This window comes from Rhizobium sp. BK512 (assembly GCF_014194915.1).
Lineage (GTDB): Bacteria > Pseudomonadota > Alphaproteobacteria > Rhizobiales > Rhizobiaceae > Rhizobium.
Map to the genome: position 1 here is coordinate 391,453 of NZ_JACIAS010000001.1, position 56,508 is coordinate 447,960.

General features: G+C 61.1%; 55 protein-coding genes and 1 tRNA gene (2 of these 56 cut by a window edge). 25 read left to right on the plus strand and 31 right to left on the minus strand.

What is annotated here, in order from left to right:
- Together FHX06_RS02050 and FHX06_RS02055 are read right to left on the minus strand one after the other, a co-directional pair.
- Positions 1-241, minus strand: the 5' end (the start) of a protein-coding gene (locus FHX06_RS02050) for an SDR family oxidoreductase (protein WP_113210771.1). It extends 530 nt beyond the left edge of the window; the window shows 241 of its 771 coding nt (coding positions 1-241); it begins with the start codon at positions 239-241; the stop codon falls past the left edge of the window.
- 133 nt (positions 242-374) lie between these two features.
- Positions 375-1,829, minus strand: a complete 1,455-nt coding sequence (locus tag FHX06_RS02055) for a cobyric acid synthase (RefSeq protein WP_113210667.1) — start codon at positions 1,827-1,829, stop codon at positions 375-377.
- A gap of 680 nt (positions 1,830-2,509) precedes the next feature.
- Here FHX06_RS02055 and FHX06_RS02060 point away from each other — a divergent pair.
- Together FHX06_RS02060 and FHX06_RS02065 are read left to right on the plus strand one after the other, a co-directional pair.
- Complete coding sequence (locus FHX06_RS02060; protein WP_183877894.1) at positions 2,510-3,502, plus strand: glycine betaine ABC transporter substrate-binding protein; 993 nt, start codon at positions 2,510-2,512, stop codon at positions 3,500-3,502.
- Between the two features lie 33 nt (positions 3,503-3,535).
- Complete coding sequence (locus FHX06_RS02065; protein ID WP_018114505.1) at positions 3,536-3,886, plus strand: hypothetical protein; 351 nt, start codon at positions 3,536-3,538, stop codon at positions 3,884-3,886.
- 6 nt (positions 3,887-3,892) lie between these two features.
- Here the strand turns inward: FHX06_RS02065 and FHX06_RS02070 are convergent, their stop codons facing one another.
- The 4 genes from FHX06_RS02070 to FHX06_RS02085 form a co-directional block, all read right to left on the minus strand.
- Positions 3,893-4,048, minus strand: coding sequence for an entericidin A/B family lipoprotein (locus FHX06_RS02070; RefSeq protein ID WP_007813980.1), 156 nt, complete (start codon positions 4,046-4,048; stop codon positions 3,893-3,895).
- Positions 4,049-4,193: 145 nt separating this feature from the next.
- Positions 4,194-4,886, minus strand: a complete 693-nt coding sequence (locus FHX06_RS02075) for a molybdate ABC transporter substrate-binding protein (RefSeq protein WP_183877896.1) — start codon at positions 4,884-4,886, stop codon at positions 4,194-4,196.
- A 103-nt stretch (positions 4,887-4,989) separates the two neighbouring features.
- Positions 4,990-5,931 (minus strand): LysR family transcriptional regulator, encoded by a 942-nt coding sequence (locus tag FHX06_RS02080; protein WP_409564306.1) that lies wholly within the window; start codon positions 5,929-5,931, stop codon positions 4,990-4,992.
- Between the two features lie 64 nt (positions 5,932-5,995).
- Positions 5,996-7,411: a DUF882 domain-containing protein gene (locus FHX06_RS02085; RefSeq protein WP_183877897.1), complete on the minus strand. Its 1,416-nt coding sequence runs from the start codon at positions 7,409-7,411 to the stop codon at positions 5,996-5,998.
- A 289-nt stretch (positions 7,412-7,700) separates the two neighbouring features.
- Here FHX06_RS02085 and FHX06_RS02090 point away from each other — a divergent pair, with 289 nt between their 5' ends.
- From FHX06_RS02090 to FHX06_RS02110, 5 genes are all read left to right on the plus strand, one after another.
- Positions 7,701-9,005, plus strand: coding sequence for a hemolysin family protein (locus tag FHX06_RS02090; protein ID WP_112969328.1), 1,305 nt, complete (start codon positions 7,701-7,703; stop codon positions 9,003-9,005).
- Positions 9,006-9,127: 122 nt separating this feature from the next.
- The gene (locus tag FHX06_RS02095) at positions 9,128-11,032 is read left to right on the plus strand and encodes a potassium transporter Kup (RefSeq protein WP_112546810.1); all 1,905 of its coding nucleotides are present in this window, start codon (positions 9,128-9,130) and stop codon (positions 11,030-11,032) included.
- A 198-nt stretch (positions 11,033-11,230) separates the two neighbouring features.
- On the plus strand, positions 11,231-11,398 hold the full coding sequence (locus FHX06_RS02100) for a hypothetical protein (RefSeq protein WP_183877899.1): 168 nt from the start codon (positions 11,231-11,233) through the stop codon (positions 11,396-11,398).
- Between the two features lie 116 nt (positions 11,399-11,514).
- A complete protein-coding gene (locus FHX06_RS02105) occupies positions 11,515-11,718 on the plus strand; it encodes a hypothetical protein (RefSeq protein WP_018114048.1) in 204 nt (67 codons plus the stop codon).
- A 301-nt stretch (positions 11,719-12,019) separates the two neighbouring features.
- Complete coding sequence (locus FHX06_RS02110) at positions 12,020-13,042, plus strand: GlxA family transcriptional regulator (RefSeq protein ID WP_112546808.1); 1,023 nt, start codon at positions 12,020-12,022, stop codon at positions 13,040-13,042.
- A gap of 124 nt (positions 13,043-13,166) precedes the next feature.
- Here FHX06_RS02110 and FHX06_RS02115 read toward each other — a convergent pair whose 3' ends face one another.
- The 9 genes from FHX06_RS02115 to FHX06_RS02155 all read right to left on the minus strand — a co-directional run bounded on the left by FHX06_RS02115 (position 13,167) and on the right by FHX06_RS02155 (position 26,143).
- Positions 13,167-14,498, minus strand: coding sequence for a diguanylate cyclase (locus tag FHX06_RS02115; protein WP_183877901.1), 1,332 nt, complete (start codon positions 14,496-14,498; stop codon positions 13,167-13,169).
- A 204-nt stretch (positions 14,499-14,702) separates the two neighbouring features.
- The gene (locus FHX06_RS02120; protein ID WP_029616362.1) at positions 14,703-15,533 is read right to left on the minus strand and encodes a response regulator; all 831 of its coding nucleotides are present in this window, start codon (positions 15,531-15,533) and stop codon (positions 14,703-14,705) included.
- Between the two features lie 168 nt (positions 15,534-15,701).
- On the minus strand, positions 15,702-18,215 hold the full coding sequence (locus tag FHX06_RS02125) for an FAD-dependent oxidoreductase (protein WP_183877903.1): 2,514 nt from the start codon (positions 18,213-18,215) through the stop codon (positions 15,702-15,704).
- A gap of 237 nt (positions 18,216-18,452) precedes the next feature.
- Positions 18,453-18,728: a hypothetical protein gene (locus tag FHX06_RS02130; protein ID WP_112969325.1), complete on the minus strand. Its 276-nt coding sequence runs from the start codon at positions 18,726-18,728 to the stop codon at positions 18,453-18,455.
- A gap of 100 nt (positions 18,729-18,828) precedes the next feature.
- Positions 18,829-21,462 carry a mechanosensitive ion channel family protein gene (locus FHX06_RS02135; protein WP_183877905.1) on the minus strand — a complete coding sequence of 878 codons (2,634 nt, stop codon included), beginning with the start codon at positions 21,460-21,462 and terminating at the stop codon, positions 18,829-18,831.
- 90 nt (positions 21,463-21,552) lie between these two features.
- Positions 21,553-22,110: a DUF924 family protein gene (locus FHX06_RS02140; RefSeq protein ID WP_183877907.1), complete on the minus strand. Its 558-nt coding sequence runs from the start codon at positions 22,108-22,110 to the stop codon at positions 21,553-21,555.
- A 21-nt stretch (positions 22,111-22,131) separates the two neighbouring features.
- The gene (locus FHX06_RS02145; RefSeq protein ID WP_018114385.1) at positions 22,132-23,181 is read right to left on the minus strand and encodes a sensor histidine kinase; all 1,050 of its coding nucleotides are present in this window, start codon (positions 23,179-23,181) and stop codon (positions 22,132-22,134) included.
- Positions 23,182-23,456: 275 nt separating this feature from the next.
- A complete protein-coding gene (locus FHX06_RS02150) occupies positions 23,457-24,902 on the minus strand; it encodes an MFS transporter (RefSeq protein WP_183877909.1) in 1,446 nt (481 codons plus the stop codon).
- Positions 24,903-25,063: 161 nt separating this feature from the next.
- Positions 25,064-26,143, minus strand: coding sequence for a glycosyltransferase family 2 protein (locus FHX06_RS02155; RefSeq protein WP_112969323.1), 1,080 nt, complete (start codon positions 26,141-26,143; stop codon positions 25,064-25,066).
- Between the two features lie 189 nt (positions 26,144-26,332).
- Here FHX06_RS02155 and FHX06_RS02160 point away from each other — a divergent pair, with 189 nt between their 5' ends.
- Positions 26,333-27,022 (plus strand): methyltransferase family protein, encoded by a 690-nt coding sequence (locus FHX06_RS02160; protein WP_183877911.1) that lies wholly within the window; start codon positions 26,333-26,335, stop codon positions 27,020-27,022.
- Positions 27,023-27,037: 15 nt separating this feature from the next.
- On the opposite strand, the gene FHX06_RS02165 is transcribed toward FHX06_RS02160, so the two are convergent.
- From FHX06_RS02165 to FHX06_RS02200, 8 genes are all read right to left on the minus strand, one after another.
- On the minus strand, positions 27,038-27,691 hold the full coding sequence (locus tag FHX06_RS02165) for a DUF1442 domain-containing protein (RefSeq protein WP_183877913.1): 654 nt from the start codon (positions 27,689-27,691) through the stop codon (positions 27,038-27,040).
- 226 nt (positions 27,692-27,917) lie between these two features.
- Positions 27,918-27,993: transfer RNA gene (locus tag FHX06_RS02170), tRNA-Lys, on the minus strand.
- Between the two features lie 127 nt (positions 27,994-28,120).
- Complete coding sequence (locus FHX06_RS02175; protein ID WP_112546799.1) at positions 28,121-29,032, minus strand: PhzF family phenazine biosynthesis protein; 912 nt, start codon at positions 29,030-29,032, stop codon at positions 28,121-28,123.
- Between the two features lie 62 nt (positions 29,033-29,094).
- On the minus strand, positions 29,095-29,829 hold the full coding sequence (locus tag FHX06_RS02180; protein ID WP_183877915.1) for an NUDIX hydrolase: 735 nt from the start codon (positions 29,827-29,829) through the stop codon (positions 29,095-29,097).
- The gene (locus FHX06_RS02185; RefSeq protein ID WP_183877917.1) at positions 29,826-30,935 is read right to left on the minus strand and encodes an endonuclease/exonuclease/phosphatase family protein; all 1,110 of its coding nucleotides are present in this window, start codon (positions 30,933-30,935) and stop codon (positions 29,826-29,828) included. The genes FHX06_RS02180 and FHX06_RS02185 overlap by 4 nt, the downstream gene beginning before the upstream one ends.
- 124 nt (positions 30,936-31,059) lie before the next feature.
- Positions 31,060-32,079: an ABC transporter ATP-binding protein gene (locus tag FHX06_RS02190; RefSeq protein WP_183877919.1), complete on the minus strand. Its 1,020-nt coding sequence runs from the start codon at positions 32,077-32,079 to the stop codon at positions 31,060-31,062.
- Positions 32,067-33,761 carry an ABC transporter permease gene (locus tag FHX06_RS02195; RefSeq protein WP_183877921.1) on the minus strand — a complete coding sequence of 565 codons (1,695 nt, stop codon included), beginning with the start codon at positions 33,759-33,761 and terminating at the stop codon, positions 32,067-32,069. The genes FHX06_RS02190 and FHX06_RS02195 overlap by 13 nt, the downstream gene beginning before the upstream one ends.
- Positions 33,762-33,768: 7 nt before the next feature.
- Positions 33,769-34,746: an ABC transporter substrate-binding protein gene (locus tag FHX06_RS02200; RefSeq protein ID WP_018115616.1), complete on the minus strand. Its 978-nt coding sequence runs from the start codon at positions 34,744-34,746 to the stop codon at positions 33,769-33,771.
- 224 nt (positions 34,747-34,970) lie between these two features.
- Here FHX06_RS02200 and FHX06_RS02205 point away from each other — a divergent pair, with 224 nt between their 5' ends.
- The 3 genes from FHX06_RS02205 (at position 34,971) to FHX06_RS02215 (ending at position 37,675) form a co-directional block, all read left to right on the plus strand.
- Positions 34,971-35,309, plus strand: a complete 339-nt coding sequence (locus FHX06_RS02205) for a hypothetical protein (protein WP_183877923.1) — start codon at positions 34,971-34,973, stop codon at positions 35,307-35,309.
- 169 nt (positions 35,310-35,478) lie between these two features.
- Positions 35,479-36,537, plus strand: a complete 1,059-nt coding sequence (locus FHX06_RS02210) for an aldo/keto reductase (RefSeq protein WP_113210680.1) — start codon at positions 35,479-35,481, stop codon at positions 36,535-36,537.
- A gap of 94 nt (positions 36,538-36,631) precedes the next feature.
- Complete coding sequence (locus FHX06_RS02215) at positions 36,632-37,675, plus strand: DUF2278 family protein (protein ID WP_183877925.1); 1,044 nt, start codon at positions 36,632-36,634, stop codon at positions 37,673-37,675.
- 24 nt (positions 37,676-37,699) lie between these two features.
- On the opposite strand, the gene FHX06_RS02220 is transcribed toward FHX06_RS02215, so the two are convergent.
- Positions 37,700-38,917: a PLP-dependent aminotransferase family protein gene (locus FHX06_RS02220; protein ID WP_112969315.1), complete on the minus strand. Its 1,218-nt coding sequence runs from the start codon at positions 38,915-38,917 to the stop codon at positions 37,700-37,702.
- Between the two features lie 303 nt (positions 38,918-39,220).
- Between FHX06_RS02220 and FHX06_RS02225 the strand changes: the two genes are divergently transcribed.
- The 4 genes from FHX06_RS02225 to FHX06_RS02240 all read left to right on the plus strand — a co-directional run bounded on the left by FHX06_RS02225 (position 39,221) and on the right by FHX06_RS02240 (position 41,647).
- A complete protein-coding gene (locus FHX06_RS02225) occupies positions 39,221-40,318 on the plus strand; it encodes a branched-chain amino acid aminotransferase (protein WP_029616541.1) in 1,098 nt (365 codons plus the stop codon).
- Between the two features lie 170 nt (positions 40,319-40,488).
- Positions 40,489-40,698, plus strand: a complete 210-nt coding sequence (locus FHX06_RS02230) for an AbrB/MazE/SpoVT family DNA-binding domain-containing protein (RefSeq protein WP_112546792.1) — start codon at positions 40,489-40,491, stop codon at positions 40,696-40,698.
- Positions 40,698-41,075 (plus strand): type II toxin-antitoxin system VapC family toxin, encoded by a 378-nt coding sequence (locus FHX06_RS02235; protein WP_112546791.1) that lies wholly within the window; start codon positions 40,698-40,700, stop codon positions 41,073-41,075. Before FHX06_RS02230 ends, FHX06_RS02235 begins: the two co-directional genes overlap by 1 nt.
- Positions 41,072-41,647 (plus strand): class I SAM-dependent methyltransferase, encoded by a 576-nt coding sequence (locus tag FHX06_RS02240; RefSeq protein ID WP_112546790.1) that lies wholly within the window; start codon positions 41,072-41,074, stop codon positions 41,645-41,647. The genes FHX06_RS02235 and FHX06_RS02240 overlap by 4 nt, the downstream gene beginning before the upstream one ends.
- A gap of 51 nt (positions 41,648-41,698) precedes the next feature.
- On the opposite strand, the gene ilvC is transcribed toward FHX06_RS02240, so the two are convergent.
- Together ilvC and FHX06_RS02250 are read right to left on the minus strand one after the other, a co-directional pair.
- Positions 41,699-42,718 (minus strand): ketol-acid reductoisomerase, encoded by a 1,020-nt coding sequence (gene ilvC / locus FHX06_RS02245; protein WP_018115625.1) that lies wholly within the window; start codon positions 42,716-42,718, stop codon positions 41,699-41,701.
- Between the two features lie 47 nt (positions 42,719-42,765).
- Positions 42,766-43,431 carry a TetR/AcrR family transcriptional regulator C-terminal domain-containing protein gene (locus FHX06_RS02250; RefSeq protein WP_018115626.1) on the minus strand — a complete coding sequence of 222 codons (666 nt, stop codon included), beginning with the start codon at positions 43,429-43,431 and terminating at the stop codon, positions 42,766-42,768.
- Positions 43,432-43,603: 172 nt separating this feature from the next.
- Here FHX06_RS02250 and FHX06_RS02255 point away from each other — a divergent pair, with 172 nt between their 5' ends.
- Positions 43,604-43,960 carry a DUF4087 domain-containing protein gene (locus FHX06_RS02255; RefSeq protein WP_183877927.1) on the plus strand — a complete coding sequence of 119 codons (357 nt, stop codon included), beginning with the start codon at positions 43,604-43,606 and terminating at the stop codon, positions 43,958-43,960.
- Between the two features lie 3 nt (positions 43,961-43,963).
- On the opposite strand, the gene FHX06_RS02260 is transcribed toward FHX06_RS02255, so the two are convergent.
- A complete protein-coding gene (locus FHX06_RS02260) occupies positions 43,964-44,875 on the minus strand; it encodes an AraC family transcriptional regulator (protein WP_183877929.1) in 912 nt (303 codons plus the stop codon).
- A 200-nt stretch (positions 44,876-45,075) separates the two neighbouring features.
- Between FHX06_RS02260 and FHX06_RS02265 the strand changes: the two genes are divergently transcribed.
- From FHX06_RS02265 to FHX06_RS02280, 4 genes are all read left to right on the plus strand, one after another.
- Positions 45,076-46,122 (plus strand): NAD(P)-dependent alcohol dehydrogenase, encoded by a 1,047-nt coding sequence (locus FHX06_RS02265; protein WP_183877931.1) that lies wholly within the window; start codon positions 45,076-45,078, stop codon positions 46,120-46,122.
- A 619-nt stretch (positions 46,123-46,741) separates the two neighbouring features.
- Positions 46,742-47,221 carry a DUF992 domain-containing protein gene (locus FHX06_RS02270; protein WP_183877933.1) on the plus strand — a complete coding sequence of 160 codons (480 nt, stop codon included), beginning with the start codon at positions 46,742-46,744 and terminating at the stop codon, positions 47,219-47,221.
- Positions 47,222-47,250: 29 nt separating this feature from the next.
- Complete coding sequence (locus tag FHX06_RS02275) at positions 47,251-47,526, plus strand: hypothetical protein (protein WP_183877935.1); 276 nt, start codon at positions 47,251-47,253, stop codon at positions 47,524-47,526.
- A gap of 52 nt (positions 47,527-47,578) precedes the next feature.
- Positions 47,579-48,292 carry a hypothetical protein gene (locus tag FHX06_RS02280; protein WP_246715467.1) on the plus strand — a complete coding sequence of 238 codons (714 nt, stop codon included), beginning with the start codon at positions 47,579-47,581 and terminating at the stop codon, positions 48,290-48,292.
- Positions 48,293-48,449: 157 nt separating this feature from the next.
- Here the strand turns inward: FHX06_RS02280 and FHX06_RS02285 are convergent, their stop codons facing one another.
- Complete coding sequence (locus tag FHX06_RS02285) at positions 48,450-49,715, minus strand: NAD(P)/FAD-dependent oxidoreductase (protein ID WP_183877937.1); 1,266 nt, start codon at positions 49,713-49,715, stop codon at positions 48,450-48,452.
- Between the two features lie 88 nt (positions 49,716-49,803).
- Positions 49,804-50,265, minus strand: a complete 462-nt coding sequence (locus tag FHX06_RS02290; RefSeq protein ID WP_029616542.1) for an Lrp/AsnC family transcriptional regulator — start codon at positions 50,263-50,265, stop codon at positions 49,804-49,806.
- Between the two features lie 150 nt (positions 50,266-50,415).
- Here FHX06_RS02290 and FHX06_RS02295 point away from each other — a divergent pair, with 150 nt between their 5' ends.
- The 4 genes from FHX06_RS02295 (at position 50,416) to FHX06_RS02310 (ending at position 54,202) form a co-directional block, all read left to right on the plus strand.
- The gene (locus tag FHX06_RS02295; RefSeq protein ID WP_183877939.1) at positions 50,416-51,138 is read left to right on the plus strand and encodes an aspartate/glutamate racemase family protein; all 723 of its coding nucleotides are present in this window, start codon (positions 50,416-50,418) and stop codon (positions 51,136-51,138) included.
- Between the two features lie 160 nt (positions 51,139-51,298).
- Positions 51,299-52,216: a bifunctional helix-turn-helix transcriptional regulator/GNAT family N-acetyltransferase gene (locus tag FHX06_RS02300; protein ID WP_183877941.1), complete on the plus strand. Its 918-nt coding sequence runs from the start codon at positions 51,299-51,301 to the stop codon at positions 52,214-52,216.
- A gap of 60 nt (positions 52,217-52,276) precedes the next feature.
- Positions 52,277-52,900 carry a TetR/AcrR family transcriptional regulator gene (locus tag FHX06_RS02305; protein ID WP_183877942.1) on the plus strand — a complete coding sequence of 208 codons (624 nt, stop codon included), beginning with the start codon at positions 52,277-52,279 and terminating at the stop codon, positions 52,898-52,900.
- A gap of 93 nt (positions 52,901-52,993) precedes the next feature.
- Complete coding sequence (locus FHX06_RS02310) at positions 52,994-54,202, plus strand: MFS transporter (RefSeq protein WP_018115639.1); 1,209 nt, start codon at positions 52,994-52,996, stop codon at positions 54,200-54,202.
- A gap of 88 nt (positions 54,203-54,290) precedes the next feature.
- Here the strand turns inward: FHX06_RS02310 and FHX06_RS02315 are convergent, their stop codons facing one another.
- A complete protein-coding gene (locus FHX06_RS02315) occupies positions 54,291-54,737 on the minus strand; it encodes a winged helix-turn-helix transcriptional regulator (RefSeq protein WP_112969306.1) in 447 nt (148 codons plus the stop codon).
- Positions 54,738-54,859: 122 nt separating this feature from the next.
- Between FHX06_RS02315 and FHX06_RS02320 the strand changes: the two genes are divergently transcribed.
- The gene (locus FHX06_RS02320; protein ID WP_183877944.1) at positions 54,860-55,747 is read left to right on the plus strand and encodes an SDR family oxidoreductase; all 888 of its coding nucleotides are present in this window, start codon (positions 54,860-54,862) and stop codon (positions 55,745-55,747) included.
- A gap of 124 nt (positions 55,748-55,871) precedes the next feature.
- Here the strand turns inward: FHX06_RS02320 and FHX06_RS02325 are convergent, their stop codons facing one another.
- On the minus strand, positions 55,872-56,508 hold the 3' portion of the coding sequence (locus FHX06_RS02325; RefSeq protein WP_183877946.1) for a pyridoxine 5'-phosphate synthase. 116 nt of this gene lie beyond the right edge of the window; the window shows 637 of its 753 coding nt (coding positions 117-753); the start codon falls outside the window, past its right edge — the gene reads right to left on this strand; it ends in the stop codon at positions 55,872-55,874.

The following is a 56,508-nucleotide window of genomic DNA, read 5'->3' on the forward strand; positions in this document are numbered from 1 at the left end:
CGGCCATCAGCGCACGCTGCGCCTCCCGGTCGACGATGTCGAAGGCGGCAGCCTGCGCCGTGCCGCCGCTACTGCGGATCGTCCCTACGGCATCTTCAAGCGTCGTCGCCGTACGCCCGGTGACGATGACATGCGCGCCGGCCTCGGCAAGTGCGCGCACCATCTCGAATCCGAGGCCACGGCCGCCGCCGGTTACGAGCGCCACCTGGCCCGTCAGGGAAAATCTATCCAGTATGGTCATGGTTTTCATTGCTCTCGACCGGGTGTATCGGAACAATTAATGGACTCAGTCAACTAATTTGGCAATAGCAAACGATGCCCTGATTGCGTCTGCCCACTCTGCGGGACCGTGAGGCAGGCAAGCGACATCCGGCCTAGCCGAACAGACCGGCAAGCCAGCGCGGGTCGAGATACTGTTCCAGGCCGCCTGCGACCTCGTCGAGCGCCCGGTCGACGTTTTCGCGGTAGTTGCTCGCTTCGCCTGACAGGCCAAAGCTTTGAAGCAGCCGGGCGCGGTAGGCATCGCTGCTGAAGAGGCCGTGCAGATAGGTGCCCATGATGCGGCCGTCTGGCGAAAGCGCTCCGTCGGGTGCGCCGTCGACGATAGCAGAGGGCCTGACGCAATCCGGCCCGCGGGTAATGCCGAGATGGATCTGGTAGCCGGCAAGCGGCGCGTCGTATTCGGTCGAGCGGGCGGTGCTGTTGCGCACGGTCTTCTCCGGCGCCATCTCGGTCTCGACATCGAGAAGCGAAAGCCCCTGCGTCTCGACCGTCCCGCCTTCGATACCGAGCGGGTCATGCACCTTGCGGCCAAGCATCTGGTAACCGCCGCAGATGCCGATCACCCGGCCGCCGCGCCTGACATGCGCCAGGAGATCGCGATCCCAGCCGGCCGCACGCAGGTCCGCGAGATCCGATATCGTCGATTTCGAACCAGGAAGGATGACGAGCGCGGCATCGTCGGGCAGCCGCTCACCGGACCTGATGAAGACGAGTTCGACATCGGGCTCTGTCCGCAGCGGATCGAAATCGTCGAAATTGGCAATGCGCGGCAGCACCGGCACAGCAATCTTCAGCGCACCCTGCCTGCCCCGCGCCAGCCGTTCGAGCACGACCGAATCCTCTGCCGGTAGGCGTGTGGCACCCGGCAGCCACGGCACGACGCCGAAGCACGGCCAGCCGGTGAAACCTTCGATGGCCCGGATACCGTCGCCGAACAGCGAGACATCGCCGCGGAACTTGTTGATGATGTAACCGGAAATCATGCCGCGATCCTCTTCGCTGAGGATCGCATGCGTGCCGACGAGCGAGGCGATGACGCCGCCGCGATCGATATCTCCAACGAGGACGACAGGGACGTTCGCCCGCGTCGCAAAGCCCATATTGGCGATATCGCCTGCCCTCAGGTTGATTTCGGCCGGCGAGCCCGCCCCCTCGACGATCACGAGGTCAGCCCCCTCGGACACCTTGGCGAAACTCTCCAGAACCGACGAAAGCAGCTGCGGCTTCAGCCGCTGGTAGTCGCGCCCCTTTGCCTGGCCGAATACCCTGCCCTGCACGATGATCTGGCTGCCGTTTTCCGATTGCGGCTTCAGGAGCACCGGGTTCATATGCACCGATGACGGTACCCGCGCCGCGAGCGACTGCAGCCATTGCGCCCGGCCGATCTCGCCGCCGTCGTCGGAAACCGCGGCATTGTTCGACATATTTTGCGGCTTGAACGGTCGCACCTTCAGACCGCGATTGGCAGCCAGCCGGCAAAGCCCAGCCACCAGCACTGTCTTGCCGACATCGGAGCCGGTTCCTTGCAGCATGATGGCTCTGGTCATTGGTGCCTGTCCGTGAAGCGTTTCCGGCAGGCCTACAATGCGGGCAGACGTCAGGTCAACAGACGGTTGAAAACCCGACAAAGGCCCAGAAATGCGAAAACCGCGATCGGGCCATGGACCCTACGCGGTTTGCCATAAAACGCTGACGCCATCATCATTACGCAATGAAGCTCGCTTTTTCCGGGACGCACTACCTGATCCGGAAAAGCAGCGGTTGTCCCCCGCCGCGTCACAACAGATAACGGCACATCCTTACCGGATGGTTATTGAAGACGGCTCCTGAAGGGAATTTTGACTTTTTTTGAACTTTTTCGAATTTTTCGCTTTTGAAACCGCTTTTAGCCCTCTCTGCGGCCCCAGCAAGCCTGCTGATCGACATCAAATTTCGCGCTTTCATGATTGGCCGCATAAATTCTTCGGATTCAATTATTTAGTAAGATTGCAACGCGCAAAAGAGAGTTGATTTCCTGCCGCAAATCCGTAGGTTTGCTCATAATGAGCCATCGATAGAAATGGCCAGCGACGAGCCGCCGGAAAACGAGACGAACGGCGCCGCAGACGGGAAAGCCTGGCGAAATCCTATTCCGGCCGGGCATTGGCACCCTGAAGCGGCGGAGAGATTTGTCGGCTAATGACCCGGCGCATGCGCGTTCGATCACATAAAGATCCGGGGAACTTTCATGAAGACATTTTTCACGTCATTCATTCTTGCCGTCTGTTTTTACGCGGGAATTGCGCAAGCCGCCGGCTGCGGCAAGGTCTCGATCGCCGAGATGAGATGGGGCTCTGCTGCAATCGCTGCGAGCTTCGACAAGTTCATCCTGGAAAAGGGCTACGGCTGCTCCGTCACCATTGTCGATGGTGACACGCTGCCGACCTTCGCTTCCATGGATGGCAACGGCACGCCCGATATCGCCTCGGAATTCTGGGTGAAAGCGGTCAAACCGCAGCTCGATACCGCCATCAGCGCCGGTCGCCTGGTCAAGGGCGCCGAAATTCTTGCGGATGGGGCCGTCGAAGGCTGGTACATTCCGAAATTCATCGCCGATGCAAATCCGGATATCCTGTCCGTGCAGGATGCGCTGAAGCATCCGGAACTCTTTCCCGATACCTACCATCCCTCGCTTGCTGCGATCTATAATTGCCCCGAAGCCTGGGCCTGCGAAATCTCGACCAGCAATCTCTTCAAGGCTCTCGGTGCCGATAAGCTCGGCTTTGCGCTGATCGACAGCCCGACCCCGGCCGATTTCGACAATTCGATCGCCCGCGCCTTCAAAAACAAGGTCGGCTGGCTCGGTTATTACTGGTCGCCGACATCGGTTCTCGGCAAATACGACATGAAACAGCTGGGTTTCGGCGTGCCTCACGATCAGGCTGAATGGGACACCTGTACCTCAGTGCCCCACTGCGCCAATCCCAGGCTGAACGCCTACCCCGTGTCCCAGGCTTTCACGCTGATTACCAGCGCTTTTGCCGATCGCGCCGGCCCCGTCATGAACTATCTGAAGACCCGCAGCTGGGACAACGAAACAATCAGCCAGGTACTGGCCTGGCAGGATGAGAACGGCGAAGACAACGAGAACGCCGCCCTCTATTTCCTTGAGAATTATGAGGAACTGTGGAGCCGCTGGGTTCCGGCCGATGTAGCCGAGAAGGTCAAGGCCAGTCTATAAACCTTCCTGGCAACAAGGATTGGACGATTCGTTATGACTGGCACGGTGCCCTTCCCCGATCGCGATACCGTCGCGGAAAAACTCGCGGCGCTCTCGGAAACCGACAAATCCTACCTGTCGCTGCTGATGGAAAATCCGCAGCAGGACGACAACCTGCTCGAGGGCCTGCATCGGCATCTCGATGTCGCCTCGTCCTCGCGTCTTCTAAACTCGCTGAAGCTCGAAGCCCTCGGCAAGTGGATCGGCGAAGCTGCACCCGACCGGCTGCAGATCAGGCTCATGGAAGCGGCGCGCTCGAGCCAGCACCCGGCCTATGCCGCATTCCGGACCGGGCTGACCCGATCCGGTGGTCTCGAAAAAGCCTATCCGACTTCAAAAATCTGAAAATAACTATCTCTTAGCTGCGCGATCGACACTGCGGCCGGCATCCTGCGTGGCATTGACGGCATTGGCCGTATCCCTGCCCACGCCACGGATCGTGTTGGCGCAGGAAGAGAGCGCGAGAAGGATCATCAAGGCGGATGCGATTTTACCCGTGGTCGTCATTTGCGAAATCCCTTTGTGAATTCAACCCCGAACGGCCGATGCCGTCCGGGCGGGATAACGCATTCGTGAGCGAAAAGTTCACCGGCTAAGAGCCTTTCTCCAGACAAGGCCGACATCCTCGATATCGCCGCTCCTCAAGCGCATCTCAGCTGCGCTCGATGCCCCTTGCCGACAGGGTCTCGTCAATGTCTGCCGATACCAGGAACGCCGATAGCTGGCTCGCAGCCTCCGCATCTGTTGAATCGGCGCTGACGCCAATGGCAAAATCGATGTAACTCTGCAGTTCTGCCGGAAACCTGCCGACCAGCATGGCCTCGGGCGCGACAGCAAGGATGGACGTCACGGGAACGACACCCAGATCGGCCTCTCCACGGCCGACGGCCGCCGCCGTCTGCCCTCCCGATACCGGCACCAGCTTCGGCTTCACCGCATCGGCTATTCCCAGGCGCTCCAGCAAACCCTGGAAGTAGCCGCCGCTGGTTCCGTCACTGGCATAGGCGATTGATCGCGCACCCTTCAGGGTCTGTTTGAAAGCTTCGACGGAGCCGATATCGAGGGCCCGGCTGCCTTCCCTCGCCGCCACGCCCATTGCTATCCGGCCGAACGTGACCTGGCTTCCCGTCCTGACCTTTCCAAGGGAAACGAGTTCCTCGATCAGGTTCGGATTGGTAATGACGAGATCAAAAGGCTCACCGGCTTCGATCTGCGTCCTCACGGCGGGATTGAGCTCCCACCTGGCCGCGACCTTGTATCCCGTGATCGTCTCGAAGCGGGGGATGACGGCAAGCACGGCCGGCCGGACTGCGACAGCGCCAAAAAGCCGGATTTGCTGATCCATGGCCTGACCTCCCCCTGCAACAGGTTACTAATCCTGCATTCGCCGGCGCTCATCATTCCCTACCCAGGGTCGCAGTGCGTCCGTTCCCCGCTCTCCCGGATAATCAGGCTGCCGCCGCCTTGGACTTTTCGGCGAAGGATGCGCGGATACTGTCGGCCACCGTCTCGATCGGCCCTGTCGTCTGTGATGCGGTCAGGAGCTGGATGTCGAAAGAGCCGAGTTCAGGCAAGCCTTCCTGGATACCGAGGATCGCCATGTCCTCGCTGACATAGGAGAGCGGCAACGGCGCGATGGCGAGATCGGAAACCACGGCGGCGCGCTGCGCCATCGTGTGGGCACTGAGATAGGCGACGCGATAGGGTCGCTTGTTGCGCTCGAGCTGGGTGATCGCCTCCTGCCGCCAGATGCAGCCGTCTTCCCAGATCGAGATCGGCAGCGGATCGCGCCGATGCGCCGAACCGCATTTGGCGCCGGCCCAAACCAGGCGCTCGCGGTAGACAACCTCGCCATTGGTCGGGAACGGCCGCGTTGCGCAGTTGATGAGCGCGAGATCGAGGCGCTGCTCCTCCATCCGCTTTTTCAGGCAGATGCTCATGTCGATCGTCACGTCGACCATGATGCCAGGATAGATCTGCGCAAAGCTCTTCAGGATCTGCGGCAGCAGGCGCTCGCCGATATCCTCGGGCGCGCCGAGCCGCACCACGCCGCTAAGCTCGGGCATGATGAAACGCGATACCGCCTCGTTGGAGAGCGCCAGGATATTGCGCGCATAGGAAAGCAGCATTTCACCATGCTGCGTCAGCGTCACCGAGCGCGCATCGCGGCGAAACAGCGTGACGCCGAGTTGCTCTTCGAGCTTCTTGATCTGCATGGAAACAGCCGATGGCGTGCGAAACACAGTTTCGGCCGCTGTCGAAAAATTACCGGTCTCTGCGATGGCGACAAACGTGCGCAACACGTCATTATCGAGCAGAGGAATGGGACGGCGAAATGGGATAGTCATCGTCACATCTTTCAATTTTTCTGAATGACCAAGGTGTATCATTCTATTTGATTGAAAGTCAATCTGCCCCCTATTTTGAGGGTGATCGCGATGAGCCGATCAGAGTTCAGCCCTCGGTGCCGAAACGGCTGGTCTTGAAGCTGGCCCTAGCAGCACCCGAAGCAACCGTCCTGCCCTCGCCCCTGGGATAGGTGTTGCCGATCAAGGAAGGCGCGGTGAGTTCAACCGACGTTTCCGGAGACCGCACCGCCCAGGCAATCAGCGCTCGTGCGGACATTTCTCCGACGCCGCCCGAGACATGTTCCGATGCGGAGACCGGCAATACCGCGATCTGCTCCGCCGTCGGTGCGGGATGGGTCAACCGGTCGGCGACGACAGACGTGTTGGCGGGCTTGCGGCCAACGACGAAGCGCGTGAAGTCGGCCGCAGCCGGCTGGACGGATGCGAACACCGGCGCAAGCGTGGCCACAGGCGGCGCAGGCACCGGCACCGGCGCCTCGCTCTCGACGGCCTCGACCTCGACCGGGCGCAGCATCGGCAGCGGAACGGTGAGCGAGGCGAGATCGGCAAATCCGCGGTCGGCAACCGCCCGGTCCTCGGGTTTGGCAAGCTGCGGCGCAAGCCCGATATCGGCCCGCTTTTGCGGCGTCGGCAGCATGGCGGTGACAAGGCTTCCGGTCACGACGGGATCGGGTGCCTTGGCAGGTGCTGTCGCGCGCGCCGTCAGCAGGGTCGGTGCCGCTGCCTTTGGCGTTACCGGCGCATCGTCATCCTCATCCTCGCTCGCTGCGATTTCGATCGGCGCGGAGCGGATGCCCTTCTTGCGCTCGGCAAGGGCTACCTGATAGCCCGGCAGCGGACGGCCGTCCGCCGGCAGGTGGATCGTGCGCCCGTCAGGGAAGAGCCGCGCCAGCTCCTGGCGCGACATGCGCGGCCAGGCGCGCACATTGCCGACATCGAGATGCACGAAGGGCGAACCCGAGGTCGGGTAATAGCCGACCCCGCCGACCTGCATCTGCATGGCGAGCCCGCGCAGCGTCGCAAGCTTGACGCCGGGAATATAGAAATCCATCGCCTTGCCGAGCATGTGCTGGCTGCGCTTGGCGACACCTGTATTGCGCGAACGGTTGCGCAGCATGTTGTTGGTCGCCGGCGAGCGGTAGGCGGAGACGACGTGGATCGTCTCCTTTGCCCCGCTCTTGCGATAGACTTCCCAGACGAGATCGAGCAGCCGCGGGTCCATTTTGGCCGGCTCGTTGCGCCGCCAGTCACGCAGGAAGCGGTTGATCTGGTTGAGGCCGCGCTGGTCGTACTTGCCGTTGCGCTTGAAGACGATAGTCGCCCGCTCGCCCGTATGCGTGAAGTAGAGTTTCAGTGCCCTGTCCTCGGCCGCTGCCTCGCCCGCTCCGGCTATGACGGCAAAGACAAAGGCCGCCACGACCGCCAACCGATGGGCGACGACAGACAGAAACCACGCATAGGCGGTCGTCGGAATGGCGGCGATGGCTTGATGAAGGGACACAGGCTTCGTCCTTGGTGCGAGACACGAAAACATCACAGGCACCGCACACGCGGGCGGCGTTAAGCCTTCATTATGGTCAACAGATCCTTAAGAGGGGGTTTATGAGCCGCCGATTATACGACGCTCGGTTTCAGGCAGATGCCATCCCACGTTTCCGAGGCGGCGCCGGTAGCGAGAAGTCCGCCATAATTATCTTGCCAAGTGCCCATGATCTTCGCTCGGAACTCTCGCAAAGCGATGCGAGATCGCATAGTTTCGACGGATCGTTATCATCAAAACAGGCCAAAGTTTGTATACCGAAATAGCCATCGTCATTCTTCTCACCATTCTCAATGGCGTCCTTGCAATGTCGGAGCTCGCGATCGTCTCCGCCCGCCCGGCACGCCTCAAGGTCCTGGCGGACCAGGGAAGCAGAGGAGCACGACTGGCTCTGCGCCTGGCTGAAAATCCCGGGCGTTTCCTGTCGACGGTCCAGATCGGCATCACCCTCGTCGGCGTGCTGTCGGGCGCCTTCTCGGGCGCGACACTCGGCGCACGATTCTCCACCTGGCTCCTGGCGCAGGGCCTTCCCGATGCCTGGGCGGACGGGCTCGGCGTCGGTACCGTCGTCGTGGCGATCACCTATCTTTCCCTCATCATCGGCGAGCTGGTGCCCAAGCAGATGGCCCTTCGCGCGCCGGAAGCCGTGGCCGCCAGGGTCGCGCCGACGATGACCTACCTGTCGAAGGCGGCCCTGCCCCTCGTCTGGCTGCTCGACGGCTCGGGCAAGCTCGTTCTCGCCCTGCTCGGCCAGTCCGGAAAGAACGCCGATGGCGTCACCGACGAGGAGATCAAGACCGTTCTCGCCGAAGCACAGAGCGCCGGCGTGATCGAGATCGGCGAATCCGCCATGATCACCGGCGTCATGCGCCTTGCCGACCGGCAGGCCCGCGCGCTGATGACGCCGCGTCGCGACGTCGAGCTGATCGATATCGAAGATTCCGCCGAGGAGATCCGCAAGACCATTCAGTCGACGTCGCGCACGCGACTGCCGGCCCGCAAGGGCAGTTCCGACGAGGTTATCGGCGTTCTCGCCGTCAAGGATTATTACGACGCGCTCGAGGCCAGCAGGTCGGTCGACATCATGACGCTGGTGCGGGACGTTCCGATCATCTCGGACCTCGCTCCCGCCTCCTCGGTGATCGAGGCGATCAGGAGGTCGTCGCAGCATATGGTGCTGGTTTTTGACGAATATGGCCACTTCGAGGGCGTGATCACCTCGGGCGACATCCTGGAATCGATCATGGGCGTCTTCGGCGATGCGGCCTCCGGCGAAGAGCCGGCGATCAAGCGGCGCGATGACGGCTCCTACCTCGTGTCCGGATGGACGCCGATCGACGAATTCTCGGAATTCATGAACTTCCCGCTTGACGAAGACGTCGAATATCAGACCGTCGCCGGTCTCGTTCTGGAAGAACTGAAGCATCTTCCCGAACTCGGGGAGACCTTCGTCAAGAACGACTGGAAATTCGAGGTCATCGACCTCGATGGAAGGCGCGTCGACAAGGTTCTCGTCAGCGCGCTGGCAAAGGATGAGGCACGGGCGGAGATATGACCCGCGCGTCGCCAGTCCGGACGCAATCTGCATGATGCATTCGCGCGCAGCTTGGCGCGCGTTTGACATGCCTTTCTCATCGTGCCGCCCCATATCTATTCCTGTAAATCAAGGGAAGCTCAATGTCCGCCACGACGACGCACGAAGCAGACCGGCCTCAGCACGGCCAGCAGAAGTTTGCCGCGCTTCTGCTTGGAGCTGTCGGGGTGGTCTATGGCGATATCGGCACGAGCCCGCTCTACGCTTTCCGTGAAGCGCTCCGGCCCTTCGCGCATGACGGCGTGACCCCGAACGAGGTCATCGGGCTGATCTCGCTGATGATCTGGACGCTGACGATCATCGTCACCTTCAAATACGTGCTGTTTCTCCTGCGGGCCGATAACGAGGGCGAAGGCGGAACCCTTTCGCTGCTCGCGCTGCTGATGAAGAAGACCAGCCGGCATGCGACGATCTTCTTCTTCGCCGGCATCATCGGCGCAGCACTCTTCATCGGCGACGCCATGATTACGCCTGCCCTGTCGGTCCTCTCGGCACTCGAGGGATTGAAGCTCGTGACTCCGGTCTTCACGCCCTACATCCTGCCGGTCGCCATCGCGATCATGCTGCTGCTTTTCCTGGTGCAATCGGTCGGCACCGCCTCCGTCTCGAAACTCTTCGGCCCGATAACGCTGCTCTGGTTCGTCGTCATGGGGCTCGGCGGCCTCATCCATCTCGCTGACGATCCCGCGATCTTCGCAGCGCTCAATCCGCTCTATGCCTTCGACTTCATCACTCATGCCGGTCTCGTCGGCCTCATTGTCCTCGGCGCCGTCTTCCTGACAGTGACGGGAGCCGAAGCGCTCTATGCCGACCTCGGCCATTTCGGCAGGAAACCGATCCAGGCTGCCTGGTTCGCCGTGGTCTTCCCGTCGCTTGCGCTGAACTATCTCGGCCAGGGCGGGCTCGTCCTGGCCAATCCTCAAGCCGTCTCCGATCCGTTCTTCCTGATGTTTCCGGAATGGGCGCTGCTTCCCGTGGTCATTCTTGCGACCGCTGCCACCATCATCGCCAGCCAGGCGGTGATCACCGGCGCCTTTTCGCTGGCACGCCAGGCAATCCATCTCGGCTTCCTGCCCAGGCTTGAGATCTGCTTTACCTCGGCTTCCAATACGGGCCAGATCTATGTGCCGGCCGTCAATATCGCGCTCCTGCTCGGTGTCCTTGCCCTGATCTTCGCCTTCGGCTCCTCCGAGGCGCTAGCCACGGCCTACGGAATTTCCGTCACCGGCGCGATGGTCGTCACGACGATCCTCTCCTTCCAGTTTCTCCGTGTCGTCTGGGGGTGGACGGTGCTCGCTGCCGCTGCCGTTCTGCTGCCGCTCTTCCTGCTCGAAAGCGTCTTCCTGGGCGCCAACCTCCTGAAGATCCACGACGGCGGCTATGTTCCGGTGCTGATCGCCGGTGCGCTGATGATCATGATGTGGACCTGGAAGAAGGGCACCATGCTGGTTCGCGAGAAGGCGGCAAGGAACGAGATACCCTTGGTGCCGTTCATCGCCTCGATCGAACGCAAGTCGGACCACTCTCCCGTCCAGGTGCCGGGAACCGCGATCTTCCTGACAAGCCTCACCGACATGGCTCCGGGGGTGCTGCTGCACAATCTGAAGCACAATCGCGTCCTGCACGCCCGCAACGCGATCCTGAACATCAAGACCGCTCCCCGCCCCTATGTGCCGGAGGCGGAGCGGGTAACGATCGAGAGGCTCTCGGACCGCTTCATCAAGATCCAGCTCCTCTTCGGCTTCATGGAAGACCAGGACGTTTCCAGGGCCTTGCCGCTCTGCCGGAAGGCCGGCTTCGATTTCGAGATCATGTCGACTTCGTTCTATGTCGGAAGACGCAAGCTCGTCGGTGATCCGAACACCGGCCTGCCGGCCTGGCAGGACCGGCTCTTCATCGCCATGGCCGGCTTCGCGATCGACCCCTCGGACTATTTCCAGCTGCCCAGCAACCGCGTGGTGGAGCTTGGCGAGCAGATGGTCATCTGACGGCCGCCGCATAGCTCACCCCATCCGTCGACATGTCGACCGAGAAGGCGTCGACCGGGGCTGAAGCCAGCCTATGGCGCGCGGTTATGATCTTTCAATTTCGCTGAACCTTAAGGCCAGTTCATTTCATTTGTTTGAACCAGCCCGAGTACCTATATTTTAGTTGTGACGATGAGGCTGAAGAAAAGGAGGCCGATCATGTCGCAACTGGCAGGCTTCAACATTCTCCAGGTTTTCTTCGCGTTTCGAGCCCGCATGTTTCGGGTGGCGGCACGCGAACGGATCAGGCAGGAATTGAAGCATTATCCGCCGCATCTCGCGGCCGATATCTGCGCCCTGCCCGCCCTGGACGAGCAGCAGCGATAGTTCAAAATCGCTTATGGTACTTATAAAATCTATTCGTTTGAATGATGAGTACCGCAAGCGCATATTTCATCTCAAGGATACGGCGATCCCGTGTCTCGCAAGGAAAGGAAACGGCAATGTCCTCGATCACTTACAGAGATGGCGGCAAGAGCCTGTCATCCTACCGCACACATTCTTCGTTCGGTTCCTATGCTGAAAAGCTCGTGCGCGCATGGCGCCGCTGGCAGACGGAACGTCAGATCGAATCCATGCCCCTTGACATCCGCAAGGATATCGGCTGGCCGAGCGCCGATGAGACTGGCAAGAACCGAGCTCACTAACGACAGGGCTCGTGAATGCAAGATCATGCAATGAATGCGACATACCTCCCAAGCTAGAGGCGGTGCCAGTCCCAAGCAGCACCGCCTTTTTCATGTCCGTCGCCTGCCTTTCCCCGGTGAATTTCATAAGACCACCCCGCCGCAGCGACACTTTTTGCTTCGCTCGCGCCGCCAATCTCCTGTCATGTCGCAGATTTGCTCTTCCTAGCCGCATTTTTCCATGCCAGTGTCGCTTTTAGAACATCGGAGCGACGCATTCCACGCGACCAATATGCAGTCGCCCTCGAGCATGGATTTTCCAATGAACAAGATGCAGCTCAAGAAACGTTCCGTAGTCTTCTTCATGGTCCCTCAATTCACCATGCTGCCCTTTTCGGCGGCGGTGGATACACTGCGCATCGCAAACCGCATGCTCGGCTATCAGGCCTATACGTGGCGCCTGACTTCGGTCGACGGCGAAAAGGTCTATTCCTCCTGCGGCATCGGCGTGGAGGCCAATTCCTCGCTCGCCGAAGAGCGCCGACATCTCGGCGGGGAAAACCGGCCGGGCATGGTGCTCGTCTGTTCCGGCATCGATGTCGAGACCTTCAACAATAAATCCGTCAATGCCTGGCTGCGCGAATCCTACAATCGCGGCGTTGCCGTCGGTTCGCTCTGTACGGGCGCGCATGTGCTTGCCCAGGCGGGTCTCCTGAATGGCAAGCGCTGCGCGATCCACTGGGAAAACCTTCCGGGCTTCTCCGAGGCGTTTCCGCAGGCCGAGGTCTATGCCGACCTCTACGAGGTCGATAACAATCTCTATACCTGCGCCGGCGGCACGGCCTCGCTAGACATGATGCTGAACCTCGTCGGCGAGGATTTCGGCGAAAGCCTGGTCAACCGCATCTGCGAACAGCACCTGACCGATCGCGTGCGCAACCCGCATGACCGTCAGCGCCTGCCGCTGCGCGCCCGCCTCGGCGTCCAGAATGCCAAGGTGCTGTCGATCATCGAACTGATGGAAGGCAATCTCGCCGAGCCCCTGTCTCTGCTCGAAATCGCCGAGGGCGCCGGCCTGTCGCGTCGCCAGATCGAGCGCCTCTTCCGCCAGGAAATGGGCCGGTCCCCTGCCCGCTACTATCTGGAAATCCGCCTCGACCGCGCCCGCCACCTGCTGGTGCAGTCCTCCATGCCGGTCGTCGAAGTCGCCGTCGCCTGCGGCTTCGTCTCCGCCTCGCACTTTTCCAAGTGTTATCGCGAACTCTATCAGCGTTCCCCGCAGCAGGAGCGCGCCGACCGCAAGATGACCATGGCAACGGCCCGCCAGCAGGCAGTCGCGGCTTGAGGCAGTGACGGCAGCATGACGGAACATGAAAGGCGGCTCGGTGGCCGCCTTTTTTGATTTGCGGCAGCACTGCCACCGTCATGGTCGCGCCTGTCCCAAGGAGGACGGCAAGCGAATTGCGCCCTTACTGCGCCGCCTCTTCCGTCATCTTGGCATCGGAATAGACAAGGTTACGCCCCTTGTGCTTGGCCATGTAAAGAAACTGGTCTGCCGCGTTCAGATAGTTTTCGAAGGTCTCGTAGCCGGCGATTTCGGCCACGCCGATCGAGACTGTCACCGACAGTTCCTCATCGTCCGCCGTCACCTTCAGACGGGAAATATCCGAGCGGATCTCGTCGCAGAGCTTGGTGGCCGCAAGCGAATCCATTTGCGGGAAGAGGATCGCGAATTCCTCGCCGCCGAGACGCGAGAGAAGATTGTCACTGCCTTCGAAGATCGTCTGTAGCCTGTCTGCGACGGCCTTCAGCACCTTGTCGCCGATCTCGTGGCCATAGGTGTCGTTGAGACGTTTGAAATGGTCGATATCGAGAATGGCGACCGCGCTCGACGTTTTCAGGCGCAGGCATTCGTTCACCAGCTTCGGGCCATTGTCGTAGAAATAGCGCCGGTTATAGAGGCCGGTCAGGTAATCGCAGGCGGCCGCCGCGCGCAGCTGCTTCATCTGCGTCAGCGTCTCGACATTGTTGGCGATGCGGCACTGCAGCTCTTCGACGACGAAGGGCCGGTAGACGAAATCGCTGGCGCCCGCCTTCAGGAAACTTGCCGACAGCATGCGGTCGTTCGACGAGGAAACGCCGATGACGCGCATCTTGTCCGAGCCGAACCGGTGGCGGATGCGCCGCGTCAGCTCATAGCCACTCATATCTGGCATATGATGGTCTGTCACGACGAGTTCAATGTCGCCGAAGGCTTCGAGTGCCGCGAGCGCCTCGAGGCCGGAACTGGCCTCCACCACCATATATTGCTGCGCTCTCAGCAGATCGACCAGCACCTGGCGCGCCGAGGGCACGTCATCGACGACGAGCACGCGCGTCTTGCGGTTCATGATCGCCCGGCGCACCGTCGCGACCAGATTGTCGAGCGCGAACTCGTTATCCTTCAGCACATAGTCGATGACATTGCGTTCCAGGATGCGGGCACGCGTATTGAGATCGAAAGTCGCCGTGAAAACGATGGCCGGAATATTGTGCTCGATCATGCAGTCGAGCGCCTCGCCATAGGGCGCGTCAGGCAGGTTCAGGTCAACCACGGCCATGCCGTAGTCATGGCCTTCCTGGGAGAGCTCCTCGCGCAGCGCCTTCAGCGACGAACAGCATTTGACATTGAGATTGAGCTCGGTCTGGAACCGATGGCGGAGTACGGCCGAAAACATCCGGGAATCTTCAACCAGTAGTACGCGAACTCCTCCGAACCGAGGACCCGAACCATCTCGCTGAAACTCCCCCTGGAATGCCACAGCTGCCTATCCCCCGACGCGCCCGGAGGGCTCGACTCGCCCTCTCTCATAACGCGCTGGACGATAACCGAGAGCCCCTCCTCCGTGAAGGGGACAAATGGCGGTCGCAATACCTGTGATTGCAAGAATATGCGCCGCCTTTGCGCCACCCCGATGAAGACCGATCATCGGGCCGCTTCCCTGTCGCTGATCTTTGCGGCCGGGTCAGGCAACAGCGCGTTCCCTGCGCATCGACTGGATCTGCAGAAGCGTATCCAGGTTCTGGTTGACGCGGCAGTAGAATTCCTCGTCGATGAACGGGCGCAGCATGAAATCATTGCCGCCGGCCTTCAGGAACCGCGCCGAAAGCAGCCGGTTCGATGAGGAGGAAACGCCGATAATGCGCAGCTCGTGCGAGCCGATCGTGGCGCGGATGCGGCGCGTCAGCTCGAAACCGTCAATATCGGGCATGTTGTAGTCGGTGACCATCAGGCCGATATCGCGGTTGGCCTTGAGGATCTCGAGCGCCTTGGCGCCGCTCTCGGCGGTGCTGACGCGGAAATTATAGCGCTTCAGGCGGCTGGACAGCAGCGCGCGGGCCGTGGCGCTGTCATCGACGATCAGCACGTGATGGCGATGGTTGGTCAGGAACCGGCAGATCGACTCCGCCAAGAGATCGACGGCAAAGATATTGTCCTTGAGGATATAGTCGACGATATCCTTGGCGAGCAGCTTGTCGCGCATGCCTTCCTGGAAAGTACCGGTAAAGACGATCGTCGGGATCGACAGGTCGACCAGATATTCCAGCGCCTCGCCGTTTTCGGCGCCCGGCAGGTTGATGTTGGAAATCGCCAGCGTGATCGGGTCTGAAGACTTGTCATAGGAAAGCTGCAGCTCTTCGAAGCTGCGGCAGATCTCGACGTCGATGTCGAAGAGCTCCTTCAGGCGCTTTCCGATCATCGAGGTGAAGACGTTGGAATCTTCAGCGAGGATAATACGCGCGCCGGCAAACATTTCTCCGGAATATTGCATTCCCGAAATACCTAGAAACGCCATGGCAAACCTTTAAAGTGGAAATTGTGTCCCCGAACGAAACGGTTACATGAATTCATTTGAATAATTATTAATCGAGCTGCCATGGCCAGCGATGAAAAAGGCGGCCGATGGTGCGGCCGCCTTTTTCTTCTTCATATGCTTAAGAAACTAGAACAGGTCACAAGGCGGTCAGGCGCGAAGTGCCGCGTTCTCCGTATCGAACGGGCTCTCGCCGACGACGGTGGCGTTGTAGGTGGTGCCGAGGATCTTGATCTTCAGCTTCGTGCCTTCCTTGGCATAGTCGGGCCGCAGCATGGCAAGCGCGAGCGACCGGTTGATGCGGAAGCCGAACGTGCCGTTGGTGGCGCGCCCGACGAGTTCGCCCGCCTCGTTGTAGATCGCCTCCGAGCCGCGCGCGTCGACGTCGTTGCCGGTCTCGACGACCAGCGTCGCGAAATTCCACTTCAGGCCCTTTTCCTTGTAGGAGAGCAGGCCCTCGCGGCCGAGGAATTCCTTCTCCGGCTTGATGAAGCGGTCGAGGCCGGATTCATAGGCATTGTACTCGATCGACATTTCGCGCGGGATCAGTCGATAGGATTTTTCGACCGACATGGAGAGCATGGCGCGGATGCCGAAGGGCTTGATGCCGAATTCGGCGCCGGCTTCCATGAGCTTGTCGAAGATGTAGTTCTGCATCTCGATCGGATGATGCAGTTCCCAGCCGAGTTCGCCGACGAAGTTGACGCGCAGCGCATGGGCGCTCGCCGCACCGACCGAGATCTCCTTGCCCGAAAGCCAGGGGAAATCCTTGTTGTCGAGGCTTGTGCGCGTCAGCTTCTTCAGCACATCGCGCGACTTCGGACCGGCGAGAACGAGCACGCCCCAGCCCTGGGTGATCGGCGTGAACTTGACGCTGCCGTCTGCCGGCAGGAGCTTGCGCATATAGTCGTGGTCATGCGCCTCATAGGCGCCCGCCGAGACGAGATAGAAAGTGCCGGGCGCGCTTTCATAAACGGTGAATTCTGCGCGCACGCCGCCTTCCTTGGTCAGCATGTGGCAGAGCGCGATACGGCCGCGCTTCTTCGGGATCGCATTGGCGAAGATCGATTCCAGCCATGCGCGCGCGCCGGGACCGGTGACCAGCGCCTTGGCGAAAGCCGACATGTCGAGCACGCCGACATTCTTGTTGACGTTCATGACTTCGTTGCCGACATGCTCGAAATAGTTCGAGCGGCGGAACGACCACTTTTCCAGAATGCGGCCGTCTTCGGTCGGGTCGGAATGATTGTGGTTGGTCAGAACGTCGGCGCCAACGCCGATCTGGTCCTTCGGCAGGTCATAGCCCTCGGGCGCAAACCAGTTGGCGCGCTCCCAGCCATAGACGGAACCGAACACGGCGCCGAGCGCCTTCAGGCGATCGTAGACCGGCGTCGTCTTCAGCGGACGGGCGGCGGCGCGCTCCTCGTCCGGATAGTGCATGGTGAAGACGTTGGCATAGGCCTCCTCGTTCTTGGCGATGAGGTAGCCCTCCTTCGCATAGGGGCCGAAGCGGCGCGGATCGACACCCATCATGTCGACGGTCGGCTCGCCATCGACGATCCATTCGGCAAGCTGCCAGCCGGCGCCGCCGGCCGCGGTGATGCCGAAGGAATGGCCTTCGTTCAGCCAGAAGTTCTTGAGGCCCGGCGCCGGGCCGACGATCGGGTTGCCGTCAGGCGTATAGGCGATGGCGCCGTTATAGACCTTCTTGATGCCGACTTCGCCAAAGGCCGGCACGCGGGCGATCGCGGTCTCGATATGCGGCATCAGGCGCTCGAGTTCTTCCTGGAAGAGCTCATATTCGCTGTCATCGGAGGGACCGTTGACATAACAGACCGGTGCGCCCTGCTCGTAAGGGCCGAGCAGCAGCCCGCCATTTTCCTCGCGCATGTACCAGGCGCTGTCGGCCTCACGCAGCACGCCCATTTCCGGCAGGCCCTTGGCCTTGCGGGCCAGAATATCGGGATGCGGCTCGGTGACGATATACTGGTGCTCGACCGGGATGACGGGAATGTTGATGCCGACCATATCGCCGGTCTTGCGGGCGAAGTTGCCGGTGCAGGAGATGATGTGTTCGGCGGTGATCTCACCCTTGTCGGTCGTCACCTTCCAGAGGCCGTCAGCCTGCTGCTCGATGGCGGTGACCGTCGTGTTGCGGTAGATCGTGGCACCACGGTCGCGCGCGCCCTTGGCAAGCGCCTGTGTCAGGTCCGCCGGCTGGATATAGCCGTCGTCGGGATGCTGGATGGCGCCGAGCAACCCGTCGGTTTCACAGAGCGGCCAGATTTCCTTCACCTGCTCCGGCGTCAGGATATTGACCTTCACGCCGATCGTCTCGGCAATGCCGGCATAGTACATGAATTCGTCCCAGCGATCTTTGGTGCGAGCGAGACGGATGTTGGAAACCTTGCTGAAACCGACATTCATGCCGGTTTCCTCTTGCAGTTCCTGATAGAAGCGGACGGAATATTTGTGGATCTGGCCGACCGAGTAGCTCATGTTGAAGAGCGGCAGCAGGCCGGCTGCGTGCCAGGTCGAGCCTGATGTCAGCTCCTTGCGCTCGATGAGCACGCTGTCGCCCCATCCCTTCTTCGCAAGGTGATAGAGCGTCGAAACGCCGACGACGCCGCCGCCGATGACCACTGCCCGCGCATGTGACTTCATGGAGAAAATACCCTCTTCTACCTGATATCCGGCAGCCCATACCGGATGAACTCCCAATATCCGGCTGCTCGAGCCGGACGAACCATCTTCGCGAACTATGCAGCGAGGCCTGCGTCATGAGAGGCCTGTTTACGACATGGGAAAAGCTTGCCGCGACGATGCGCAAATAGACAAGCGTCAAAAGCCACGAGGCTCAAAAATTCATAAAAATCGATGATAGCCGGGCGCAAGCCGCCGTCATTTGATGACGGCGGAACCCTTGACGATCTCGATCGTCTCGTCGCCGGAAAGCCCGATACGGTCGCCATCGGGCGTCGTCATGAAGCAACCGGAAGGACAGAACCGTTCGGACGCGCCGGCGTCGACGACGACTTCGACGCGGTTGCCGCCCTCGGTGACGGACAGCACCACCGGGGCCCCGTCCTTGTTGGTAACGGAGGCTGCCAGTGCGAAAGATGTCGTGGAAAGGAGAAGAAGAAATGCGACTGCGGATCGTGTCACGGTATGCGACATAGGCTTTACGCCCTCCCCTGGGCGCTCGTCGCTGCGCCTGCAGCGATCGATTGCCTGAGGTTATAGCGCAAAACCCGTGAATGAGCGCTGAATGGCCCGTTCAGCCTTTGAGCTTGCCGTCCGCCGTCTTGCTGCGCAATTGGCGCACCGGCCGCTCGTCTTCTACCGTTTCTATATCCTTGACCTCGTCTTCAGCCGCGGCCTCTTCGGGCTCATCGGGCTTTTGGACGAGCACCTTCTCCGCCTCCGCATTTGCCTGCCGGTGAATGGTCAGATCGCTCTGCGGCAACGGGATCTCGATGCCCTCCGCCTTGAAGCGCCTGAGGATCTCGATCCTCAGATTGTTGCGCACCGTCAGCCCGTCGCCCATATCGGCCAGGAAGAAGCGCAGCTCGAAATCCAGCGAATAAGGTCCAAAGCGCAGGAACTCCACATGGGGCTCGGGATTGCGCAGGATCAACGGCACGGCGGCTGTCAGCTCCAGCAGAATATCCATCACCTTGCGCGGATCGGCCTCGTAGCTCACGGAAACCGGGATTTCCGAACGGCCGAGCTTGTTGCGATGCGTCCAGTTGCCGACGAGCCCGTTGATCAGATCCGAGTTCGGCACGATGATCGACTGCTTGCGGAAGGTCTCGATTTCGGTGGCGCGCACCGAGATGCGCTTGACGATGCCTTCGGCGGTGCCCGAAACGACATGGTCGCCCACCTTGAAGGGGCGCTCGACCAGCAGGATCAGGCCTGAAACGAAGTTCGACACGATATTCTGCAGGCCGAAACCGATACCGACCGAGAGTGCCGAAGCAACGAGCGCAAGGTTCGAAAGGTCGATGCCGGCAGCCGAAACGCCGAAGATCGCCGCCAGGCCTACGCCGAGATAGCCGATGCCGGTCTTGACGGAATTGCGCACGCCCAGATCGACATGGCTGCGCGCCATGACATTGCTGTCGAGCCATTTCTGCACCCAGCGCGTCGCGAGATAACCGCCGGCAAAGAGCAGGATGCCCGTGAAGATGCCGAGCAGCGAAATGCTGATGCCGCCGAGCCGCACCTCTGTGAATAGCCGGTAGGCAAGCAGCTGCAGATCCTGCACATGGAAGCCCCAGAGCAGCAGGATGAGCGGAATGCCTGTCAGGAGTGCCACGGCGTAGATCAGGAGGCCGACAACCAGCCCCACCTGATCGATCGCAACGTCGCCAAGCTTGAAGCGGGTCTGCAGGAAGCGCCCGAGGAATGTATCGGCGAAATTGTCTTGCCGCGAGATCGCCTTGCCGAGCAGCAGGCCGATATAGGTGGTGACGATGATGGCACTGGTGATGATGAGCTGCGTGGCGACGAACCGCGCCAAGCCCACATAGCCCGAGAGCGCTGCAAGGATGAGGCCTGCACCGAAAACACGCAGCAGGATCGCCATGCCGCGCGGCCAGTGACGGCCCGGCGCATCGGGATCGCCATTCTTCGCCAGCATCGGCTTGCCGAAGGAAACGGCAATCAGGATGAGGCCGATGATCAGCGCCGCAAGCAGGCTGCGTACGACCGTCAGAACCAACGGCGATCCCATCGCCTCGCCGATGGCGCCGAAGAGATAATCGAGCGCGTTGACGACGGCCATGGCGATCAGGCAGTAGCCGACCGAGCGGGCGCCGAGATTGGAAAGGCGCACCAGACGCCAGGACGGATCATTCGGCGCAAAGACCGCGTTGACGAAACGGCCGACGAAATAGACGAGGCCGATCGAGCCGAAAAGCGCGCCGATCACAGGCGTGATATCGCTTCTCAGCACATTGAAGCCGTCGAGGAAGATCAGCGACGTCACCAGCAGCACATCCAGCGAAGCCGTGCGGATCAGCGTCGACCAGAAGGCAAAGGAAAGGCGGCTGATATAGGAGGGTTCCTCGACATGGAGATCACGCCGCAGATACTGGCCGAAAAGCCGGTAACCGCCGGAAAGCAGGATAAGGGCCGTCGCGAGCGACAGGAAGATCGCTGCAAACAGCTGCAGGCTCTTGAATTTCCAGACGAAGGTAATCCAGCTCGAAAGCGTCTGCAAAAACTCGCCCGCCTCATCAACGAACGCACCGACCGCATCGTCGATGACGGAGGCGGAAATTTCGGTGCGCCGGAACAGCGTATCGGCAAAGAGCTGGCGCCGCGTCGCCGTGATCACGTTGGAAAGCTTGGTGATCGCGATCGACAGATTCTCCGCGTCACCCGTGACGGCATTGATCTGCGAGCGTTCCGCCGTCAGCGCATTGCGCTCGTCGGTGACGATCTGCGCTTCCGGCGGCTGGCCGTCCTTCGGCGGCTCGCCAAGTTCGGTCAGGCGGCTCTTGATCTGGTCGAAACGCGGGCGCAGGCTGACGGATGTCGCGATAACGCCGCGGCCGAGTTCATCCGTCTGGCCGGCAAGCTCCACGAGAGCATCGTCATTGTCGGCATTCTGCTTGACGCGGTCCTGCAGCGAGACAAGCTGGTTCTTCGCCTTGTCGATATCCTTCAGCGCCTGATCGAGTGCGCCGTTGGCAAGGGGCGGCTCTGTTGCGGCCGCCGGAGCTGGCGGCGCCTGGCCTGGAGCTGCCTGGCTTGGAGCTGTCTGGGCCGGAGCGGACTGCGTCTGTGCCTCGGCCGCCGGCTGAGGGGCCTGCGCGAAGACGGCCTTTCCATCGAGGTGCAGGCCGGCAACAGCCAGCGACAGCAGAAGAACGGTGCGAAACAGCCAATGTGTCAAGCGCAAGAAGCCCCCGGGTGGATTCGTATCAGAGGTAATTGACCGCTTCTTATAGGAAAGAAAGGCGACAGAAAGGCGGAATTCCAAGGTAATGGCTCAGAAACCGGAACCGGGAAGCGCCAGATACGCCAGTTCGGCCTCGCTCGACTCCCGTCCGACGATAGCGTTGCGATGCGGAAAACGCCCATATGTCGCGATCACGTCCCGGTGGCGAAGCGCATAGTCGCGAAACTCCTCGTCGCCGAGTGCGGTGAAAAGCACGACCGAACGATCCTGCTCGACGAGGTCTTCCGCATGTTCGAACGGCATGTAGAAGAAGGTCCGCTGGATGCCCTCGAGGGCGTGGTCGGCGCCGACGGCAAGCGCCATCTTCGCCTCGCGCAACGCCAGTCCGTCGGTCGAAAAGGCAAGCGGTGTCGCCCGGTAGATATTGCGCGGAAACTGGTCGAGCACGATCACGGCCGCAAGCCGGCCTTCCGGGGTGGAGCGCCATTCCTCGGTAACGCTCCGAGCAAGCGACAGGTGGGTTGCGCGGAACCGGGCCCGGATCTCCTCGTCCAGTTCGGCGGTCGAGCCGAACCATTCCTTCCGGCTGCAGCGAACGAACCAGAAATCGTAGACTTCGTCAGGCGTGCAGACGATATCCGTGTTCATGATGCCTCCCCAGGCGTCAGGTCAGCCTATGGAAAAGACCAGTATCGCCCTCGTGCCGCGATGCTCCGGATCGTAGACAAGTTCGGATTTCAGGCTGCCGGCCATTGCAGTCAGGATTTTCGACCCGAGGCCGGTTCCCTTCGCCGGGCCGGAGGGATCAAAGCCCTGGCCGCCATCCTCGACGGTCACTTTCAGCACATCGCTATCCTGCTCGACGATAACATTGATCTCGCCCGAGCTGCCATCCGGATAGGCATATTTAAAGGCATTGGTGACGAGTTCGCTGACGATCAGGCCGAGCGTGATGACCTTGTCGGTTGAGAGATTGACCGGCTGGGCGGTCAGCACCACGCGGTGCGGCCGCTTGTCGTCGCGTATCGAGGTCTCGAGCTCGGTCAGAAGGCTGCTCAGGTATTCATCCACCTGCACTGTGCCGACCTGCCGGTTGGTGTAGAGGCGGCGGTGAACGCTGGCGATTGCGTTGATGCGCATCTGCGTTTCCTGCAGCGCATCGACCGCCACCTGATCCTTGGTCATGGAGGACTGCATCCGGATCAGGGCGCCGACGAGGCCGAGGCTGTTGGCAATGCGGTGATTGACTTCGGCAAGCAGCATTTCGGCATGATCGCGCTGCTGGCGGATCACCTCCTGCGCCTGCGCCGTATCGCGGCGGAAGCGCGCCCGCTCAAGCCCCTGTTCCAGCGCCGCAGCCAGAAGATCGAAATAATCGGGCGAAATGCCTTTCAGCACATAGTCGTCCGCGCCAGCCTTCAGGGCTGCAACCGCAATGCTCGTATCGCCGGAGCCGGTGGCGTAGATGACAGGCGGATGATCGGGCAGCGCCATGATGCGCGGCAGGATTTCGAGGCCGGTTTCGGCTTTCAGGAAATGATCGAGAACGACTGCATCGATGCCCCCTTTGGCGAGCCGCTCAAGGCCCGTTGTCCCGTCGCTTGCCCATTCGAGCGTAAAGCCGCGACGGCCGAGGTTCTTCTGCATCAGCAGCGCCAGCGCCTCGTCATCATCGATATAAAGGATACGGATTGCAGCATCCGTATTGGACTCGCTCATTCTGCCTCCGGGCGTTTTCCCGCAGCAATACCGGCTGTGAGGCCGCCGAGTCGTTCTGCATGTGACTGTCGTATTGCATCGACAGGCGCGCGTAAACAGCACCTAGCCTTTGGTATGATGTGACGCCTGATGCCAGACGGATCGAAGGAAAATGCCATCGGGAATGTCGACCCCTGCCCCGGCTGCAGCCGGAAGCCCCTCTAAAAAAATTGCGAACACGAATACTGAAAACCAGGTTCTAAACGCAAGGAGAGGCAAATGGTTCCGCCCACAGATCAGCTTTTTTGAAAGCGGCGGTGGTGCGAAACTTCGGCACCCGCGTCGGCAGAAAGCTGCAGGAACCGCAGGCAAGACAAAAAGCCGATCATGCCGACCACGAAGAACGCCCAGCGGAAATCGCCAAGTGCAGGGCCGGCGGCACCGCGAAGCCCGGAGGAAGTGTTGAGCACGGCGGCCGCAACGGCAACACCGAGCAGCATGGAAATCTGCTGCAGCATGCTCGACAGTGTCGAAGCCGAACTTCTCTGCGACGGGCCGATATCGGCAAAGGACAGCGTGTTGAGCGCCGTAAACTCCATCGACCGGGAAAGCCCGGCAACGAGGAGCAGAGCCGAAATGACGACCTCAGGAGTATCAGGCGTGAGAAAGCCGCAGCCAATGATCGAGCCGGCAGCAATGACGCCGTTGAAGAAGAGCACGTTACGGAAGCCGAAAAGCCGCAAGAGCGGCGTCGTCACCGTCTTCATGCCGAGATTGCCGAGGAAATAGACCAGGAGATAGGTGCCGGCAGCAATCGAGCTCAGGCCAAAACCCAGCTGGAAGAGCAGCGGCAGCAGGAACGGCGTCGCATTGATCGCCGTGCGGCAGGCCGTGCCCGCCGAAAGCGTCGTCATCGAGAAGGTCTGCACCCTGAAGGCGGCGAGGTCGAGCAGCGGATTGTCGACCCGCCGGAAATGCCGCGTCGCCATGACGGAAAACACGATACCGGCGCCAAGCAGCACGATGAGCGGCAGTAAGCCGCCCTCCCATTTGACCGATAGTTCGAGCCCGGCAAGCAGCAGGGTCAGGCCGGCCGCACTCAGGAAAAAGCCCTTTACATCGAGCGGCCCGACACTCTCTTCACGCTGCTCCGGCACGAAGCGCAGCACCAGCGCGATGCCGATCATGCCGATCGGGATATTGATCAGGAAGTTCCAGTGCCAGCTGGCATAGGTGGTGATGAAGCTGCCGAGTACCGGGCCGACGACGGGCGCCGTCAGCGCCGGCCAGGTGATCAGCGCGATCGCCTGCACCAGCTCGGACTTGCGGGCGTTCTTGAGCACGATGATACGCCCGACCGGCGTCATCAGCGCACTGCCTACGCCCTGCACCGCACGCGCAATGACGAATTCGGTGAGGCTTCCCGACAGGCCGCAGAACAGCGATGCCACAGTAAAAACGGCAATGGACGTGAGAAAGACGCGTCGCGCCCCAAACCGGTCGCCCAGCCAGCCTGAAAGCGGAATGAAGGCCGCCGTCGTCAGCATATAGACGGTTATGCCGATGCTCATAGCGACCGGCTGCACGCCGAAACTCGCCGCCATCTGCGGCAGCGACGTGGTGACGATCGTGCCGTCGAGAATCTGCATGAAGAATGAAACGGCAACGACCAGCGCTACGATCTTGGCCTGACGGGCGCCGAACGCCTCATCTGTCTTCTCACTCGTCTGAACTGCAGTCATCGATCTGTGCGAATTCCGGATTACGGGAGAAAAGGCGGGAAACCGACAGGCAGGCCGCGCGGAGGGATACCCGATCTGGATACGCCCCTTATCCGGGATCGGAAAGGAAAAATCCCGCGAGGGCCAATATTTTTGTCGCCCCGTGCGGCAACAATTCGGCATCAGCCGCCGACGGCAGTTTCAATCGGCTTTGCAGTTACGATTGCTGCCGGAAGCTTGCCGAGTTCCGACCTGCGGCTGGCCGTGTCGAGTTCGGAAAAGTTGTCGGCCAATTCAGACGTTACTTCGCCCTGCACCACGCAGTCGATCATGAACATCGGCCGGCGCTTGTGCTCCTGCACGAGGCGGCCGACATATTCGCCGAGCGTGCCGAGCGCGATCAACTGGATGGCGCTCAGGGCCGAAATGGCCGCCATGATGCTCGACCAGCCGGTGATGACATTGCCCTCGAACCATTGCACGAGCGTATAGACCAGGAGCCCGACCGCAAACACCGCCGATATCAGCCCCATCCACGCGCTGATGCGCAGCGGAATGATCGAGAAGCTGGTGATCGCATCGATGGCGAAGCGGATCATCTTCTTCAGCGGATATTTCGTCGAGCCGGCATAGCGGGCATCGCGCGTATACCGCAGCGCCACCTGCCTGCCGCCGATCCAGCTCACCATTCCCCGGATGAAGCGGTGCCGTTCCGGCATGTTGAGGAGGATATGCACGATGCGCGCCTTCATCAGCCGGAAATCGCCGGTGTCCTGCGGGATCGAGATGGAGGTAAGCCGCGTCAGCAGCCGGTAGAAGACGGAGGCGGTGATGAGCTTGAACTTCGTCTCGCCCTTGCGCTCGCTGCGCTGCCCGTAAACAACGTCGGCGCCCTGATCCATGATCGCCATCATCTGGGAAAGCAATTCCGGCGGATCCTGCAAATCGGCATCGATAAGCAGCACGCGCTCGCCGCGCGCCACCGCAAGGCCCGAGGTCGCCGCGAGCTGATGGCCGTGATTGCGCAGGAGCTTGACGCCGAGTACTTGCGGAATGCCTGCCGCAAGCTGCGATATCACGCCCCAGGTATCGTCGCTGGATCCGTCGTCGACGAGGATGATCTCGAAAGATTGGCCGGCAACAGCCTGCGCAGCCGCCCTCGCCCGCCGGCAGAACTCTTTCAGTCCCTCGGCCTCGTTGTAGCAGGGTGCGACGATGGAAAGCTTCGTCTTCGTCTCGGCACCATCAACGGATTTGCCCATATCCACCGAACCTCCTTGCTCCCCGCAGGGCAGCATGACCAATCACCTGAAGGCGCAGAGGCAGCGCGCCCCTGGCCTGATGGTCGCAACCTGCACCTCCGGCAATGACTTGATATCATGCGTCTGCTTTGCAGATTCTAAAGGCAGAGCCACAAACTGAATTGCGCGGCATAAGCGCAAGGAGGCGTCATGCAGGATGCAGCACCCGATCTCGGCCGCAGGGCCGCCGAAGCCAATGCCAAGTTTCTCGTCGCCCTCGCCGTCATGGTCTTCCTGGCGGCAGGCACGCTCGCCTATTGGCAGGGCTGGCTGTTCTTCTTCAATTTCGCCGCCTGGTCGGCCGGCTCATCGGCCTATTTCTATTATCGGGACCCGGCACTCCTGGAAAAGCGCATGCGCGCCGGCCCTGCCGCCGAGACGGAACCGGTGCAGAAGCGCATCCAACTCTTCACCAGCGTCGTCATGATCGCCCTCATCCTGGTTTCGGCGCTCGACTACCGCTTCGGCTGGTCGATCGTTCCGGCTTGGGCAGTCATTCTCGGCAATCTGCTGATCTCGGCAGGCTTCCTGTTCGTCGTGTTCGTCCTCAGGGAAAACACCTTTGCCTCCGCCACGATCCAGGTATCGGAGGACCAGAAGGTCATCTCCACCGGCCCTTACGCCCTCGTGCGCCACCCGATGTATGCCGCCGTCCTGCCGCTCGCATCCGGCATTCCGTTGGCCCTCTCCTCCCTGTGGGGGCTCGTTATCGTGCCATTGATCTTCATCGGCCTGATCCTGCGGCTCCTGGACGAAGAAAAGCATCTGCGCCGGGACCTGCCCGGTTATGAAGATTATTGCCGCAAGGTGAAATACCGGCTGTTTCCCGGCCTCTGGTGAAAATCCGCCTGAGACTCAGGGCTCGTAGCGGCTGACCTCCAGCCCCGATCCGACCGGCAGCAGCACGCTGGTGATCCCCGGCTTGGTCCTGATGGCCCGGGCATAGATCTTCACATCTTCAGTCACCGGATAAATCATGTTGTCGGCAACGATGATCGCGCCCGTATTGAGCTTCGGATAGAAGGCCTCTAGGCACGGCAGGTAGAGATCCTTCCAGAGGTCGACGAGCACGAAATCCACCTTGCCCCGCAATTCGCGGATCATCGCGACCGCATCGCCCACCCGGAAATCGATATGTTCGGCGAGCCCGGCCTTCTCTGCCATCGTCTGCGCATGGGCGGATTTATAGCCATGCACTTCCATGGTGATCAGCCGCCCGCCGGTCGCCCGCGCAGCTTCCGCGAGCCAGATGCCGGAATAGCCGAAGGAAGTGCCAAGCTCGAGAATGGTCGGCGCCGTCAGGCTTCGGACGAGAATATTGAGGAATCGCCCTGTCTCCGGACCGACCGCCCGCATCCGCTGATCCTGCCCGCCGTCGCGTCCGCCCGGCGCCTCCTGGCGCGGTGTGCCGCGCTCCTCGTCGATCCGCTGGTGATAGGCACCGAGCACATTGAGCACCTTCTCATCCAGCCGATATGCGCCGACATTGTTCTGTATGTCATCGCTCATTGCCATTCCTCCAGGGATAGGCTTGCGACGGTAATTGCCGCAGCAAGGACTTCGCTCCAGCGAGTTAAATACCGGGGGCGTCTTCGGGCAAGGGCAGAATGTTTGGAAAGCGGAAACCGCTGATTCCCGCAAAAAGAGGCGGCGGATTTAGAAAAACAGAAAAAGCCAGCAAGCCTTTGATATCAAAGGCTTTGTTTCTGGATTCTGTTCTCTTTGAAGGAGAATTTGGTGGGTGATGTAGGGCTCGAACCTACGACCCGCTGATTAAGAGTCAGCTGCTCTACCAACTGAGCTAATCACCCGTACCGTGCTTGGCTGCGCGGTGTGACGGGGCATATAAATAGGATCGTCCGGCTTGTCTAGCGCCCTGTCGAAAATTCTTTGGTTAATTGCAAAGTTTTTTTGTCAGGGGCCGGAAATCCAATGAAATCAAAGGTCGAGAGTGCCGGTTGCAATCCGCACCGCCTGACCGCCGATCCGGGCGTTCGAAATCGTCCCGCCTTCGATATCCATATGCAGGTGGATGAAGGAGGGGCGGCCCATCTCCACGCCCTGCTCGATGAGGATCGGATGATGCCCGTCCGTCAGCCGGTCGAAATGGTTGATCGCGCCGGAGAGAGCGGCGGCTGCCGAACCGGTGGCCGGGTCCTCTGAAATGCCCATGCCGCTTGCAAACATGCGGGCATGGAACTTGGCGACATGGTTCACGCCGCCGCGGCAATAAATATAGGCCGAGGCGAGAGCGCCATCGACGAAGGGCACGGTCTTTTCCCAAAGCTGCGGATCGAACTCCAGCCGCTCCGCTGCGCCAACGTCGTGGACCGGCACCATCAGGAAGGGAACGCCGGCGCTCCAGATCGACGGCACGTGATTCTCGAAGCCGATCTCGGTGGTCTTCAAGGACAGCGCATCGGCGATGCCGAGCCTGTCGAGCGGCAGCGGTATCTGCTGGGATTTGCGCGGCAGGTCGAATTCGGCAAAGCTCGCCTCCCCGTCCCTGAGCCTGACGGCACAGCGCACCGGGCCGACATTTTCTTCGAGCACCGAAACGAGGTCGAGGGCGGCGGCCCCGTGTGCCCGCTCCGCCAGCGCGATCGCCGTGCCAACGGTGGGATGGCCGGCAAAAGGCAGTTCGCGGCCGGGCGTGAAGATGCGGATGCGCGCCGTATAGGCGGGATTATCCGCAGGCTGCACGAACACCGTCTCGGAGAGATTGGTTTCGCGGGCAATAGCCTGCATCGCCTCGTCCCCGAGTCCCCCTCCATCGAAGATCACGGCCAGCGGATTGCCGGCAAGCTTGGTGTCGGTGAACACGTCATAGACGCTGTAGCTTAACGCCACATCGGCCTCCCTGGATGGTCATCGAAGCGCCAACCTGCCCGACCGTACGCCTGAGTGCAAGATTACCTGTTGAAATACCAGTCGATGATTGGAAGCATGGCGACGTTGTAAGGCTGCGCTGCCGGATCGGCGGAACGAATTGCGACAGCGCCGGATATTTCCTTGTCGTCGGCGACCAGCATATGCCTGCCAATGAAATCGACCATCTCGTCGGCCGTCATGTCGAAGCGAAACAGCTTGAAAATCGAGACCGAGCGTCTGACGTGACCGGCATAGAGCCCCTCGCCCGCAACCGCATCCGAGAGATCGAGACCCGTCTCCTCCATCACCTCGCGGGCCATGTTGCTGTCGATATCACAGCGCCCGTCGACGATATCTTCGGGCTCCAGCGAACCGGCTGCAAAATAGACCTGGCCGGGATTGGCCGTATGCGCCCCCATGCGAATCGCGACCAGCGCGCCGTCGGATGATTCCAGCACGGGATAGGCGAAGAGATGGATGGCCCCCTTCCGATCCGGCTGCCTGCGCCACCACATGAAGGTCGAGAAAGGAACGGTATGAGCCTCGCTCGAAATTCCTTCTTCGGAGAGCTTCAACCGGTGCTGCAATACCATGCGGCCATCGAAAAGCGCCGGATTGGCGGCAATTTCCCGCTCCCAGTTCTCGCGGATCGCCGACCTGTTGGCAATGAGCAGCGGATGATCGCCGTCGAGCACACGCAGGTTGGTGCCGGCGATCGGAAAAACCGTCTGTTCCGGCGGAAAGGCTGAAAGGTCTTCTGAAAAATTTGGTGTCATATGAGGTCCAGTGTCATGACGACGGGGCAATGGTCGGACGCCTTCGGCCTGTCCCACCCGGCGCGCGGGTAGCGCTCCACCTCCTGCCCCGGCGGGAAGATGGTGCGGTAGGGCTGTCCGTGGCGAATGATTTCGGGGATGCGCTTCGCATTCGCGGCAGCAAGTGCCGGCGACAGCCAGAGATAATCGAGCTGGCAGAGCCACTGCTCCTCCGGCCCGCGCGAATGATAGAGTGTCCAGCGGTCGAGCGGCTCGCGGCGGCGCACGACATTTTCGGCAAATCCATCCTGGCTGAAGACATCAAGCGCGCTCTCGGCCTCGTCCCGATGCTCGAACCGGTATCCTGTCCCGCGCCGGCCGATGACATCGACCCGCTCCTGATAGTCGTTCATGTCGCCGCAGATGACGAAGTTCTTTTTCGCCGTATGGCCTGCGCCGAATCTGTGCTCGATGATACGGCGAACGGCGCGCGCCTCCGCCCGGCGGATCGGCAGGGTCGATTGCCGCCCGTCCAGCCCGTCGCGCGGATTGCCCATCGATTTGAAATGCACGACATAGAGCGTCATCGGCACACCGCCGATCCTCAAATCCAGTTCCAGGCAGTCGCGCTTGAAGATCTTGTCGTCGAGCCGATTGGTCTTGCCGATCTCCTCGTCGAAGAGATCGAAATCACGATAGGTAGCCATCGCGTGGCTCTTGATGTCCCTGAGCTCGATCTTCTGCCCGTCGCGCGTTTCCTCGCGCATCAGCACCGCTACATCGATGCCGCGGCTGTCATTGCCCTCGACCAAGTATTTCTGCCGGTAGCCATTGCCGACCATGCGGTAGAGATAGCCGTATTCGAAGGCCTGAAGTGCCGCCATGTTGTCGATTTCCTGCAGGCAGAGAATATCGGCATCAGCATCGGCAATGGCGAGCGCCGTCATCTGCCTGGTATCGTCGGTCGATGCGATCACCCGCGCCTGCTCCAGCTGCTGGTAGACGCCCTCGTTGTTGACCTCGAACAGTTTGATGACGCGGTCCTGCCGGAGCTGGTTGCGATAACCTGTGAAATCGAAGCGCGTCATCAGGTTTTCGACATTGAAAGTGGCAAGGCGAAGCGACATCGGGCATTCCCGGTTGGAATCACGGATACAACTAAAGCAATTCCAGTAAAAATGTGCAGCGGTTTTCCCGGAATTGCATGAAGACACCTAGACCCGAAAGCGCGCTTCGCAAAGCCATTCGTCTTCAGAGCCGCCAGCCGGCGCGGATGACGACGTGCACGGCTTCATCAGGCACAACAGCCACGCGGCTGTAGGCGCGCAGCGCCTGGCCGTTGCCGAGCGTGAGCTTCACGGCATAACGCTCGCCTTCGAAAAGCACGGATTCGATGGTTGCCGGAGCCCCCTCGCCGCCGATAACGACATCTTCCGGCCGCACCAGAATATCCGCGCCATCGATATTGGCCGCATGCAGCGCCCCCTCGAGCTCATCCCACTCGAGCTGACGCTCGCCGCCCATGACCGGCAGCGTGATGATCGCGCCCCGGCCGATCAGCCCGCCGACCATGCGTCCTTCCGGCCGCGCATAGATCTCCGCCGGCGGTGCCACCTGCAGCAGCCGTCCTTCGGACATGACGGCGATGTCGGTCGCCAGTGCCATCGCCTCGCTCTGGTCATGCGTCACATAGATCATCGTGGCGCCCGAGCGCTGGTGGAACTCACGGAACGTCTCTTCCATCTCCTGCTTCAGATGCCGGTCGAGATTGGCGAGCGGTTCGTCAAGCAGCACGACGTCGGGCGATGTCACGAGGCAGCGGGCAAGCGCCACGCGCTGCCGCTGACCACCCGACAGATCGGCCGGACGCCGCTCGGCATAATCGACAAGACGCACGGTCGACAGCGCATCCCGCACCCGGGCCTTGTAGGCCTCGCCGGAGATGCCGCGCACCTTCAGCGGATAGCCGACGTTGTCGGCCACACTCATATGCGGCCAGAGCGCGTAGGACTGGAACACCATCGCCATGTTGCGCTTTTCCGGCGGCAGCGATTGCGAGGCATCGGCCAGCAGCCGTTCGCCGAGATGGATCGATCCGTCGCTCGGCGTCTCGAAACCGGCGATCATGCGCAGCACCGTGGTCTTGCCGCAGCCGGAGGGGCCGAGCACCGCGAGAAAGCCGCCCTCGCGCACATCGAGCGAAAAGCCGCTGACAGCCGCTCTGCCCGTGCCGAAATCCTTGGCCACCTGATTGAGGATCAGCTTCGCCACGGCACCACTCCCTTGGGCAGATGTTTCGCCAGAAGCTCCAGAAGCAGCATCATGGCGACGACCATGAAGACGACGAGCACGGACAGAGCCGATGCAAGATCGGAACTGCCGCTGTCATCGAGATTGTAGATGGCGACCCCGAGCGTCTGCGTGCCCGCCGACCAGAGCAGCGCCGAGATCGTCAGCTCGTTGCAGGCAATCAGGAAAACGAGGATGACGGATGCGCCGGCCGCCGGCGCGATCAGCGGCACGATAATATCCTTCAGCCGTCGGAAGAAGCCGGCACCGGAAAGCCGTGCCGCCTCTTCGAGCGCCGGATCGAGCTGATGAAAGGCACTGACGACAGGCTTCAGGCTGACGGCAAAGAAGGAAGAGAAATAGGCGATGAGAATGATCCAGACCGTGCCGTAAAGTGTCACGTTCAGCACCGGAACAGGCGCGGCAAAGACGAGGATGAAACACACGGCCATGACGATGCCCGGCAGCGAATAGGGTATTTCCACGAGGCTGGAGACGATGCGCGACAGCCCATCCCTGCGCCGCGTCAGTGCATAGGCCGCCAGCACCGTGACGAAGAGCAGCCCGACCGCCGCCCCGCTTGCGAGCGAGAGCGAGTTGACGAAGGCGGTACGCGTTACCGCCTGCCGGAAGAGAATCTCTTCGAACGCATGGAAGGTCATCGTCTTGAAGGTGAGCGGCACGCCATAGGCAGGCACCAAAGCCCCCGCGACCAGCGCGAAGAAGGGCGCGGCCAGCATGAAGAACAGCACGATCCAGAGCAACGGGGTGAAGAGGAGCTTCCACCCGCCAAGCTCGAAGGCGGCCGTCGCACCCGAAAGCCCGATGACACGATAATCGCGCCCGCGCAGCGCCCGGTCCTGGATCGCCAGGCCCGCAACCGAGATCAGCGCGATGATGGCCGACAGCAGCGCCACATCGCCGAAGGTGCGGCCGGTAAAGGCGGTGAATTTCGAGAAGATCAGCGTCGGCAGTGTGAAGATCGAGGCGGGAATGCCGAGAATGGCCGGGATGCCGAAATTGCCGGTGCAGGAGACGAAGGAGATCGCGGCCCCCGCAATCACGCCCGGCAGCGACAGCGGCAGGATGATATCGCGGAAGACCCTGAGGCTCGACGCACCTGACAGCCGCGCCGCCTCCACCCCGTCGCGCGGCAGGGTCATCAGCCCTGCCCTCAGCGCCAGATAGACGAGCGGCGCATGCTGCACGCCGTAGAGCAGCGCAATGCCGCCGATAGAATAGAGCGGCTGCGGCGACCCCAGCGGCGGCGCGATATGCAGTGCCTTCAGAAGCGGGCTCGACGGCCCCGACATCTGCACCCAGGCGAGCGCCGTCACCTGCGGCGGGATCATCATCGGCAGCACGAAGAAGAAGCTGAGCGGCCCCTTGGCCGGGATATCGGTGAGCGCCAAGAGATAGGCGAAGGCGCAGCCGATGACGAGCGAGATGACCGTGCCGAGGACCGCCGTGACGATGGTGTAATAGACCGCCGACCAGACCATCGGGTCCGAAAGGACCACCATGACGCCGCCATTGGCAAAGGCGGAAATGCCGACGATCGCGAGCCGCGCCAGGGGCAGCACGCTGAGGAAGAGAACCACCGAAGCAATAAAAGGAAACAGCCAGACGGGCTGGCTGCTTCCTGCACGTACATAGCCCTGCATGGGTCTATTATTTCGAACCGTACAGATCCGTAAAGGTCTTCAGATCCTTGTCGGTATTCTTGAGAGCCTCGGCGGCATTGATGGGCAGAACCTTGATCGTATCGCGCGCCGGGAAGCCGTCAGGCAGCTTCATGCCGTTGCGAGCCGGGATATAGCCGAGCTTGAGGAAACCTTCCTGGCCCTTTTCCGAGAGAACGTAATCGACGAACTTCTTGGCGGCATCGGCATTCTTGGCGCTGGCGAGAATGCCGACCGGCTCGGTGACGGCCGAAACGCCTTCGCTCGGGAAGACGAACTCGACCGGAGCACCCTTGGCCTTTTCGCGGATCGGCAGGTAATCGACGACCATGCCGTAAGCCTTTTCGCCCGAAGCAACGGACTTCAGCACCACGCCATTGCCGCCGGACGCGACAGCAGCATTGTCGGCGAGCGACTTGTAGAAATCCCAGCCGAGGCCCGGAACGGCAGCAAGCGTCTGGGCGTGGATGAGGGCTGCACCCGAAGCGAGCGGGCTCGGCATGGTGACGAGACCCTTGGCTTCCGGCTTGGCCAAATCCTTCCAGCTCGTCGGCTTCATGGCAGCCGACGTGTTGTACATGATGCCGGTCGTGATCAGCTTCGTGGAATAGTAGTAGCCGTCGGCGTCAAAGAGGGCAGCGTCGTAGTTTGCAGCTTCCGGCGACTTGTAGGCGAGCAGCTTGCCGTCTTCCTTCAGGCGCTCGAGCGTGACGACATCGGCGATCAGGAGAACGTCGGCAACCGGGTTACCGGCCTGGATTTCAGCCTGAAGCTTCGCCATGATCTTAGGCGTGCCGTCGCGCACCCAGTCGACCTTGATATCGGGATTGGCGGCCATGAAGCCATCGACGGTCGCCTGCGCGTCTTCGTTCGGCTGGCTGGTGTAGAGAACGAGGTTGGCAGCGGAAGCCGGGATAGCGAGAAGGCTCGCGGCAAGAAGTGCTGCGGCGGAAACTAGAGTTTTCATGGAAGGAATCCTCGGATGATGATGCCCCTCCTTATTGGGGGTGTTTTACAGCGGTGTGACAGGAGGCTGCAGCTCGGCTTCAGCCGGCGAAGCCGATATCCTCACACGTTTTTCGATGAGAGACCTGCTGTCTTTGTCGATAGCGCCGCAAAATAATCTAAACTTAAGATTGCACGATATAGATCTCTATAAAACCAAGCCATTTTCAACAGCCTGGAGTTTGCATGAAGATCCGAATTGTAACCCTGCTTGCCTGTGCAATTCTCGCCGCATGTCAGACGACAGACGGTAAAACGTCCAAAGATTTGAAGGATTATCCTGAGGCTTTAGCCTACAGGGACTGCATGTGGTCGCGCGCAGTTGCCTATGCTCCGCAGAACGGCTCGCCATTGGAATTGGGCTTGATCGCTGCCAACTCCTGCAGTTCCGCACGTCAGGCCCTGCTCGACGCCGTCAGCAAAAATGAAAGACCGGGTTTCATCCACGAATTGTCGCGCCGGATGGAGCACAGCGAACCGCTCGTTGCAGCGGATATGATCATCGCTGTGAGGACAAGGAAATAGCGCTGGTTGCGGGCAACATGCCTCGCGCTCGCATGGAAACCCGTTGTCTAATAGGCTCGCACAGGCGTCGGCAAAGGCGTAAATTCACACAGGCGTGAACAGCATCGCGCTTGCCTCGGCATTCCGTTGCGGTACGTCAATCAGGCCATTTTCAAGAGGAGGAATTTCAATGGAATATCGTTTGCTCGGCCGTTCCGGCCTTAAAGTTTCCACCGTGACCGTGGGCACGATGACCTTCGGCGGCGTCGGCTGGGCCAAGACGGTCGGCGATCTCGGCGTGCAGGAAGCCCGCCGCATGGTCGATATCTGCCTCGATGCCGGCGTCAACCTGATCGACACTGCCAATGTCTATTCCAACGGCGAATCCGAGCGCATCATCGGTGAAGTGTTCGGCGGCAAGCGTCCCGATGGCGTGCTGCTCGCCACCAAGGCCCGCTTCGGCATGGGCGACGGCCCTAACGATCGCGGCCTGTCGCGCTATCACCTGATCCGCGAATGCGAGGCGAGCCTGCAGCGCATGAAGACCGATGTCATCGATCTCTACCAGGTCCACGAATGGGACGGTCAGACGCCGCTCGAAGAAACGATGGAAGCGCTCGATACGCTCATCAAGCAGGGCAAGGTGCGCTATGTCGGCTGCTCGAACTATTCCGGCTGGCACATCATGAAGGCGCTCGGCGTTGCCAATGAAAACAAGTACCAGCGCTTCGTCAGCCAGCAGATCCACTATACGCTGGAAGCCCGTGACGCGGAATATGAACTGCTGCCGATCTCGATCGACCAGGGCCTCGGCGTGCTCGTCTGGAGCCCGCTCGCCGGCGGCCTTCTCTCCGGCAAGCACCGCCGCAATGCCGCCGCTCCCGAAGGCACCCGCCAGTTCGCCGGCTGGACCGAACCGCCGATCCGCGACGAAAACCGCCTCTGGAACATCGTCGAGACGCTTGTCGCGATCGGCCAGCAACGCGGCGTTTCCGCAGCCCAGGTGGCGCTCGCCTGGCTGATCGGCCGCAAGGCGGTCACTTCGGTCATTATCGGCGGCCGCACCGAAGCCCAGTTCAAGGACAATCTCGCCGCCGCCGAGCTGAAACTGTCTGCCGACGAGCGCAAGCGTCTCGACGATGTCAGCGTGCCGCCGGTCATCTATCCCTATTGGCACCAGCTCAACACGGCCAATGAGCGGCTGAGCGAAGCCGACATGGAACTCTTCGCCCCGCATGTGAAGAAGTAAACTCTCCAAAACGTTGCATGGCGGGTAACCGGCGTCACAAAAGATGCAATTCCGCCATGCTATCGTGAACCTCGCCCCCACCACGAGGTTCATCATGCTCCGGAATTACAAGGTGCTGAAGGGTACGGCTTCGGCGCTCGCCCTTGACGACGACAACGATCCGCATATCGAAATTCGCCTCGAGGCCGGTGACGTCAGCTATCGCATCGCCATGAACGTGCGCTCGAAGGAATCGCCGCACGATCTGCTCTATGCGAATGTCATGGACTTCCAGCACGCGGAGCTGACGGCAGAGCTCGCCGCCTTGCCGATGGGCCTCACGGATATCAGGGGCGACCGGCAGGATCTGGCGATCGACTATGTGCGCGGCGGCATCATCGAGCGCGAGGACATGGATGTTGCGCCCTTCCAGCTCGCCGGACCGAAGAACGACCTGCGCGATTTCATCGAACCCATCGTGCAGGAAGGCATCGCCGACAAGTCCATCCATTTCTACGCCTTTGGTGAAGCCTGGGGACCTGAGAACAACAAGCCGGACGAATATTTCGGCTTCGAGCCCGGCAACGGCATCCACGACATCCACATGAACCAGGGCGACAGCGGCAGCTTCCGCGCCACCAACGCCCCCAATCAGGACGGCGCGCTGCTGATCCATTTTTTGGATGAGGATCACTGGGCGGCGATCTTCCTCGGCTTCCAGTCGCAGAACTGGAATACGGACGCCAATACTGGCCATCCGGTCGGTGACAACAGGGGCGGTCAGGGCCGCGGCGAAGGCACTCGCCGCCCGCAACCGATCGTCGCCTCGTCGCTGCGCATCATCGCCGCCATGATCAACCCGGTGAACCACCCTGACGGCACCGAGGACGAGACGGTGACGATCATCAACCGGTCGGATGTCGCCATGTCGATCGAGGGCTGGTCGCTGGAAGATGGCGAAGGCCGCCGCCAAAGACTCTCGGGCTCTCTCGCATCGGGCGAATTCCGTACCGTGACGCTCGACCCGGAAAATGGCGGCCCGCAGCTTGCCAACAAGGGCGGCGATATCATGCTCGTCAATGCCGATGGAGCGGTCGCCGACCGTGTCGGCTACGGCAAGAGCGAAACCGCCAACGAAGGCTGGACGACGATCTTCTGATCGCCGCCCATGCATCTCGACATATCAGCCGATCTCGCTGGCGATCAGCTGGCCGAGACGGCTAATGCCCTCCTCGATCATCCTCTCGTTGGCGCAGGAGAAGCTGACACGAAACGTGTTGGCACCCGAACCATCGGCAAAGAAAGCCCGGCCGGGAACGAAGGCGACCTTGGCGCTTTCGAGCGATTTGGCGAGAAGCTTCGCGCCGTCCATGCCCTCCGGCAGGGTGACCCAGATGAACATGCCGCCTTCCGGCTTCGTCCAGCTTGTGCCTGATGGCATGTATTTTTCAAGCGCCGCCAGCATGCAATTCCGCCGCTGGCTGTAGGCGGCCCTGATCTTGGCGACCTGCGCGTCGAAACCACGCTCGGCAACTTCCGAAATTGCCATCTGGTTGATGGTCGACGAATGCAGGTCCGCCGCCTGCTTCATCAGCACCAGCTTGCGGATGACGGGCGCATTGGCAACGATGAAACCGACGCGAAGGCCGGGCGCCAGCGTCTTGGAGAAGCTGCCGCAATAGATCGTGCGCGTATCGTTGATATGTCCCTTCCGCGCAATTTCCAGCGCCAGGATAGGTGGGATCGGATCGCCGTCATACCGCAGCGACTGATAGGCGGCATCTTCGATGACGGCGATGTCGAGCTCTTCGGCAAGATCGAGAACTTTCTCGCGACCCTCGCGATCGACAGTTTCGCCGGTCGGGTTGGAGAATTCGGCCGAGAGATAGGCGAACTTCACCTTGCCGCCCTTCTGGGCAGCCGCATCGCGATAGGAACCCGGCGTGCGGTTGCCGCCTGGTGTCAACTGGTCGTAGGCGGGCTCATAGGCATTGAAGGCCTGCAGCGCGCCGAGATAGGTCGGCCAGGTGACGAGCGCCGTATCGTTGGGCGAGAGAAACAGCTTGCCGAGATAATCGAGGCCCTGCTGCGAGCCTGAGACGATGAAGACATTCTCGAGCTCGCAGGGAATGCCAAGGTCCGCCATCTGCCTGACAAGCCATTCGCGCAACGGCTTGTAGCCTTCCGATACCGAATATTGCAGCGCCGAGTTCACGGCCGCACTGTCGAAAATATCCGCATAGGCCTTCTTGAATTCCTGATCCGGAAACAGTGCCGGGTCCGGAATGCCGCCGGCAAAGGAGATGATATCCGGCCGGTCGAGAAGTTTCAGAAGCTCGCGGATTTCCGAAGCGCGCATCCGTGACGAGCGCGTCGCAAACATCGAATCCCAGTTCAGCATGGGGTTTCCTCATCTTTTTTTATGTTGTTTGCAGATCACCATGCCGCGCAATTTATGTCAACAATGCTGACCTATTTTCTTGTCACTGTGACAAGTCGGTGATCCGGCAGTCCGACGCCTTGGCGCCAATCTCCAGGATTTCACGCAGCCAAACCGATGGTCTGCGTCATTGGCTCAACATTCGCCACATCGCTGAATTATTCGTCCGATCACGAGCAAAATCGGCTCATTCAGACCTTTCCAAAACCGGCCCGGCGGCAGTAGTGTGCCGGCCATTATTCAATGGACTATCAAGGTGCCAGCATGACCGCGACGTCGACCTCTCATGAAATCACAATCGAATTCCACAAGTCTCCCGTCTCCGACGCCGACCGCATCAAGGCACTGGAAACACCCGGCTTCGGCAAGATCTTCACGGATCATATGGTCCTGGCACGCTGGACCGCCGACAAGGGCTGGCACGATGCGAAGGTGACGGCGCGCCGCCCGCTGGAGCTCGATCCTGCAAGCGCCGTCCTGCACTACGCCCAGGAAATCTTCGAAGGCATGAAGGCCTACAAGGCGGACGATGGCCGCATCCTGCTCTTCCGGCCCGAAGAGAACGCCCGCCGTTTCGCGCAGTCGGCCGCCCGCATGGCGATGCCCGCCGTGCCGGAAGAACTTTTCCTGAAGGCGGTCGAAGAACTTGTCCGTGTCGACAAGAACTGGATACCCTCCGGTGACGCCAGCCTCTACCTGCGCCCCTTCATGTTCGCCAATGAGGCTTTCCTCGGCGTTCGGCCGGCCCAGGAATATATCTTCTGCATCATCGCCTCCCCGGTCGGCGCCTATTTCAAGGGCGGCGCCAAGGCCGTTTCCCTCTGGGTCGAAACCGCCTATACCCGCGCAGCCGCCGGCGGCACCGGTGCTGCAAAATGCGGCGGCAACTATGCAGCCAGCCTCGTCGCCCAGGCTGAAGCGGCCAAGAAGGATTGCGACCAGGTCGTCTTCCTCGACGCGGCAGAACATCGCTGGGTCGAAGAGCTCGGCGGCATGAACGTCTTCTTCGCGATGAATGACGGCTCGATCGTCACCCCGCCCCTCGGCGGCACCATCCTTCCCGGCATCACCCGTGCCTCGGTCATCGTGCTCGCCAAGGAAAAGGGCCTGCGCGTCGAGGAACGCCCCTATTCCTTCGAGGAATGGAAAGCGGATGCGGCGAGCGGCAAGCTCGTCGAAGCCTTCGCTTGCGGCACGGCAGCCGTGCTCGCGGGCATTGGCCTGGTCCGTCATGCCGACGGCGAGTTCAAGGTCGGCGACGGCCAGACCGGCAAGCTGACATCAGAACTGCGCCAGCAGTTGGTCGGCCTGCAGAAGGGCGTCACCAACGACGAGCGCGGCTGGACCCGCCGCGTTCTCTGATCTCAATCCTGAATATCGGGAATGCTATGGCGTTCCCGTGGCGAATCTCAGGTAAAACAGGACTTCGAAACCGGGCTTATCGCCCGGTTTTTTATTGCGGAAAATCACTCACCATTGACGGCGGCGAACGATATTCTTACCCTATAACGATCGATATAGGAAACGTAAGAATGGCAACAGCAACTCTCTCTGCAAAGTTCCAGATCTCCATTCCGAAGGAAGTGCGCGAGCAGCAGCATTGGTCCGCAGGCCAGGAATTCGTGTTCATCCCGAAGGGCAAAGGCGTTCTGCTCATCCCCGTCCCCGAACTCGCCGATCTCAAGGGCATCGCCAAAGGCGCCGACCCCGCCAACTATCGCGACAGGAAAGACCGTTTCTGATGCGCGTCGTCGATAGCTCGGCCTGGATCGAATGGCTGACCCAGGGCCCCGCAGCGGATCGCCTGCAGGGCGAAATGCCCGCGCGGACAGAATGCATTGTCCCCACGATCGTCCAGCTCGAGCTCGCCAAATGGCTGGAGCGCGAACGCGGTGAGGACGCCGTCGATTCCTTTTTCGCCTATACCGCCACCTGCGTCATCGCGCCCCTTGATACGGCCCTCGCCCGCCGCGCCGCCGAAGTGTCGGCCAAACGCAAGCTCGCGCTTGCCGATGCGATCATTTATGCCACTGCCGAATTGCACGATGCCGATGTCCTGACACTGGACGCTCATTTCAAGGATCTGGACCGCGTGGTCTATATCGGGAAGAATCCATGACCACTTCCTTCTACGACGACAACGCCGAAACTTACGCCGCCCGCGATCGCAAGCCGCCTACCGCAAGGCTCGATGCATTCCTCGCCGCACTACCCGAGAAGGCTCGCATCCTCGAACTCGGCTGCGGTGGCGGACAGGATTGCGCCTATATGCTGTCCAAAGGCTTCGACGTTACGCCGACGGATGGTTCGGCTGAGCTTGCTCGCCAGGCCGAGAAGCTGATCGGCAGGCCCGTCAAAATCATGCGTTTCGAGGAACTGTCCGCACATGAGGAATTCGATGGCGTCTGGGCCGAAGCGAGCCTCCTGCACGTACCTCGCGCAGATCTGCCCGGCATCCTCACTCTCATCCGTAGCGCCCTGAAGCAGGACGGCGTCTTTCATGCGAGCTTCAAGGCCGGTACCGCCGAAGGCCATGACAGCTTCGGGCGCTATTACAACTATCCTTCGATGGAATGGCTGCAGGCATTGCTCGACGCGGGCGGCTGGAGGGATATCTCGATCAACGAGGTCGATGGCGGCGGCTATGACGGTAAACCGACCCGCTGGCTGCATCTTGCCACCCGCAAATGAAAAGGCCGGAGCTTTCGCCCCGGCCTCTCGTGATTACTGTCCTGAAGTCGCTTAGTTGACGGACTTGTCGACCAGCTTGTTCTTGCCGATCCAGGGCATCATGGCACGCAGCTTGGTGCCGACTTCCTCGATCTGGTGGCTGTCGTTCAGACGACGGATGCCCTTGAAGCGTGCGCCGCCAGCGCGGTATTCCTGCATCCAATCCGACGTGAACTTGCCGGTCTGGATATCGGTCAGGACACGCTTCATCTCGGCCTTCGTCTCGGCGGTGATGATGCGCGGACCGGAGACATATTCGCCCCACTCGGCCGTGTTGGAGATCGAGTAGTTCATGTTGGCGATGCCGCCTTCATAGATTAGGTCGACGATCAGCTTCACTTCGTGCAGGCATTCGAAATAGGCCATTTCCGGAGCGTAGCCGGCTTCGGTCAGCGTTTCGAAACCAGCGCGGATGAGTTCGACGAGACCGCCGCAGAGAACGACCTGTTCGCCGAAGAGGTCGGTTTCGCACTCTTCGCGGAAGTTGGTTTCGATGATGCCCGAACGGCCGCCGCCGACGCCGCAGGCGTAGGAGAGAGCGAGTTCAAGTGCGTTGCCGGACGCGTTCTGGTGAACGGCAACGAGGCAGGGAACGCCGCCGCCCTTCTGGTATTCGCCGCGAACCGTGTGGCCCGGACCCTTCGGGGCGATCATGACGACGTCGACCGAAGCCTTCGGCTCGATCAGGCCGAAATGAACGTTGAGGCCGTGGGCAAACGCAATGGCAGCGCCGTCGCGGATGTTCGGAGCAATCTCGGCCTTGTAGATATCGGCCTGCAATTCGTCCGGGGTTGCCATCATCATCAGGTCAGCCCAGGCGGCAGCTTCGGCAACCGTCATGACCTTGAAGCCGTCGGCTTCGGCCTTCTTGACGGTCGGCGAACCGGCCTTGAGCGCGATGGCAACGTTCTGGGCGCCGGAATCCTTGAGGTTCAGCGCATGGGCGCGACCCTGCGAACCGTAGCCGATGACGGCGACCTTCTTCGACTTGATGAGGTTGAGATCGGCATCACGATCGTAATAGACGCGCATTGAAATTCCTTCCCTTTTGCTTGTCTGTTGACTGTCAGAAAAGCGGTTCAGCCGAGGATCGGCATCTCCGCCAGAACTTTCTCCGTGCCGTAGAGGCGCAGGAAGGCTGTTACCGCCTTCTCCGCCTGACGCGCGGTATCCTTGAGGCCCGGCTCGCCGAGCAGCATGCGCACATGCAGGTCGGAAACGATGAGGCCGTATAACGTATGATAGGCTTCGTCGGCATCATGGAAGCGCAGCAGCCCTGCCCTCTTGCCGGCATCGATCAGTGCCATGGCGCGGCGGTCGATCTGCCGGCGGCCGCGTTCGAGCAAGAGCTTGCCGAGCTTGGAGCCGTCGCGATGCGAATCATGTGCACTGGCATGGCCGATCGCCAGCCGGTTGAGCGCCAGCGACACGTCGCCGGCCAGAACCTCGAGAAGGTCGCGGGCGAAGATCACGAGATGGTCGTGCAGGCTCGTATAGGTCAGCCGCTCGCCGCTGCGCTCGAAGGTGCGCACCTTGCTCGCCTGATAGGCGATCATTGCAGACAGAAGACCGTCACGGTCGCCGAACCATTTATAGAGGCTTTCCTTGGAGCAGTTGGCCGCGCGCGCAACACCCGAGGTCGTCAGCGCTTTCTCCCCGCCATCGACGAGAAGCTGCAGCGCCTGCTCCAGAACAGCGTTCTGGCGTGGCGAAAACTCGCTCGGCTCTGCGACATCGACTGACACGGTTTCAACTCCCCATTTACGTACCGTACGGTACGGTTCGTGGCGTTTATGCGCCAGATGGCAGGCCCTCGTCAAGAGCCATCAGGAGATTTTTCATGTCATATGAAACAGCGGAATTCGGCTGTTCGAAGGCAGGCAAATAGCTGAACCTGAAAGCCAAGGAGAATCGCTCATGAAAACAACAGCCCTCACCGTTGCCCTGTCGCTTGCGCTTGCCCTTCCGGCCCTCGCCGCCGAGACGCGCTGCGGCTGGATCCAGAACCCGACGCCCGGAAACTGGTGGCTGGACGATGCGCAAAACACCTGGACGATCATGACGCAGGGCGGCAACGATGAGCCCGAGGGCATGGACCTTATCCCCGACATCTCCGAGCATGATTATGTCAAGACCAACGGCAATTACGGTTATGCCTGCGCCTGCATGGGCGTGGAGACCGACGGCGAGGAACGCATCACGCAGATCCTCTCCTTCCGCCAGCTGTCGCTTGCCAAGTGCCGTAACGACAAGGCGCTGAAATTTCCGGGCTGAGGCTTACTCGGCTGCTGCCATGACCTCGCGCGCGCCGTCGACATCGCGCGACGGCGACGCGCCATAGAGACGGCTATATTCACGGCTGAATTGCGATGGGCTCTGATAGCCGACGCGGTGGCCGGCAGTGCCGGCATCGAGCCGTTCCACCAGCATCAGCCGGCGCGCCTCGTGCAGGCGAAGCTGCTTCTGATACTGCATCGGGGTCATCGCCGTCACCGACTTGAAGTGATGGTGAAACGACGACGCGCTCATGCTGACATGCTCGGCCAACTCCTCGATGCGCAGCGGCCGGGCGAAATTCTCCTTCAGCCAGGCAACGGCGCGTGCAATCCGGTTGCTCTGGCTGTCCGCCGTCGCGATATTGATCAGCCGTTCGCCATCGGGGCCGGTCAGTATCCGGTAAAGTATTTCCTGCTCGATCAGCGGCGCCATGGCTGGAATTTCGCCTGGACGATCGAGCAAGCGCAGCAGGCGCACGGCAGCATCCAGAAGCTCCGGCGGCGCGACGTTGACCGTCATGCCGCGCTGCCCGTCGGTATGGGCGGCCGGGCGCGGAATGTCGATGCGGCTCAAGAGCTCCAGCAGCTTTTCGGAATCGATTGCGAGCCCGAGACAGAGGTGCGGCACCTCGGGGCTGGCCTCGGCGATGCGCCAGGCAACCGGCAGATCGAGCGAGGTCAGCAGATAGTCCCCGGTTCCGTAGCTGATGAACTCATCGCCAAGGCGCAGGCTCTTGGCGCCCTGCAGCACAAAGGCAAAGCACGGCTTGTAGCTGCTGTGCAGCGGATCGCTGGGATTGGAGCGGCGGCTGATGTGAAGATTGCCGATCGATGTACGAAACTCACCGTCACCAGGCGCAAACCGCATCGCGATATCGACGATTTCCCGATAGGGGCTGAAGGGCAATGTCATGCGGCAACTCTTTCTGTCTCAGGCCTGCGATCTGATCCCAATTTAAGACTGCTTTTCCATTTCGCAAACAAGTGGCCGGCTCACTTTTGCAGGATCGTGCAAAAAGCTGAGAGTATCGCTCTAACGCTGCTGCAAGGTTCCGCGCAATAGTTCAGCCACCCCTTTCACCCCACCCTCCCAAATCGGAAAGGAAGGCACCCATGCCTATTGCCAGAGGTTACGCCGCGACTGACGCTTCCAAGCCGCTGACCCCTTTTACTTTCGAACGCCGCGATCCTAACGAGGATGATGTCGTCATCGACATCAAGTTTGCCGGCATCTGCCATTCGGACATCCACACTGTCCGCAACGAATGGAAGAACGCCGTCTACCCGATCGTTCCGGGCCATGAGATTGCCGGCATCGTCAGGGCTGTCGGTTCCAAAGTGACGAAGTTCAAGGTCGGCGACCGCGTCGGCGTCGGCTGCTTCGTCGATTCCTGCGTCGGCTGCGCCACCCGCGACGTCGACCGCGAACAGTACATGCCGGGCCTCGTCGGCACCTACAACGAGTTCGAAGCCGACGGCAAGACCCGCACCCAGGGCGGCTATTCCGACTCGATCGTCGTCAAGGAAGGCTATGTCATGTCCATCCCGGACAACCTTCCGCTCGATGCATCCGCACCGCTGCTTTGCGCCGGCATCACGCTCTATTCGCCGCTGCGCCACTGGAACGCCGGCCCCGGCAAGAAGGTCGCGATCGTCGGCATGGGCGGCCTCGGCCATATGGGCGTCAAGCTCGGTGCGGCCATGGGTGCCGATATCACCGTGCTCTCCCAGACGCTGTCCAAGAAGGAAGACGGCCTGAAGCTCGGCGCCAAGGAATATTACGCCACCAACGATCCGGAAACCTTCACCAAGCTCCGCGGCGCCTTCGACCTCGTCATCTGCACTGTCAGCGCCGAGATCGACTGGAACGCCTATCTCGGTCTCGTCAAGGTTGACGGCGCCTTCGTCGTGGTCGGCGTTCCCGAAAATGCGATCCCGGTCCACGCCTTCTCGCTGGTCCCCGGCCGCAAGAGCATTTCCGGCTCGATGATCGGCTCGATCAAGGAAACCCAGGAAATGCTCGACTTCTGCGGTAAGCACAACATCGTTTCCGAGATCGAGAAGATCAACATCCAGCAGGTCAACGAAGCCTACGAGCGCGTGCTGAAGAGCGATGTGCGCTACCGCTTCGTCATCGACATCGCCTCGCTGGCAGCCTGATGAAACAAAAAGGGCGGCTCTCGAGCCGCCCTTTTCATGTCCGGATCCTGCACTGATGGCGACAGCATCGTCAGAGCAACTGCCCGACAGGCTCTGCCCGTGGAACTGGGTGCGGCGGCATGAGCGAATGCCCGATCATCCGCTCCCGAACGCGAGATTCTCCCCGTTCCCCCACGCATTCTCGCTTAGGCTGCAGCGACGAGAAGATCACAACCAGCCCTTCCCAAAGACCGAACTCCCCAAGTCTATCCAGCGCGCGCAATAAGTAACTGCTTGGATAAATGTTCTATTTACGACTCATTATGTCGCTCAGGCATATTTCGGCATATCAAAGCCAATGTATGTTCGCGATGCCTCATAAAGCATTCAGTAATGGGCGGATATAATTGAAGTATCCGTAGTAGCATCCGGCTGCGGACATACGTCGGGCCGTCGATTTCGCATATCTGCAACTTCAGAAGACCGATGCTCAAAACGACGATCTAGACCTCCGTCGTACCTTTACTTTCTCGCATTGCCTGTGGGGACACTGCCGCAGCACTCCCTACGACGGCCAGCCTGCCTGACAGTAGCTGCGCGTCCTGCCTTGTCGCAACTTGATGGAAAAGGGGACTTCATCATGAATATCTCGAAAAGCACCGGTGGAATAATGCTTGTCGTGGCCATGCTGGCCGCGACTGCAGGGCCGGGCCATGCCGATGTTGCAAAGATCGGCATCCTCTCCTGCGACGTCTCGAAGGGCGTCGGAGAGATACTGAGCCGCAAGCAGTCACTCAATTGTCAGTTCAAGCCCGATGGTGGACAGCCCGAAAACTACAACGGCAGCATCGATGAATATGGCATCGAGCTTGGCAAGGTGGATCAGGGCCATCTGATCTGGGGTGTCGCATCCGCAATGCGCGGCGTCCCGAAAGGCGCGCTTGCCGGCAAGTATGTGGGCGTCGGCGCAGGTGCATCCGTGGGCGTCGGTGTCGGGGCCAATGCGCTCGTCGGCGGCAACGATCAGTCTTTCTCTCTGCAGCCGCTTTCCGTTGACGGCGAAACCGGCATCAACATCGCAACCGGCGTGCTCCGGGTGACACTGACCGCCTCCGAATAGACAACCCAACCGCAGCGAAAGGAAATGACATGCCTAAACTCATTCTCGCACGCCGAAATCTCCTTGCCGGAATGGGCGTCGCCCTGGCTGCCGGACCGGCGGCAACGCTCGCGGCCTCACCTGCCATGGCTAACCAGGGCAATATGGACGCGGCGATGCGTGCCCTCGAAAACGCCCTCGCTGCCTTGCGTCGCGCCACTCCCAACAAGGGCGGGCACAAGGAGCGGGCCGTCGGCCTCATCGAGCAGGCCATGGCCGAAGTGCAGGCAGGCATCGCCTATGCCGCCGAGCATGGTGGCGGCTAGGCGGCTACCGCATCGACCAGTGGCAATCAGCATCCCCAAAAGGAAGGTATCGATGACACGCACATCAACGATCGAACTGTTGCTTGCAGCTACTCTAGCGTTGCTCGGCGGCAGCGCTCTCGCTCAGGACGCAGTCCCGAAGCCGCATGTTCCGCTCGAGAAGACTGTCGGCCAGGTCAGTCGCCAGGGACCGGTCGCATCGCTGATCGTCGTCAATTCGGATGGCGCAAAGCTTGAAGGAGACAAGCTGACCCTGACGGGCGTCTCCGCAAACGCCATCATCTTCGCAGACCGGCCCGTCCGGGCAGCCGGCCATCTGGCAACGGACGAACTCGTCAAGCAATGGGGGACCGGACCTGACAACTTCGATGCGGATCCACCCAATGCCACCGTCTCCGTCCTCGGCGGTGGCTCAAACATTGCCGATGCTGTCGTCACGCTGAAATCGCCCAAGCTCGAGGGCACGACGCTGACTTTCGACGTTTCAGTGCTGGAAGGGAGCCTTGCCGGCGCCTCCGGGCCTGCCGCCGTCTTCATCGATCATTGGCGCGGCTGGAACAATGCCGGCTGGTATGGCTTGGGCCTTGCGACAGGCGCCGCCTTTGGCCTGGCGGCCCGCCCGGGCTATGCAGCGCCCTACTATCCCCCTCCGTACTATCCGCCGGTCGAAGCCAACCCCTGCCCTCCCGGCTACTGGCTCGGCCCGTGGGGACATTGCCGCGACACGCCCTATCACGGCCGCCTGCCCAACGGCAGCTGGCAATAAGCCGGGATGAATGGGCGGGATAGAATTCCCGCCCTCGAGACACGTACAGCCATGCCCCTACAGCCGCGCAATTTCCGGATAGCCCGGTAACATCCGTATCCAGCCGGAGTGGACGTAATTTCGTCAGCGCGGCTGTCGCGACCGGGTGCGCCTTTTGCTAGCCGTCGTCGCGCATCGTCTCGCGCTGGGTGATCAGCCGGGCGCTGTGCTGGCCGCTCATATAGATCCAGAACCAGTTCCAGGCGACGCTGAAACGCGAGCGGGTGCCGATCAGGAAGTAAATATGGGCAAGACCCCAGATCCACCAGGCAAGCCAGCCCTTGAGCTTGAAAGGGCCGAAATCGATGATCGCCGCACTCTTGCCGATCGTTGCCAGGCTCCCCTGATGGAAATATTTGAATGGCGCAGGCGCGGGTTTGCCGGACATGCGGGCGCGGATCACCTTCGCGACATAACCGCCCTGCTGCTTGGCAGCCGGCGCAATACCCGGCACCGGCTTGCCATTCTCCTGGGTGACGGAGGCCGTGTCACCGATCACGAAGACATCCCGCAGGCCCGGTGCCGTCAGATCCTTTTCGACGACGGTGCGCCCTGCCCGGTCGGCCTGCACGCCAAGCCAGAGCGCCGCATGCGAGGCCTGCACGCCCGCCGCCCACACGATGGTCCGGCTCGGAATGAAGGCCTCACCCATGGTTACGCCATCGGCCGTGCACTGTGTCACCGGCGTTCCCGTCAGAACCTCGACACCGAGTTTTTCGAGCGCCTTCCGCGCATAGGCCGAGAGATCCTCGGCAAAGGCAGGCAGCACGCGCGGTCCTGCCTCGATCAGCACGACACGGGTCTTGCGCGTATCGATATTGCGGAATTCCTTGGGCAGTGTGAAATGCGCGAGCTCCGCAATAATGCCGGCAAGCTCGACACCAGTCGGGCCCGCGCCGACGATGGAAAAGGTCAGGAGCGCATCGCGCACCGCAGGATCGCTTTCCACTTCCGCCCGCTCGAAGGCAAGCAGCACGCGGCGGCGGATCGTCGTCGCATCTTCCAGCGTCTTCAGGCCGGGTGCGACCGGTTCCCATTCATCATGGCCGAAATAGGCATGCGTGGCGCCGGTCGCCAGCACCAGCGTGTCGTAGTTCAGCACCATGCCGCTGCGCAGCGTAACGGTCTTTGCCTGTGCATCGACGCCATTGACCTCGCCGAGCAGCGTCGTCACCTCGGGCCGGTCGGCATAGAGGTGGCGGATCGGCCAGGCGATCTCGGAAGTGGACAGGATCGTGGTTGCCACCTGATAGAGAAGCGGCTGAAAGAGATGATGGTTGCGCCGATCGATCAGCGTGATCTTCACGCCCGCCCCCTTCAACCCGTTGACGAGCTGCAGCCCGCCGAAACCGCCGCCGACAACGACGACATGATGTTCGCTCATGACCCTACCCTTTCGTCATTTCGCTGCAGCAAATGTCGCCTTTCACAGGAAGGATTCAACCGCCGTTTCAGCATGCCTGCCCACGACTTCAGGCATAGGAGACAGGTATCGAGGTGCCGCTCTTCATCAGTTCCATGGAGATCGAGGCAGAGACATCGAAAAGCTCGATGCGGCGTACGATGCGCTTGTAGATGACGTCGTAGTGCTCGACGCGCGGCAGCACGATCTTGAGGATGTAATCGTAGTTGCCGGTCAGCCGGTGCGCCTCGACGATCTCGGGGATATCGCTGATCGCCCGCCGGAAACTCTCGGTCCACTCGTCGGAATGATGTGCGGTCTTCACAAGCGCGAAGACGGTCGTCGGCACGCCCATCTTCTCCCGATCGAGCACGACGATGCGCCGCGCGATATGGCCGGTCTCTTCCAGCCGCTGGATGCGCCGCGAACAGGCCGAAACCGAAAGCGCCACCTGTTCGGCAAGCTCGGTCACGGAGATGCCTGCATTCTCTTGCAGGATATCGAGAATCCGCCTGTCGCGATCGTCGATCATGAAAAGTCCACGCTGAAATTTTGCAGAGAAATCGAAAATGGTGCAAAAGTATAGCACAGAACGATGCAAAAGAACAAACAACGCAAACACATCGCGCCCGATCTGCAGCATCATCAGGACATCAGAAAACACTCCAGGGAGCGAGCATCCATGAAATCAATCGGCCTCATCGGCGGCATGAGCTTCGAAAGTTCGGCAGTTTACTATCGTCTCATCAACGAAATGGTGCGTGAGCGCCTGGGCGGCCTAGCCTCTGCCGAACTGACCATGCATTCGGTGAATTTCGAAGAGATCGTTGCCCTGCAGAAGGCCGGCGCCTGGGACAAGGCCGCCTCGCGCCTCGGCGATGTTGCGTTGCGCCTGCAGATTGCCGGTGCCGATTGCGTGCTGATCTGCACCAACACCATGCATCTGATCGCGCCCGAGGTTGCGACACACATCTCCGTGCCGCTGATCCACATCATCGACGAGACCGCGAAGACTATCCACGCAGCAGGCTGCAAGCGCCCGCTGCTGCTCGCCACGCGCTACACGATGGAGCACGGCTTCTATACCGAGCGCATGAAGAGCCTCGGCCTCGACATCGTCGTGCCTGATGCCGCCGACCGCACCACCGTCCATGACATCATCTTCAACGAGCTCTGCGCCGGCAAGGTGCTCGACAGCTCGCGGGAAAAACTGATGGCCGTGATCGAACGCGCCCACGCCAAGGGCGCCGATGGCATCATCCTCGGCTGCACCGAGATCTGCCTGATCCTCGATCCCGATCATCTGCCCCTGCCCGGCTTCGACACGACGACGATCCACGCCCGCGCCGCTGTCGATTTCGCGTTCGAGGGAGAACTCCCAAACGAAGAAGAAGACGCGGCCTGAGCCATCAATTTAGTTGACTCAGTCAAATAAAAGCAGCAGGGTTTCGATAGAACGCCGTGCGTCCATTCTGACGCACGGTGTTCTATCTCTTTGAATCTGCGCATCAGGCTTACCGAAAATCGAAGCGGATTTTCGGGCCGATGCTGTAGGAGACCCTGCCATGACCGATATTGCCCTCATCGAGTCCGCCCGCGAATTCAATCGCTTCTATACGAACTTCCTCGGCCTTCTGAACAAGGCCTATCTCGATACCCCCTTCACGCTGACCGATGCGCGCGTGCTCTTCGAGATCGGCGCCCATGATGGCGTCAATGCCGGCGTCCTCGCCCGCGACCTGCAGCTCGATCCCGCCTATCTCAGCCGCATCCTCAAGCGCTTTCGCGAAGAACACTTCATTGAGGCAACGCCCGATCCGGCCGATCAGCGCAGCCAGATTCTCACTGTCACCGCCAGGGGACGCGCCCAGTTCGAAGAGCTTGGCAGCCGCTCCAACGCCCAGATCGCCGCCCGCTTCAATACGCTCGCCGATGGCGAGCCGCAGGCCGCCATTGCCGCCATGCGAACGATCCGCGCGATCCTCGATCCTCAGGCAAAACCGGCAGCCCCCGTCATCCGCCCGCATCGCGCCGGCGATATCGGCTGGATCGTCCAGAGCCAGGGACGTTTCTATGCCGAGGAATACGGCTGGGACCTGCGCTTCGAGGGGCTGGTCGCCGACGTCGCCGGCAAGTTCCTCGCCAGTTTCGATCCCGAGATGGAATATTGCTGGATCGCCGAGCGCGGCGGCATCAATCTCGGCTCGGTGCTGATCACCAATGGTGGCGATGGCGTTGCCAAGCTCCGCCTGCTCTATGTCGACAAGGCCGCCCGCGGTCTCGGCCTTGGCAGGCAACTCGTCGACGAGTGCATCGCCTTCTCCCGCCGCAAGGGATACCGGCAGATTTCGCTCTGGACCAACGACTTCCTCCACACCGCCCGTGCCATCTATCAGAAGGCCGGCTTCCGGCTTGTCTCCGAAGAGAGACATCGCATGTTCGGCCCGGAAGCGAACGGCCAGACCTGGGTGCTCGACCTCTGATTTTGCTGCCTGGCAGAAATTTTACTTGATTTGGAAACGGTCATTCCCTAATTAGGCGCCATGACCGTTGACACACTCACACCTGACCCGAAAACCCGCAGCCGCGGCCGCCCGCGCGAATTCGACATGGACTCGGCACTCGATGCGGCTTTGCGCGTGTTCTCCGAGCGCGGCTACCATGCCGCCTCCATCAGCGAATTGACCGAAGCCATGGGCCTTGCCTCCGGCAGCGTCTACAAGGCTTTCAAGGATAAGCGCGGCATCTTTCTTGCCGCCTTCAGACGCTATCGCCAGCTCGGCCGCGGCCGGCTGGAGGCGAAGATCGCATCCGTAAAGACGGGCCGCGAAAAGGTCTTCCAGATGGTCCTGTATTACGCCGAGCTTTCCCACGGCGAAGCGGGCCTCAAGGGCTGCCTCGTCGTCGGTGGCGCAAACGACATTTCGCTGCTCGATGAGGAAGCCGCGGAACATGTGGCCGCCGCCTTTTCCGCTGATGAAAAGCTGATGGCCGATCTCATCCGCATCGGCCAGGCCGATGGTACGATCCCGTCAACCGTGGATGCCGACACCACCGCCCTCACATTTCTCTGCCTGACCAAGGGCTTTCGCGTCATCGGGAGGACGGGACGCGGCGAGAAAGAGATGATGGCTGCGGCCGAGGCCGCAATGCGTCTCGTAACTTGATGAGAGAAATACCGTCATCCGGTCAGGGATCGGGTGGCGGCAAACGATAAAATTGCATTCAATCCTCCCAATCATTGCCTCTTGGAGTTTCTGATGAGCGTTTCAGCCACCACTCAGGATGCGGCCTTGCCTCGTGCCCTATCCCCTTGGCTAACCTTCCTTTTTGCAGCCTCCTGCGGCTTCGTCGCCGCCAACCTCTATTACGGCCAGCCACTGGCAGGCCTGATCAGCGCCGATCTCGGTTTCTCGCCTGCCGCAACTGGCCTCATCGTCACGCTCACGCAGATAGGCTACGGTCTCGGCCTTCTCCTCCTGGTGCCGCTTGCCGACCTCTTCGAAAATCGTCGTCTCATCCTGACGCTGACTGTCGGCTCCGCACTTGCCCTCGTCGGCGCGGCCTTCTCCTCCACGCCCGGCATGTTCCTGACGGCCTCGCTCTGTATCGGTCTCGCCTCGGTCGCAGCGCAGGTCCTCGTCCCCTTCGCCGCCAGCATGGCGCCGGACGCGACGCGCGGCCAGGTCGTCGGCAATGTCATGAGCGGCCTGCTCTGCGGCATCATGCTCGCCCGCCCCTTCGCGAGCCTCGTTGCCCAAGCCTCGTCCTGGCATATGGTCTATTACGTCACTGCAGCGGTCATGATCGCCCTCGGCATCGTGCTGCGCGCCAACCTGCCGGTCCGCGTCCCCCACACCAAGCTGCGGTACGGTGAACTGCTGGCCTCCATGGGCCATCTGGCGGTGAACTCGCGCGTGCTGCAGCGCCGCGCCCTCTATCAGGCCGGCATGTTCGGCGCCTTCAGCCTGTTCTGGACGACTGCGCCGCTGCTGCTCGCCAGCCCCGCCTTCGGCATCTCGCAGAGCGGCATCGCCCTCTTTGCGCTTGCCGGTGCCGCCGGCGCCATTGCCTCGCCGATTGCCGGCCGACTGGCCGATCGCGGCATGACGAAGGTCGCATCCACGCTCGCCATGCTGCTCGGCATGGGCTCCTTCCTCATCAGCCACTTCGCCACCGATGGCTCGCTGATGGCGCTCATCCTGCTGACGGCTGCTGCGATCCTCCTGGATTTCGGCGTGACCACCAATCTCGTCTGCGGCCAGCGCGCCATCTACGGGCTGAGCCCGGAACATCGTGGCCGCTTGAACGGCCTCTTCATGGCGACCTTCTTCACCGGCGGCGCCATCGGTTCGGCGCTCGGCGGCTGGGCCTATGCAACGGGTGGCTGGACGATGGCGGCCTGGATCGGCTTCTGCTTTCCGGCAGTCGCCTTCCTGTTCTTCCTGACGGAAGGCCGCGAGAAGTAATCATTTCAGGATCAGGCGGCTTGTCCGCCTGATCCCCTACAGCAATTCCAGCAAAAGTGTGCAGCGGTTTTGCGTCCGGAATTGCGCTCTACACAGCATCGGCGTCGAAGCGAAGCCGGGCAGCCCGAACTCCGTCATGGTTCGCTTCGGCCCAGTTCAGAAGCTGCGACAGCGCTGTATAGAGCGAGCGGCCCAAATCGGTCATCCGGTATTCCACGCTCGGCGGCTTCGTCGGAAAAACCTCCCGCTCGATATAGCCGTCGCGCTGCAGGTCACGCAGCGACTGGGTGAGCATGCGCTGGGAAATATCCGGGATCATCCGGCGCAACTCGCCGAAGCGATAGGGCTGCTTGGCCAGCGCCTCCAGAAGCAGGGTCGACCATTTGCCGCCGATCTGCTGCAACACATCCCGCACCGGACAATTGGTGAAATCCAGGCTGGCAAGATCGATCTCGCGCCGCGCGCCGCCCTGCCCGTCCGCAGGTCCTGCCGATTGGCGCGTTCTATCCTTCAGGCTAACGATGGTTCCTGCCATGAGCTGGTTCCCTTTTGGTAACGAACTCCCCAAAAACTGCCTCCTTTACAGCATCAGGTCAATTCCTATTCTAGTGTTACTCTCTTTTTGAGACCACCTGTTCAACCACTGTAGAGGATATCATGAGCGAAACCATTCTCGTCACCGGCGCAGCAGGCCAGCTCGGCCAGCGTGTCGTCCATCACCTGATCGAAAGCTACAAGGTCGCTCCGGCGAACATCATCGCCGCGACCCGCAGCCCGGAAAAGCTCGCCGGTCTCGCTGCCAAGGGTGTCGTCACCCGCAAGGCGGATTTCGATGATGCCGCCGGCCTCGAAGCCGCCTTTGCCGGCGTCGACCGCCTGCTGATCATCAGCACTGACGCGCTCGACACACCCGGCAAGCGCCTGATCCAGCATAAGGCCGCCGTCGCCGCCGCCGTCAGGGCCAAGGTAAAGCACATCACCTACACCTCGATGCCGGCCCCCGATAATTCGCTCGTCACCTTCGCGCCCGACCACCTCGGCACCGAAAATGCCATCAAGGAAAGCGGCATCCCCTACACGATCGTGCGCGACGCCTGGTATCACGACAACTACATGCACAGCATGCCGCACAATCTGCAGGCCGGAAAATGGTTCACCTCGGCGGGTGACGGCAAGATCTCGACCATCTCGCGTGACGACTGCGCACTCGCCATTGCCTCGGTTCTTGCAGCCGGCATCTCGGCAAGCGCCATCTACACGCTGACCGGCAAGCAGTCGTTGACATCAAAGGAAATCGCCGCCATCGCCACCGAGGCCACCGGCAAGCCGCTGGACGTCGTCACCGTGACCGACGAGCAGCTCGGCCAGGGCCTCCGCGGCGCCGGCCTGCCGGGCTTCGTTGCCGACATGCTCGTCTCTGCCGACGCCAATATCCGAGCTGGCAAGTTCGACATCGTCACCGATGACTTCACCAGGCTGACGGGCAAGGAACCGCAGTCGCTGAAGGACTACTTCATCGCCAACAAGGCCGCTCTCATCGCCTGAGCCGGCCCGCAGCATCGGCCCGAAGATCGGAATCGATTTTCGTAAGAGCGGCCTTTGTGCGTCCGAATGGACGCGCGCCGCTCGAATGCCCGCCCTTTCATCCACAGAGGGCGGGCCTTTCTTGTCAGATTTTCTGGCCGCATGCCCGGCAGAAGCGGCGCACCGTTTCCGCCATGCCATATTCCAGCGCATCGGCCGTCAGCCCGTGGCCGATCGAAACCTCGGCGAGATCGGGAATGCGCTTCACCAGCGCTGGCAGGTTGTCCACCGTCAGGTCATGGCCGCCATTGACAGCAAGGCCGAGGGCAAGCGCCGCATCCGCCGTCTTGCCGAGCCCTTCGAGGATCGGCCCCGCCCTTTCAGGCGCATCGTAGCAGCCGCCATAGGGGCCGGTGTAAAGCTCGATCCGGTCAGCACCCGTCGCTTTCGCGGCTTTCACAGCCTCCGCGTCGCCATCGCCATCGGCAAAAAGCGAAACGCGGAATCCCATCTTCTTCAGCCGTCCCACGACATCGGTCAGGAAAGCCTGATGCTTGCGGAAATCCCAGCCGTGATCGGAGGTCGCCTGCGAAGGATCGTCAGGCACGAGCGTCACCTGCTCGGGCTGGGCCGTGGCGCAGAGCTCCAGGAATTCCTCCGTCGGATAGCCCTCGATATTGAATTCGGCGTCCGGAAACTCGTCGTCGATAAGGTTGCGAATGACCGGAAGGTCGGAAAAGCGGATATGCCGCTGGTCCGGCCGCGGATGCACGGTCAGGCCC

Coding starts and splice junctions, on each gene's coding strand:
- FHX06_RS02055 (WP_113210667.1), bottom strand. CDS start 1,829: ATGACCAGAGCCATCATGCTGCAAGGAACCGGCTCCGATGTCGGCAAG.
- FHX06_RS02060 (WP_183877894.1), top strand. CDS start 2,510: ATGAAGACATTTTTCACGTCATTCATTCTTGCCGTCTGTTTTTACGCG.
- FHX06_RS02065 (WP_018114505.1), top strand. CDS start 3,536: ATGACTGGCACGGTGCCCTTCCCCGATCGCGATACCGTCGCGGAAAAA.
- FHX06_RS02070 (WP_007813980.1), bottom strand. CDS start 4,048: ATGACGACCACGGGTAAAATCGCATCCGCCTTGATGATCCTTCTCGCG.
- FHX06_RS02075 (WP_183877896.1), bottom strand. CDS start 4,886: ATGGATCAGCAAATCCGGCTTTTTGGCGCTGTCGCAGTCCGGCCGGCC.
- FHX06_RS02080 (WP_409564306.1), bottom strand. CDS start 5,931: ATGATACACCTTGGTCATTCAGAAAAATTGAAAGATGTGACGATGACT.
- FHX06_RS02095 (WP_112546810.1), top strand. CDS start 9,128: ATGTCCGCCACGACGACGCACGAAGCAGACCGGCCTCAGCACGGCCAG.
- FHX06_RS02100 (WP_183877899.1), top strand. CDS start 11,231: ATGTCGCAACTGGCAGGCTTCAACATTCTCCAGGTTTTCTTCGCGTTT.
- FHX06_RS02105 (WP_018114048.1), top strand. CDS start 11,515: ATGTCCTCGATCACTTACAGAGATGGCGGCAAGAGCCTGTCATCCTAC.
- FHX06_RS02110 (WP_112546808.1), top strand. CDS start 12,020: ATGAACAAGATGCAGCTCAAGAAACGTTCCGTAGTCTTCTTCATGGTC.
- FHX06_RS02120 (WP_029616362.1), bottom strand. CDS start 15,533: ATGGCGTTTCTAGGTATTTCGGGAATGCAATATTCCGGAGAAATGTTT.
- FHX06_RS02125 (WP_183877903.1), bottom strand. CDS start 18,215: ATGAAGTCACATGCGCGGGCAGTGGTCATCGGCGGCGGCGTCGTCGGC.
- FHX06_RS02130 (WP_112969325.1), bottom strand. CDS start 18,728: ATGTCGCATACCGTGACACGATCCGCAGTCGCATTTCTTCTTCTCCTT.
- FHX06_RS02140 (WP_183877907.1), bottom strand. CDS start 22,110: ATGAACACGGATATCGTCTGCACGCCTGACGAAGTCTACGATTTCTGG.
- FHX06_RS02145 (WP_018114385.1), bottom strand. CDS start 23,181: ATGAGCGAGTCCAATACGGATGCTGCAATCCGTATCCTTTATATCGAT.
- FHX06_RS02150 (WP_183877909.1), bottom strand. CDS start 24,902: ATGACTGCAGTTCAGACGAGTGAGAAGACAGATGAGGCGTTCGGCGCC.
- FHX06_RS02155 (WP_112969323.1), bottom strand. CDS start 26,143: ATGGGCAAATCCGTTGATGGTGCCGAGACGAAGACGAAGCTTTCCATC.
- FHX06_RS02160 (WP_183877911.1), top strand. CDS start 26,333: ATGCAGGATGCAGCACCCGATCTCGGCCGCAGGGCCGCCGAAGCCAAT.
- FHX06_RS02165 (WP_183877913.1), bottom strand. CDS start 27,691: ATGAGCGATGACATACAGAACAATGTCGGCGCATATCGGCTGGATGAG.
- FHX06_RS02180 (WP_183877915.1), bottom strand. CDS start 29,829: ATGACACCAAATTTTTCAGAAGACCTTTCAGCCTTTCCGCCGGAACAG.
- FHX06_RS02185 (WP_183877917.1), bottom strand. CDS start 30,935: ATGTCGCTTCGCCTTGCCACTTTCAATGTCGAAAACCTGATGACGCGC.
- FHX06_RS02195 (WP_183877921.1), bottom strand. CDS start 33,761: ATGCAGGGCTATGTACGTGCAGGAAGCAGCCAGCCCGTCTGGCTGTTT.
- FHX06_RS02200 (WP_018115616.1), bottom strand. CDS start 34,746: ATGAAAACTCTAGTTTCCGCCGCAGCACTTCTTGCCGCGAGCCTTCTC.
- FHX06_RS02205 (WP_183877923.1), top strand. CDS start 34,971: ATGAAGATCCGAATTGTAACCCTGCTTGCCTGTGCAATTCTCGCCGCA.
- FHX06_RS02210 (WP_113210680.1), top strand. CDS start 35,479: ATGGAATATCGTTTGCTCGGCCGTTCCGGCCTTAAAGTTTCCACCGTG.
- FHX06_RS02215 (WP_183877925.1), top strand. CDS start 36,632: ATGCTCCGGAATTACAAGGTGCTGAAGGGTACGGCTTCGGCGCTCGCC.
- FHX06_RS02220 (WP_112969315.1), bottom strand. CDS start 38,917: ATGCTGAACTGGGATTCGATGTTTGCGACGCGCTCGTCACGGATGCGC.
- FHX06_RS02225 (WP_029616541.1), top strand. CDS start 39,221: ATGACCGCGACGTCGACCTCTCATGAAATCACAATCGAATTCCACAAG.
- FHX06_RS02230 (WP_112546792.1), top strand. CDS start 40,489: ATGGCAACAGCAACTCTCTCTGCAAAGTTCCAGATCTCCATTCCGAAG.
- FHX06_RS02235 (WP_112546791.1), top strand. CDS start 40,698: ATGCGCGTCGTCGATAGCTCGGCCTGGATCGAATGGCTGACCCAGGGC.
- FHX06_RS02240 (WP_112546790.1), top strand. CDS start 41,072: ATGACCACTTCCTTCTACGACGACAACGCCGAAACTTACGCCGCCCGC.
- ilvC (WP_018115625.1), bottom strand. CDS start 42,718: ATGCGCGTCTATTACGATCGTGATGCCGATCTCAACCTCATCAAGTCG.
- FHX06_RS02255 (WP_183877927.1), top strand. CDS start 43,604: ATGAAAACAACAGCCCTCACCGTTGCCCTGTCGCTTGCGCTTGCCCTT.
- FHX06_RS02260 (WP_183877929.1), bottom strand. CDS start 44,875: ATGACATTGCCCTTCAGCCCCTATCGGGAAATCGTCGATATCGCGATG.
- FHX06_RS02265 (WP_183877931.1), top strand. CDS start 45,076: ATGCCTATTGCCAGAGGTTACGCCGCGACTGACGCTTCCAAGCCGCTG.
- FHX06_RS02270 (WP_183877933.1), top strand. CDS start 46,742: ATGAATATCTCGAAAAGCACCGGTGGAATAATGCTTGTCGTGGCCATG.
- FHX06_RS02275 (WP_183877935.1), top strand. CDS start 47,251: ATGCCTAAACTCATTCTCGCACGCCGAAATCTCCTTGCCGGAATGGGC.
- FHX06_RS02280 (WP_246715467.1), top strand. CDS start 47,579: ATGACACGCACATCAACGATCGAACTGTTGCTTGCAGCTACTCTAGCG.
- FHX06_RS02285 (WP_183877937.1), bottom strand. CDS start 49,715: ATGAGCGAACATCATGTCGTCGTTGTCGGCGGCGGTTTCGGCGGGCTG.
- FHX06_RS02290 (WP_029616542.1), bottom strand. CDS start 50,265: ATGATCGACGATCGCGACAGGCGGATTCTCGATATCCTGCAAGAGAAT.
- FHX06_RS02295 (WP_183877939.1), top strand. CDS start 50,416: ATGAAATCAATCGGCCTCATCGGCGGCATGAGCTTCGAAAGTTCGGCA.
- FHX06_RS02300 (WP_183877941.1), top strand. CDS start 51,299: ATGACCGATATTGCCCTCATCGAGTCCGCCCGCGAATTCAATCGCTTC.
- FHX06_RS02305 (WP_183877942.1), top strand. CDS start 52,277: ATGACCGTTGACACACTCACACCTGACCCGAAAACCCGCAGCCGCGGC.
- FHX06_RS02310 (WP_018115639.1), top strand. CDS start 52,994: ATGAGCGTTTCAGCCACCACTCAGGATGCGGCCTTGCCTCGTGCCCTA.
- FHX06_RS02315 (WP_112969306.1), bottom strand. CDS start 54,737: ATGGCAGGAACCATCGTTAGCCTGAAGGATAGAACGCGCCAATCGGCA.
- FHX06_RS02320 (WP_183877944.1), top strand. CDS start 54,860: ATGAGCGAAACCATTCTCGTCACCGGCGCAGCAGGCCAGCTCGGCCAG.